This is a genomic window from Fluviibacter sp. (assembly GCF_057744235.1).
The window spans coordinates 1-56,273 of sequence record NZ_JBIJFP010000005.1 but is presented as its reverse complement, the minus strand read 5'-3'; the positions used below and the strand labels follow the sequence as shown (position 1 = coordinate 56,273).

Below are 56,273 nucleotides of genomic sequence, written 5' to 3'. Positions count from 1 at the left end.
GCCGACCTGTACGTGGATTCGGGCGCTGAAATCTGGAAGAAGAAGGCAGGCCCGAAAGATGCCTCTCTGGAAAAATGTGATCTGGGTCTTGGCCCGGGCAAGGTCAAAGGTGCCTATGCCCAGCTGCCGCGCTATTTTAAAGACACCAATAAAGTTCAGGATCTCGAATCCCGGCTGCTGACCTGCATGGAAAAGCTGCAGGGGGTGGACACCACCGAGATTGTCAAAGCCTCCTTCACCTCACCGAAAAAAGCAGATCTGGTGGCGCTTTCAGCTTACGTCTCTTCGGAGTCCAAAGGTATGAAGGTTAAGGTCTCTCTGGCCCACCCGAAAGAAAAACAGATGTATGACTTGGGTCGCCGCTTATTCTATTTCGAATCCGGCCCTTATGATTTTGCCTGCGCCACCTGTCACGGACAGGAAGGCAAGCGTATCCGCCTGCAGGATCTGCCCTACATTCCGAGTGCCGAAGGTGCAGCCAAAGGTTGGACAACCTGGCCGGCTTACCGCGTCAGCTCTGGCCAGATGTGGAGCATGCAATGGCGTATTAACGACTGTTTCCGTCAACAACGTTTCCCCGAACCGATCTACGCATCGGATGTGACGATTGCCATTTCCTCGTTTATGGCTGGCAATTCGAATGGTGCGGTCATGCAGACCCCCGGTATCAAGCGCTAAGGAGACCGTGATGATGACGATGAATAAGAAAACCGTGGTCGCACTCTCGCTGCTGACGACCATTTCCGCTGGTTCGGCCTTCGCTGCACCGCCCGCCATGCCCAAAGATGGCTCTTGGGGCCTGGGCGCTGGCGACGCCAGCTTTGATGCCATGATGCAAAGTAGCTTCCAGGCGAAAGGCATTGCCAAGCTGGATCGCCTGAATCAGGATGCGACACAGAAGCTGTGTTCCAACCCGTTCACAGCCTATAGCGAGAAAAACGCTGCACTGCGCGATAAGCTGCAGGCAGAAAATCAGGCTTCCATCAAATATCCGGCTGACGGCAAAATGATGGGCGACTGGAAAAAAGGCGAGAAAATTGCCCAGAGTGGCCGTGGCCTGACCTGGACCGACAAGGCTGACACGGTTAACGGTGGCAACTGTTACAACTGCCACCAGATCACCAAGGAAGAGCTCTCCTACGGCACCATCGGCCCAAGCCTGTATAACTACGGCAAACTCCGCGGCAACTCGGAAGACATTATCAAATATACGTGGGGCAAGATTTATAACGCCAAGGCGACCAATCTATGTTCCCTGATGCCGCGTGCGGGCGCTATGGGTATTCTGTCCGAAGCAGAGATTCGTGACTTGGTAGCTCTGCTGCTGGATCCTGAGTCGCCCGTTAACAAGTAAATCAGCAAGCCGTTCAAAAAAATCGCCGGAGATTACCGAAGATGGATCGTCGTTCTTTTTTGCAGCTGCTGGCCGCAGCCGCTGCTTCGGGCATGGCCCTCCCCACCCGTGATGCACAGGCTGAAACTGCCGCTGCCAGCTATTATGAAGCTCCCGCTTTCGGCAACGTCTCTCTACTTCACATCACGGACTGCCACGCCCAGCTGAACCCAATCTATTTCCGTGAACCCAATGTCAACCTGGGCATTGGCAGCATGCGGGGCCAAGTCCCGCATCTGGTCGGTGATTATTTCCTGAATCACTTCAACTTCAAGGCCAACACCCTCGACGCCCACGCGTTTACCTATCTGGATTTCGAGAAGCTGGCCCGTATTTACGGCAAGGTGGGCGGCTTCGCCCACCTGTCGACCCTGGTCAAAAAAGTCCGGGCCAACCGGCCGGGCGCCCTGCTCCTTGATGGTGGTGATACCTGGCAGGGTTCCGGCACGGCCCTATGGACCGACGCCCAGGATATGGTGGATGCCGCCAAGCTGCTCGGCGTTGACATCATGACCCTACACTGGGAATGTACCTACGGCGCAGATCGCGTTCTGGAAATTTCCAACAAGGATTTTGCGGGCCACATTGACATCGTGGCCCAGAACATCAAGACGGCCGACTTCGGCGATCAGGTGTTCAAGCCCTACGCCATGCGTGAGGTTAATGGCACCAAAGTGGCCGTCATCGGCCAGGCCTTCCCCTATACCCCCATTGCCAACCCGCGTTACTTTGTGCCTGACTGGACCTTCGGTATCCAGGAAGAAAACATGCAGGCCATGGTGGACGAAGCTCGTGGTAAGGGTGCCAAAGTGGTTGTGGTGATTTCCCACAACGGCATGGACGTTGACCTCAAGATGGCCTCCCGCGTGCGCGGCATCGACGCCATCTTCGGCGGCCACACCCACGATGGTGTGCCGAAGCCGACCCTTGTCCAGAACCCGGGTGGCAAAACCCTGGTCATGAACGCCGGCTCCAATGGCAAGTATCTGGGCGTACTGGATCTGGATGTGCGCGATGGTCGTATCGCCGATTACCGCTACCGCCTGATGCCAGTCTTCTCGAACCTCCTGCCGGCTGATCCGGCCATGGATCAGATGATCAAGAAGATTCGTGCCCCTTACATCGAAAAACTGGACGAAAAACTCGCAGTCTCCGAAGGATTGCTCTACCGCCGCGGCAACTTCAACGGGAGCTTCGATCAACTCATTCTGAACGCGCTGATGCAGGAAAAGAATGCCGAAATGGCTTTCTCGCCGGGCTTCCGCTGGGGCACCACGGTACTGCCGGGAGAATCCATCACCATGGAACATGTGCTGGACCAGACCGCGATTACCTACCCCTATGTCACCGTCTCCAACCTGACTGGTGCGCAGATCAAGGAAATCATGGAAGACGTCTGTGACAACCTATTTAACCCGGACCCCTACTATCAGCAGGGTGGCGACATGGTTCGCGTCGGCGGCATGCAGTACACTTGTGACCCATCGGCCAAGGCGGGTCAGCGCATCACCAATATGCGTCTGAACGGCAAACTGATCGATGCCAGCAAAAAGTACAAGGTTGCCGGTTGGGCACCCGTTGCGGAAGAGTCTCGCGGCATGGCCGGCGAGCCGATCTGGGACGTGGTGGCCAAAAACCTGCGCAGCAAGAAAAACATCAAGCCGGTGCAGATTAATCAGCCGACACTGAAGAATGTGTCCGGCAACCCTGGTATCGAGGCCTACAACAAGTTCTGATCCTCAAGGAGTCATTCATGCAAACCACCCTGTTCCGCTTCAAAACTCTGTTAATCGGCCTGGTGCTCTCGGCGAGCACGACACTGGCCATGGCGGCGGACAAGGTGGTTTATCATGTGGATGATACGGCCACTCAGGCAACCCGCACCCTGCGCAGCCTGCGCAACCACCTGGATGTCGCACCCAAGACCAAAATCACGGTGGTTGCCCTGGGTGATGGGGTGGAATTCCTCATCGAGGGAGCGCGTGACGACAAGAACAATCTGGAGTACGCTTCGCTGGTCTCTGATCTGAAAACCCGTGGCGTCGACTTCGAAGTCTGCGAGCTGACGATCGAGAAGAAAAACATCGATAAATCCAAGTTCGTTCTTGAAGCCACGTTCACCAAATCAGGCGTGGTTCGCATTACCGAACTTCAGAACCAGAAGCGTTTCGCCTACATCAAACCATGAATTTTGAAGCATTGATAACCCAGTTCGGAGAAGAATATCTGCTCCTGCTGGGCGGTTTAGTTATTGGCATTATTTTTGGCCTTGCAGCACAGCAATCGCGTTTTTGCCTACGTGCAGCCACCATGGAGGTCGCTCATGGTCAACCGGGCAACCGGCTTGCCATCTGGCTGGTCACCTTCTCTATTGCTCTGATCACGACGCAGCTGCTGATCATTGGCGGCTTTTTCGACACCAACGGCCTGCGTCAGTTCAGTAACCGTGGCTCCCTCTCGGGTGCCATCATCGGCGGACTGCTCTTCGGCATTGGCATGGCACTCAGCCGCGCCTGTTCCGGCCGTATGCTGATCCTGACCGGCGGCGGCAATCTGCGCGCCCTGCTGACAGGTCTAGTCTTTGCCGTTGCTGCCCAGGCATCGCTCGAAGGGATTTTGGCACCGTTGCGTAGCGAAATCGGCAGCTGGTGGACCATCGACGGTCCTTCCCGTAATCTGATCGGTGTTACCGGTATTGGCAACTGGGGCGCATTGGCCTTCAGTATGGCTTGGCTGGTTCTGGGTGTCTACATGGTTCGTAAACATGCTGTCAGCGCCTACACGGTGATCATGGGCACGGTGGTCGGCATCATGATCGCAGCAGCTTGGTGGTTTAACTTCGGTGTGGCCTCAAGTTCCTTTGAAGTGATTCCGGTGCATTCGCTCAGTTTTGCGTCACCGACCTCTGACACGCTGATGTATTTCCTGTCGCCCCCCGGGGGTGCCCTCAGTTTTGATCTCGGTCTGATCCCGGGTGTCCTTCTAGGGGCCATGGCAGGTTCGGTTTTTGGCCGCACCTTCAAGTTGGAAGGCTTCCATGACCCGCGCACCATGATCCGCTACATGATCGGTGGCTGCTTCATGGGCTTCGGTGCCATTTTGGCCGGTGGCTGTGCCATTGGGGCCGGTGTTTCCGGTGCCTCGGTTTTTGCAATCACCGCATGGCTGACACTCTGGTCAATCTGGCTGGGCGCTGTCATCACCGATATCGTCGTTGATCGCTGGTTATTCAAGAAGCAACCCACCTAAAGGAAGTCACCATGGATAAGCCCTCATCGCTGACACGTCGCACCTTCATTTTGGGTATGCTGACGACCGGTTATGCGTTGGCGGCTTCCCCTGTGGCGGACAACATTGTCCGGACAGATACTACCGGCCTGACGGCCGGCCCCATCGAGATTCCCACCGCTACCGGCAAAATTCCCGGTTATTACGCCCGGCCGAGCAAAGCAGGTCGTTATCCGGTCGTCCTGGTCATCCATGAGGCCTTTGGGGTTCACGAGCATGTTCAGGATATCTGCCGACGTTATGCCAAAGCCGGGTATGTAGCGGTGGCACCCGAATTGTTTGTACGACAAGGTGATGTGACCAAACACACCGAAGTTGTCACGATTTTCAACGAAGTGATTTCCAAGGTACCAGATGAACAGGTCAATAGCGACCTGGATGCCACCCTCGCCTATGCCCGCAAGAACCTACAGGGCCACAAATCGCTAGTCGGTGCCGTAGGCTACTGCTGGGGAGGCCGCGCCGTCTGGGAATATGCCTATCATAACCCCAAACTGACTGCGGGTCTGGCTTATTACGGCCGGGTGGAGGGCATGGTGTCCGACGAACGTCCGCTGGATCCGGTGGACTTCGGCTCGGAACTCAAAGTCCCCGTGCTCGGCTTATATGCCGAAAAAGACACCAGCATCAGCCTGGAGTCCGTTGCCCGCATGCAGGCCGAACTCAAGAAATCAGGCAGCGGCTCGGAAATTGTTGTGCTACCTGGCGTTGGTCACGCTTTTAATGCCGACTATCGCGCAAACTACAACAAAGCCGCCGCAGAAAAAGCCTGGGAACTCGGTATCGCCTGGTTCCGCAAATACGGCATGCCGAGTGTCTGATACCGCATTGAAACCCCAGAAAACGCCATGATTCTCGACGCCAACGGCCGATCTTTCCAGTATTTGCGTTTGTCCATCACGGACGTGTGCAACTACCGGTGCAGCTATTGCCTGCCGAATGGCTATGTTGAAGAGGTGCCGCGCCACTTCCTCGAGATCCATGAAATACGTCACCTGGTCACCGGCTTTGCCGAACTGGGCCTCTGGAAAGTGCGACTCACCGGTGGTGAACCCACAGTACGTAAAGACTTTGCCGAAATTGCCGCCACGGTTTCGGCCATTCCGGGCATTCGCAAAGTCGCTACCACCACCAACGGCTACCAGTTGGCCAAGCATGCCCAACTCTGGCGCGATGCCGGCATCAGTGCCATCAATGTCAGTATCGATTCGCTCGACCCGGACAATTTCCACCAGATTACCGGTATGGATCATCTGGAACGCGTCCTAGCCGGTGTCGATGCCGCCGAAGCCGCGGGTTTTGAAGACATCAAGATCAACACCGTACTACTCAAGAATCTGAACCACCATGAGCTGGACCGCTTCCTTGACTTCGTCAAAGGCCGCCGCATTTCGTTGCGCTTTATCGAGCTCATGGAAACCGGTGACAACCGTGCGTATTTCGAGCGTCACCACCTGAGTGCCGATCACATCATCCACGCCCTCCATGAACGTGGCTGGTCACCCGTCGCACGAAGCGTTGCTGCGGGTCCAGCGCAGGAATTCAGCCATCCCGAACATCTCGGAAAAATCGGCATCATTGCCCCGTATGCCAAGGATTTCTGCCAGACCTGTAACCGCCTACGCGTCACAGCCCGTGGTGACCTGCGTCTCTGCCTGTTTGGTGACGGTGGCCACAATCTGCGCCCGCTGCTGCAAAGCGCTGATCAGAAAGCCGAATTGCAACGGAGCATCACGTCTCTACTCCAGCAAAAGGCATCTACGCATCTCCTGCACTTCCATCAGTCCGGCGCCACAAAGAATCTATCTGCGCTGGGCGGCTAAGCCTTAAGCCCACACTATGACTACCCAAGCGTTCTCCATGATTGACGTTGGCGCCAAGCAGCCGACGAACCGTATTGCCGTTGCCACAGGCATCATCCATGTCGGCCACGCCGCCTTTGCATTGATCCGTGACCGGCAACTCCCCAAGGGCGACGTCCTGACGCTGGCTGAAATTGCCGGCATTCAAGGTGCCAAGAATGCCAGTCAGCTCATGCCGCTCTGCCACCCGATGGGCCTGGATCATGTGAGCGTGCGGACAGCGCTGGATGAGGCCACAGCTACTGTCCGCGTGTACTGTACGGCACGGACCTGTGCTAAAACCGGTGTAGAGATGGAAGCGCTCGCTGGCGTCAATGCCGCATTGCTCACCATCTGGGATCTCACCAAAATGGTGGAAGCGGATCTTTGCATCTCCGACATCCGGCTACTGGCCAAAGTGGGGGGCAAATCCGGTTGCTGGCTGAATCCGGAAGCCGCGCTGATTCCCGCCTGGGTGATCGACCTGGTCCAACCCCCCATCAAATCCGTGCTTGCCGGTATTCAGGCCGAGGTGATTGTGCTCAGTGACCGTGCTTCGAGCGGAGTCTACGAAGATAAATCCGGTCCTATGGCCCGCCAGCTTCTCGAGGCCGTCGGTGCCAACGTCGCGGCTGTTACCGTTATTCCCGATGAACCGGCCGCGCTGCAGGCAGCCATCCGCAGCATCAAGGACTCTGGTCAATCCCGCCTGATCATTACCTCCGGTGGTACCGGCGTTTCCGGACGCGACAGCACCCCGGAAAGCGTGGCCGCCATTGCTGACAAAACTATTCCCGGTATTGGCGAGCTCCTGAGAAGCTCCGGTGCGGCATTCACGCCCTTGAGCTGGAGCAGCCGCGCCATCGGAGCCACCCTCGGCAATGTCCTCATTGTTACCCTGCCCGGTAGCCCGAAGGCCGTTAAAGAGGGACTGGATGTTTTGTGCCCGCTGATGAAACATCTGCTGACGATTATCGAGGATATCCGCTGATGCTGCCGTACCTTGAAGCCCTCCGGATTATTCGCGAGGCGGCAACAGCACCGGCATCCACGATTCTGGCAACCCACCAGGCATTACATCGTGTGCTGGCCGAAGATTTTTCTGCCCCGTTTGCGGTACCGCGTTTCGACAACTCCAGCATGGATGGCTTTGCCCTTCGCGCAGCAGATACCCAGGGGGCGAGTGAACAAACCCCCCTGACGATTCCCGTACTGCGTGCGCTAGCCGCTGGTGACTCGGCTGGCAGTAATCAGCCGGGTCATGCCGTCGAGATTATGACCGGTGCCGCCATGCCGCAGCTCGCGGATGCCGTCATCCCGATCGAGAATGTCACCCCCCTTTGTGATGCCGCTGGTCATGTCACCCATATTCGGATCACGCAACCTGTACCGCTCAATGACAACGTGCGCTTTGCCGGTGAAGACTTCAGTGCCGGCCAAGAGCTCATGCGTGCAGGCACCCGCCTCACGCCGGCTCACCTTGCGATTTTGTATGCCACAGGAACGACACAGCTTCGTGTCCTTGAGACCCCCACGGTCAGCATCTTCACCACCGGCAAGGAAGTCTCAGATGACTACGATCAGCCACTCGGTCCTTCGCAGATCTACAACTCAAATACACCGTATCTGATCGCAGCACTACAGACCATAAGTCTACCGGCGGTCTGCGCCGGCCATATTGGTGATGACGAACAGAAGTTCCGTGACATGCTGGCCTCGCAGATACAGGCCCGCATTCTGGTCAGCTCAGGTGCCGTATCCAAAGGCAAATGGGACTTCATCCCCGCCGTTCTCAAAGAGCTGGGTGCAGAAATTCTGTTCCACCGGGTGGCAATTAAACCTGGTAAACCAATACTCTTTGCCCGCATGCCGGATGGCCGTTATTTCTTCGGTCTGCCGGGCAACCCGATCTCAGCAGCTATCGGTCTGCGCTTTTTCATGATGCCACTCATTCGCAAACTGCTGAATCTGCCCGACGAACAGCCTAGCTTCGCCCGATTGAGCGCCCCCTATGTGAAGAAGGGCCCGCTCCGTCTGTTCCTCAAAGCCCGAACACAGAACATGGCGGATGGCTGTACCTCGGTGGAGATCCTGTCCGGTCAGGAATCCTTCAAAATTGCGCCACTGCTGCAAACCAATGCCTGGGCCGTCTTTGATGAGACACCGGGTGAGATGAGTGCAGGTCAACCGGTGATGTTTTACCCCACAGCCCTGCTCGCCAGCCACGCCTAAACCTGCTCGAAGTCATGCGCTACGCCCGTCAACGTGTTCTTCCGGAAATTGGTGATGCCGGCCAGGCGGCCCTGGCGGCTGCGCGCATTTTAGTGGTTGGTGCCGGGGGCCTCGGCTCTCCGGCCCTGCTCTATCTCGCGGCGGCCGGTGCCGGCCTGAAAGAGGCTGGCGGTTGCCTGGGCATCATTGATGACGACACGGTCGACCTCAGCAACCTTCAGCGCCAGATTCTGTTTACTGAAAATGATCAGACACAAAGCAAAGCCAAGACTGCAACAGAACGTCTGCAGCAACTGAACAGCGCAACGGATCTGCGTACTTTCGAAACCCGCCTGACGACCGACAACATCCTTGATGTCTTTGCCGACTTTGACATCATCGTCGATGGTTCGGACAACTTCGATACCAAATACCTCATCAACGATGCCGCCGTCCATCTTGGACTACCCGTTGTTTACGGTTCCATTCTTGGCTTTGAAGGCCAGGCTGCTGTTTTCTGGGCCAAGGAAGGACCTTGCTATCGTTGCGTTTATCCGCAACCACCTGAAACCCATATTCCCAATTGTGCCGAGGCCGGCACCCTGGGCGGTATCGCTGGCATGGTCGGCTCCATCCAAGCCGTTGAAGCCTGCAAACTGGCACTCGGATTAGCGCACTGCCGCACCCATGATCTTGAACCCCTGATTGGCCGGCTTTTCCTGGCTGATGCCCGGAACTGGGACACGCAAACCCTCGCCATTGAAAAGCGTGCAGACTGCCCAGTCTGCAGTCTGCCTGCGCATGAGGTCCGCCTGCCGCAAGCCAGAGCACAGGCCTGTGCTGCCTCAACGTCACCACAGGCCGCTAGCATGACACTCTATGATCTGCAGGGCTTGTTTGAATCCGGCATTCCCTTTGTCTTGCTCGACGTTCGCGAACCTCAGGAATGGGCCAACGGCCATCTCGAAGGTGCGCTGCATATTCCTCTGGGCCGCTTACTGGTAGCGCCGGAAGCACTGGACGCACTGAGTCGCCAGGAACCCCTGGTCGTATATTGCCAGCACGGCATGCGCAGTGCACGGGCCGTCAGCTATCTGCGTGATCAGGGCTTCGATGCCTTCAACCTGATTGTGGACTGGTCGCAGCTTTAAGCGAGCACACAACCATCCTTCAGTACAACCAGACAATCGGCTAACCGCGCGGCCTCTTTGTGGTCATGCGTGACATAGACGATAGGCATCAGATCTAAGTCTCGAAGCTGTTCCAGGTACGGCAGGATTTCTGCTTTACGATCGGAGTCGAGCGATGACAGAGGTTCGTCCATCAATAAGATCGTTGGTTTCACGGCCAGCGCCCTGGCAATGGCCACTCTTTGACGCTCACCGCCCGAAAGTGCTCCGGGATATCGCTGCAATAAATGACGGATTCCGAGAACTTCAATCAGCGGTAATAGATCCTCCGGCATATGTGTACGATTCGCGCATCCGAATAGGATATTCGCTTGCGCCGTCATGTGAGAAAAAAGACTGTCTTCCTGGAAAACATAACCGATCGGCCGCTTGTAGGTGGGCATAAAATATCGGGCTTCCTGCCAGACGCTGCCACGAACCCGCAAGTAGCCGGCATCTGCTTGCTCTAATCCTGCCATACACCGTAAGACCGTCGTTTTACCTGAGCCTGAAGCGCCCTGAAGTACGCTGATGCCCTGACCCGGTAATTGTAGATCCACATCCAGATTAAAGCCTGGCCGGTTGAGCAAGAAGCGTGCATGAATCATCGTTTCATGATTCATGACGCGTATCCTTCTTGCACATATGTAGCGCCAGCAAGACGATAAAAGAAAAAGCCAGCAGGACTGCCGCCAGACTATGCGCCTGACTGTACTCAAGCGCCTCAACATAATCATAGATCTGCACGGAAGCCACGCGCGTTTCGCCGGGGATATTGCCACCGATCATCAACACAACACCAAACTCACCAACGGTATGCGCAAAAGCCATGACCGATGCTGTTACAAACCCGGACTTTGACATCGGAACCACCACTCTGAAAAAGGTCGCCAACGGTGAAAGACGCAAGGTCGCTGCGACCTCGAGCGGACGACGTCCTACGCCTTCAAAAGCGGTTTGGAGCGGCTGTACGAGGAACGGCATCGAATAAATGACGGAAGCAATCACCAAACCCCAGAAGGTGAATGGTAGTAAACCCAGCCCCATCGATTGAGTGAACTGCCCGATGGGACTATGCGGCCCCATGCCAAGTAGCAGATAAAATCCAAGAACAGATGGTGGTAACACCAAGGGCAAGGACACCACCGCCGAGATCGGGCGATAGAGCCAGCTGCGCGTACGCGTCAGCCACCAAGCCAGCGGCGTCCCGATCAGCAAAAGGATCAGCGTTGTGACACCCGCCAACCGAACCGTTAGCCAAAGTGCCTGAATATCCGCATCACTTAACAGCATAACCGTAGGACTTGATCAGCTTAACTGTGTCACCACTTTTGAGAAACGCCAGAAACTGAAGAGCCGCCTCACTATCCTTGCCATTAACCAGTAACACCGCATCCTGATTGATCGGTGAATAGCGCTTTTCCGGAACGACCCAAGCCGATCCAGCGGTGATCTTGTTGTCTTTCGTGATCTGTGACAGTGCCAAAAAACCAATAGCTGCATTACCTGTTGCCACAAACTGGAAGGTCTGGCTGATGTTTTCACCCATTACAATTTTCGGCGCAATCTGAGTCTTCAATTTGAGCGCGTTCAAAGTTTCCATGGCCGCTTCACCATAAGGCGCAGTTTTAGGATTGGCGATGGCAATCTTATTGAACCGATTCTCTTCCAGCACCTTGCCCTTGGCATCGACCATCGCCGGGTCTGCCGACCAGAGTACGAGTTTGCCTATGGCATAAGTGAACCGCGTACCGAGGACGGCAAGGCCATCTTTTTCAAGTTGAACGGGCTTTTCCTCATCGGCACTCAGAAACACCTGGAATGGGGCTCCATTCTTGATTTGTGCATAAAACTTGCCAGAGGCACCCGTAGAGATTTTCAGCTGATGTCCGCTTGCCTTGTTAAAGGCTTTGCCAATTTCTTCCATCGGCGCTGAAAAATTAGCGGCTACCGCAACCTGAACTTCATCAGCCAACGCTTTATGGATAAAGGAGGCCCCGAGAAAACCCAACAGCACCCAATGAATCCTTTTCACTTTTTTCGGCCTTAGGTAGCAACGGCCAAAATGACATGCGAGGCTTTAATCAAAGCACAGACTTTCATACCGGCGGTCAGTGCCATCTCCGCCAGACTCTCGTTTGTCACAACAGCGCTGAGCAATTTGCCGCCAGCCAATTCAACAACGACCTCGGAGTTAACCGCACCTTCAGTAACACGAGCAACATCACCGATCAACTGATTTCTGGCACTGGATTTCATATTCAGTTCCCGCGTCAGGATGACCCAAGGCGCCTTGAACAAAGCGTAGGCTTCCTGTCCAACCACCAGGTTCATGGATTCCAGGCTTTCATGCGTAATCATCGCAACGATCTGGTCCTGACCACCGATATCTAGGCGTATCTCGGCATTCACCGCCCCGGGTTTGATCGCGGTAATCCGACCTAAAAACTGATTCCGGGCGCTTGTTTGCATCGTGAACCTCCTGATCAAGCTCTGGTACTGGCTGAAATCCTCGATCTGCGTTTCCAGCATCTGAAAAAACTGCTTTTGCTCAACTTCAAGCATGCGGTAAACGTGCAGAAATCGCCGACCATAATCCGTCAGTACGGTGCCACCGCCCTTGTTGCCACCGGCTTGCCTTGCGACCATCGGATGCCTTGCGAGATTGTTTATGGATTCAATGGCCGTCCATGCAGCCTTGTAACTCATCCCCATCTCAGCCGCCGCTTTATTCATCGAGCCCGTACTGTCAATCAGCTCCAGAAGCTCCAGATGATTCCAACGCGTTGGCCGACCGTGCACCGGCAGGCCAAAAGGCAAAGCATCAGTATTGACAAGATTGGTCATCGATTTTTTCCGTTGACGGCTATGGTTCGTTATGTAGCCGAAATACATAACGAACCATAGCATACATCCCGATGAAAATTAAAGACCACCCATCTCCATCGCCTGCGAACCAATCGCCTTCTATAGAATATTAGGTCACGCAAAAATCAAACATCGCCATGAACACGTCTCCTTCTGAAACATCTAAATCAAATTCCGGTTGGCTTGATAAAAGCCGCATCATCGCCAAACCCGGCTTTAATCGCTGGCTCGTACCGCCTGCTGCATTGGCCATCCATCTCTGTATCGGCATGGCCTATGGTTTCTCGGTGTTCTGGTTGCCACTCTCCCGCGCCATTGGCATTTCGGCACCGGTGGCTTGCCCGGCAGAAATGAGTCTGCTCACGGAGCTCTTCGCCGCCAACTGCGACTGGAAAATCTCCACCCTGGGCTGGATGTATACCCTGTTCTTTGTTTTCCTCGGTTCATCCGCTGCCATCTGGGGTGGCTGGCTGGAGCGTGTGGGCCCACGTCAAGCCGGTGTGGTTTCGGCTTTCTGCTGGTGTGGGGGTCTGGTCATCTCAGCCATTGGCATCAAGCTGCACCAGATCTGGCTGATGTGGCTGGGTTCGGGCGTGATTGGCGGTATCGGTCTGGGGTTGGGCTATATTTCCCCCGTATCAACATTGATCAAATGGTTCCCGGATCGCCGCGGCATGGCCACCGGTATGGCCATCATGGGTTTCGGTGGTGGCGCCATGATCGGCGCACCACTGGCTGATCTACTGATGAAGTCTTTCGCCACATCAACCTCGGTCGGTGTATATGAAACCTTCCTAGTGCTGGCAGCGATTTACTTCGTCTTCATGATCTCCGGCGCCCTCGGCTACCGCATTCCGCCCGAAGGCTGGAAGCCAGCCGGCTGGACACCGCCACCGCCGTCTAAGCGCGCCATGATCACCCAGCATCATGTGCACCTGAGCAAGGCCTGGAAAACCCGTCAGTTCTGGCTGGTGTGGACGGTGCTTTGCGTCAACGTCACGGCCGGCATCGGCATCATCGGCATGGCCTCGCCCATGTTGCAGGAAGTGTTTGCCGGCAAGCTGATCGGCGTTGACATTGCCTTCAATGAATTGACTGCCGCGCAAAAGACCTCGATTGCTGCCATCGCTGCCGGCTTTACCGGTCTGCTGTCGCTGTTCAACATCGTTGGCCGTTTCTTCTGGGCATCGCTCTCCGACAAAATTGGCCGTAAAGCCACCTACGCTACCTTCTTCCTGCTCGGCTTTGCCATGTACGCGGCCAGCGCAAGGTGCCAGCCTGGCGTTGTTCGTAATCTTCATGTGCGTCATTCTCTCCATGTACGGCGGTTGCTTCGCCACCGTGCCCGCCTATCTGGCGGATATGTTTGGTACCAAGTTCGTGGGCGCTATCCATGGTCGACTACTCACCGCCTGGTCGGCTGCCGGCATCTTCGGGCCAGTCATCGTTAACTACGTGCGTGAATACCAGCTAGCGCATGGCGTGGCACGTGCCGATGCCTACAACATCACCATGTACATTCTCTCTGCTTTGCTCATCATCGGCTTTATCGCCAACTGGCTGGTGCGTCCGGTGTCTGAAGAACTGCACATGAGCAAAGATGAAGTCGCCGTGGAAAAGAAAATCGCCGACGACACCCACGAGCACTTTGTATCCGATGTTGCGGCCATTGCCCACGAAGTCTCGCACTCCTGGAAGATTGCGCTGGCCTGGACTGCTGTTTCCATTCCCATGGCCTGGGGCATGTGGATCACCTTACAGAAGGCACTATTACTTTTCAAATAGTTGAGTAATCAGGTGCAAGGAAGCCGCTTCGAAGGTCAAGCGGCTTTTTTTCATGAGGTATATACAACCTCTGGTTTTGTAAGATTTCAGCTACTAATTTATGAAACAATAATCGCATGGAAATTGTTGACGTCATTCTTAAGGCAGGAAGATCTGCGATTGAACTTGCTTTGTTCATTCTGCTTCCGATTATGGTTGTGATGCTAACAATCATGCGTTTTTTAGAAGCAAAAGGCTTTCTGGACTGGTTTGTAAGCAAAGTAGCTCCGATGCTTCGCCCTTTTGGCCTTAATGGCTTAAGTGTCTTCGCAGCATTACAAGTCACATTCGTCAGCTTTGCCGGGCCTGTAGCGACACTGACTATGATGGATCAGCGCGGTGTTTCTGATCGGCACATTGCGGCAAGTCTAGCGATGGTTTTCAGTATGGCGCAGGCAAATGTTCTATTCCCAATGGCGTCCATGGGTCTTAACTTCGGCTTTACAATGATGATGTCTATCGTAGGTGGGTTGATTGCCGCGGCAACCACTTACCATCTCTTTGGACGGAATCTTTCCAGCAATGAAGTGAGCGTAGACGAAACACTTCATCATCCTATCGCCGAAGATGCCAAGGGCGTTCTTGATGTCATCAATCGAGCTGGTGCTGAAGCATTCAAAATCACGCTGGGCTCCATTCCCATGCTCGTACTATCGATGGTTACAGTGTACATTTTTAAAAGCTTGGGTGTCATCGACTGGTTAACATCCATACTGACATCACCCTTGGCATTCGCCAGCATTAACCCCAATATTGTTCTTCCTACCTTCACTAAATATCTGGCAGGCGGTACGGCAATGATGGGTGTCATGGATGACATGATCAAAATGGGGGATGCAACATCAAGCCTCGTTAACCAGAGTGCTGGCTGGCTCATTCATCCATTCGATCTTGCTGGGATAGCTATATTCATGTCCGCGGGCCTGCGAGTCGCAAAAGTCTGGAAGATTGCAGCGTGCGGAGCCTGTGTAGGCATTTGCACTAGAACGATTGCACACAGCCTGTTTTTCTAGTTAATTAGGTCAGATGCTTTCAAACCTTCACCACAATCTCACCCGTCAGTGGATCTTGCGCTCGAACCTGACTCCCTGGATGCATTCTTTTGACGATGCAAAGATACGTTAGCAATTCATGCAATGACTTATCAATCACGGCAATCTGCACCCATTGATCGCTCAAATAATCAGCAAGTTCAACTTTATAGTTCATGGCACACACCTTACCTAGATGACTGACCCATTTTGGATTATCCTAGGTTTCTCATTGAGTTATCGATGTTGCAATGCGTAATTTTTTGCCGAGTATCAAATAACCTCTGAATAAAAGCATCTAGAAGGACTTACTGAATGAGTGCTCTCAATCCTGACTTCTGGCAAAAGCATTTTGAGCAAAATCAGACCCCCTGGGATCGCGGCCAAACAAACCCACAGCTGCTGAAGTGGCTTCAATCGAAAACGCTAAAACCATGCAGAATTGCCGTACCCGGTTGCGGTAAAGGCTGGGAGGTAGCAACACTGGCATCCAATGGCTTTGATGTGACGGGTATTGACTATACTGCCGCCGCAATCACTGAAGCAAAGCGATTGCTCAACAAGCAGCATCTAGACGCTGAGATCATTCAGTCTGATGTGCTTGTTTACGACCCACAAAAAACGTTCGACGCCGTCTACGAGCAAACGTGTCTTTGTGCACTAGACCCCAATCACTGGAAAAACTATGTTCGGCAATTGGCACGTTGGACTCGACCTGGCGGTCATTTATATGCCTTATTCATGCAAGTTGAGCGAGCACCTGCTCAGAAAGGCATCGTGCAAGGACCACCATTTCACTGTGATCTCAATGGGATGCGCGCACTATTCAATTCGGAATACTGGGAATGGCCTGACAGTGCACCTGAGGTCGTGACTCACGACCAGGGATGGATTGAACTTGCTATTCGGCTTCAACGAAGAGGTCCGTCTTAGCTCAGAAAAGTAACAAAATTTTCAACCGGTTCACGGATCGTTTTGAGGGTATTAACAATGGCCTTCTTGTCTTCGTAGCCCAATGCCATGCCACAAACCACACTTTCATTTTCGGGAAGGTTGAGCTCATCTTCGATGATTTCATGAAACTGATTAAAAGCGGCTTGCGCACAGGTAGCAAGCCCATGACCTACAGCACTAATCATGATGTTTTGCATAAACATCCCATAATCTAACAAACTACCTTTGCCCATGATTCGATCAATCGTGAAGATGATACCGACTGGTGCATCAAAGAACTGGTAATTTCTGGCGTGCTGTCGTCTCATTCCCTCCTTATCATCTTTTTGCAACGATAACAATCCGTAAAGATCAAACCCAACCTTTCGACGACGAGAAATAAAAGGCTCGATCCATGAGGTAGGGTAATAATCGTATTCTTCGCGGTATTTCGCTGCCTTTTCAGGATCAAGAAATACGTCCTGAATGGCATCACTTAACTTTTGTTTAACTTCACCCGTCAGGACATAAACCCGCCAGGGCTGTGTATTCGTTCCAGAAGGCGCTCTAGATGCAACCTGAAGGATGTCATGGATAATTTCAGGACTGACGGGCGTGTCAAGAAAGGCACGTACAGAACGACGTGAAACAATCGCCCTGTCGATGATTTGGAAATCCTGATCAGCGGCCATGTCGTTTAGACTCATCGTAATAAATAGTGGTTACCATAAAAGCTGACAACCAACTCCTGACGCTGGTTATAGCCACGATACTGCAATATTGCAACACCGCGCTCAGATTTAGTTTTAGAAGGTATCAGTTCAATAACCTCAACCTCAGCTCTAAGGGTGTCGCCAGGTCTTACGGGGGCAAACCATCGGACTTCATCCAGCCCTGTACCACCAAGACTAGAATGATTGAAGACACCACTCTGAATAAATAATCTGAAACACAATGCGATGGTATGGAATCCACTGGCTATCTGTCCACCAAAAATCGATTGCTCCGCTGCAACGGCATCAATATGAAAGGGCTGCGGATCATAAGCGAATGCAAAACTTGTGATGTCAGCTTGCGTCAGAGTAAAGCCTTGCGTACTAAATACTTGACCAACTTTGAGATCATCAAGTGATCTATGCAGTATATGCGGAACTGATTGCTTCATCGGTAGGCTACTCAATCGGCTTTGGGGCAAGAACAAGCGCCTCGCCCTCGATCACCACTTTGCCGTCGACATCACAAATCGTCTCTAATGAGACACGATTTTTTTCAAGTTCAATAGCACGTACCGTGACAGTTGCTGTCACGGTATCACCCGGTCTTACCGGCGCTCTGAACTTCAGATTTTGTGCAAGATAAACCGTGCCAGGCCCAGGTAACTTATTCGCGATACATGCGGAGATCAAACCTGCAGACAACATCCCGTGCGCAATACGCCCACCAAAAATACCCTTTTCGGCAGCTTTTTGATTGAGATGAACTGAATTAATGTCACCAGAAACACCTGCAAACATAACGATGTCTGCTTCTGTGATCGTCTTGGCGAATCTGCGAGACATACCAACTTCAAGTTGATCAATGGTAAAACCAATTTCGTGTGGCATTGTATTTCCTAGTTAATCATTTGCGTTGGAAAACTGGCGTTCGTTTTTCCTTGATCGCTGTTAACCCCTCAAGGTAGTCTTGACTGCTATAAACTACCCGTCGACTGGCTTCTATACGTTCGAACTCTTGTGACGTGAGCGGGATCGAATTGGTTATCGAAGTCACCTGTTCTTTAAATACCGCATTCGCTAAAGGTGCTGTTTTGGTGATATCCACGGCAACATCTTGGGTAAATTCAGCTAATGAATCGGCTGGAACCACATAATTTATGACGCCATACTGCGCTAAGCGTTCAACCGGAACTTGCTGTGCCCTGTAGAACATTTCCTTAAGGATATGTAATGGTATGCAGTTGAGAAAACTCATAATCCCTGATGGGTTGTAGGGCACGCCTAGGCGGCTGGGGGTAAAACTAATGATAGAACCTTCAGCGGCAATAATAATGTCAGCATTCATTACAAGCTCACACGCCCCGCCCCATACACTCCCCTCAATCTGCATCAAAATAGGCACTGGGCAAGACTGCATTGCTCGTACGGCACGTCGCAGAGGCTCATGACACTCAAGCGGATCATGACCGTGGGGTGGCAGTTCGTTGATGTCATACCCTGCGGACCAGACTTTCACGCCCGGCAGGGTTTTAATGATGATTGATAACGCACCTTCTGATACCAGCTGTGCCATACCATCAATCAGCTGATTAACTAATGCATTCCCCATAACGTTCAACTTTCGCGTGTGGGTCAGCATCAGCTGACCCACGTGATCCTCGAGCGTTATTTCAATCAAAGTTTTGCTTTTCACAGCGCAACTCACATCAAACTAGTTGACACCTGAACGACGGATCAATGCCTGAATTTCACCAACGATCCCGCGGCGGAACACAAGAACACAAAGGACGAAAATAACGCCCATGATCACTGTGACCCAGGAACCGACCTTATCGGCAAGCTCATTTTGAAGTGTCACAATCGTTGCTGCACCAACCAATGGTCCGAAGATTGTCCCGAGGCCGCCAAGAAGTGTCATGAGAACGACCTCCCCTGACATATGCCAGTGAACGTCGGAGAGTGAGGCCAGCTGGAACACGAGAGTTTTGGTTGCTCCTGCCAGACCAGAAAGCGCTGCTGAAATCACGAATGCAATCAACTTGAACTTATGAACGTCATACCCGAGAGAAATCGCACGCGGTTCATTCTCTCGAATCGCCTTGAGAATCTGGCCGAACGGAGAGTGAATTGTTCTGTAGATCACAAAGAAGCCTGCACAGAATATTGCAAATACAAAATAGTACATGGACAAGTTATTGTCGAGATCAATCAATCCAAAAAGGTTGCCTCGAGGCACCCCTTGAAGACCATCTTCCCCACCGGTTGCAGGAATCTGCTGGACAATGAAGAAAACCATTTGAGCCAAGGCCAACGTGATCATGGCAAAGTAAATACCGGAACGACGAATGGCGAGCTTACCGAATACCCAGCCCAAAAAAGCCGCCGCGAGGGTTCCACCGAGAATGCCAAGTTCAGGGCTTAAGCCACTATCTCTGACCAGCATCCCACAGACATAAGCGGCTGTTCCTAAAAATGCGGCATGGCCAAAGGAAAGTAGACCAACAAAGCCAAGGAGAAGATTGAATGCCGAAGCAAACAATCCAAAACACAGCACTTTCATGAGGAACGTAGGATAGGCAAAAAATGGTGCTACCAATCCCAGAATAAATAGCGTACCAAAAACCAGATACATCTTGTTACTACTGTTTGTCGTTGTACTCATAGCGATATCCTCTGGGGGGTAATCAGGACTTACCAAATAGACCGGCTGGACGAACCAGCAGCACTAGAATCATGATGGCAAAAACCACGATGCTTGAGGCTTCCGGATATACCACCTTTGTAACCCCTTCAATCAGGCCCAATCCCAAACCAGTAAGAATGGACCCCATGATTGAACCCATCCCACCGATAACCACTACGGCAAAAACGACAATGATTAGGTTAGAGCCCATCAACGGATTAACTTGAAAAACGGGTGCGGCTAAAACACCAGCAAATGCAGCGAGCGCAACACCAAAACCGTATGTGAAGGTAATCAGCATAGGTACGTTGATACCAAGCGCCTGGACAATCTCAGGATTCTCGGTCCCGGCTCGAAGATAGGCCCCAAGTTTTGTCCTCTCAATCATGTACCAAGTCCCAAAGCAGACTGTGAGCGCAGCAATGACGACCCAGCCGCGGTAAATGGGCAAATTCATGAACCCGAGAGGAATGAGGCCCGTCAGAGCATCCGGAACGGCGTAGCCTTCACCAGAAACACCAAATTGATCTCTAAAAATACCTTCAACAATTAACGCTAGGCCAAAAGTCAATAAAAGCCCATACAAATGATCTAGCTTGTACAGCTGTTTCAACATGGTTCGCTCAAGAACCATGCCAAGACAACCCACTAATAACGGGGCTAGTAACAATGAGGTCCAGTAGCCGACTTCGAAATACGTGAGGCCGATCCATGCAACAAACGCGCCCAGCATATACATCGCGCCATGCGAAAAATTGATGATGTTCAACAAACCAAAAATAATAGCCAAACCAAGACTCAGAATCGCGTAAAACGATCCATTGATCAGGCCGATGAATAATTGGCTGCCAAGCAACGCCGTTGGTATCCCGAAAATTTCCATGACTGACTCCTGTGATCAGAACGGTCGCCCGCCCTGATCACTCTTTTGTGTTAACTATTTATTTCTTCACCAGCGGACAAGTGCTATCTTTCAGAGGCGTGAATGCCTGATCTGCTGGGATGGTTGCCTTAATCGTGTAATAATCCCACGGATACTTAGCTTCATCAGGCTTTTTAACCTGCGCAAGATACATGTCGTGAACCATCCGGCCATTAGGCTGAATACGACCGTTCTTGGCAAAAAAGTCGTTGATCGGTGTCTTCTTCATGTAGTCCATGACTTTTTTGGTGTCATCACTATTCACAGCTTTAACTGCCTTCAGATAGTTATAGACTGAAGAGTATTGACCCGCCTGGACCATGGTCGGCATTTTGCGCTGTTTCTCAAAGAATCGACGCGACCAAGCACGTGTATCGTCGTTCCGGTCCCAATAGAAACCAGTCGTCAAATACATACCCTGCGTTGATTTCAGACCCAGCGAATGAACATCAGTGATAAACATCAACAGACCTGCTAGCGTTTGTTTGGGTGTAATTCCAAACTCCGCTGCCTGCTTGATTGCGTTTGTTGTATCAGAGCCCGCATTGGCTAAACCAACAACTTGAGCACCCGATTGCTGCGCCTTAAGTAGGAACGAGGAAAAGTCGGTTCCCGGGAAAGGATGGTTAACCGAGCCAAGAACCTTACCACCGTTGGCTGTAACAACTTTGGCAGCCTCAGATTCGAGGGATTTACCAAATGCGTAGTCTGCCGTCAGGAAGAACCAGGTCTTCCCACCTTGTTTGGTCAGCGCACTTGCCGTACCGTTTGCTAGTGCATAGGTATCATAGGTGTAATGAATGGTGACGTCATTACATTCTTTATTGGTAATAGTCGCCGAGGCAGTACCATTAATCAGTGCAATTTTATCTTTTTCCTTGGCGACCTTCATGACCGCCAAAGCAACAGATGTGGTGACAAGTTCACTCGCTACATCAACACCATCGCGCTCAAACCACTCCCGCGCTTTATTCGAAGCAATATCTGCTTTATTTTGGTGATCTGCCTGCACCATTTCAATTTTGAAATTAGGCTTTTCATTCGCCATAAAATCATCAATGGCCATTTTTGTGGCTACAACAGTGCCTTGACCCGCCAGATCAGAATAGGTGCCTGACATATCTGTAAGAACACCAATCTTGACGACGTTATTGCTCACTTGAGCCTGAGCAGCAAATGGAATTGCCGCCATCAGCGCGATTGCTGCTGCAAGTTTCTTCTGTTTCATTACTGTCTCCTTAATTTTGCCTGATCAGACGCCAAGCGTTTGTTGTAACCACTCCATTTTTGAAGGAAGCTCATCTTGAGAAATTGTCTCGATGATTTCCCCATGCTCAAGTACATAATGTCGATCTGCCAGAGGTGCCGCAAAGCGGAAATTCTGTTCAACCAGAACAATCGTGTACCCACGCTTTTTAAGCTCGGTAATGACTTCCCCAAGCTTTTTTACGATCACCGGAGCAAGGCCTTCGGTAATCTCGTCGAGCAACAGCAAGCGTGCTCCGGTACGGAGTATTCTTGCCATCGCCAACATCTGCTGCTCTCCACCAGAGAGCTTAGTACCAGGACTACTCCGACGCTCTTTGAGATTAGGGAACATGTCGTAGATTTCATCGTCAGTCATACCGCCACTGGCAACAATGGGTGCCAGTGTCAGATTTTCCTCGGTGGAAAGTGACGAAAAAATGGCACGCTCTTCAGGGCAGAATCCAACGCCATATCGAGCAATCTTGTGGGTCGGTACATTAATGATTTCGCTTCCGTTAAGCATAATCGAGCCACTACGTCGACCAACAAGACCCATGATGGACTTCAGCGTGGTTGAACGACCCGATCCATTACGTCCGAGCAATGTGACACACTCTCCCTTATCAACTTTCATGTCGATACCATGAAGAATATGTGATTCTCCATAATACGAATGAAGGTCGGTTATACGGAGATATTCAGTTTTATGTGATGAGCTATTCATACTATTCTCAATCAGTGATGTGCATCAGACATATCGTTTGAACCAACATACGCTTCCAGAACCTGAGGGTTGGCCGACACTTCCTCATACGTCCCTTCTGCCAGAATGCTGCCTCGCGTCAGCACGGTGATCCGATCACACAGATGTGAGACAACCGACAGATTGTGCTCAACCATCAAAATGGTGCGGTTTGCTGACACCCTCCTAATCAGATCAACCACTCGCGAGATATCTTCCTGCCCCATGCCTTGGGTAGGCTCATCTAGGAGCATCATTTCCGGGTCCAAGGCCAGCGTCGTTGCAATTTCTAGTGCACGTTTACGTCCGTATGGCATCTCGGCAGTAATGGTCGAGGCGAAATCTTTAAGATCAACAGACTCGAGCAGCGCCATTGCCTCATCATTCAGGCAATTCAGTGAATTTTCCGATTTCCAGAATTGAAATTCAGTGCCCAGTTTACGTTGCAATCCGATGCGAACGTTCTCTAAAGCTGTTAGATGGGGGAAGGTTGCAGAGATCTGGAACGACCGAATAAAACCACGACGCGCAGTCACCGCCGGAGCTTCGTTGGTAATATCAACGCCTTTAAATAATATTTGCCCTGAAGTCGCTGGAAGAAATTTTGTGATTAAGTTAAAAACCGTCGTTTTTCCCGCACCATTGGGACCAATAAGCGCATGAATCGAACCTGTTTTAACTTTAAGGCTTACATCTGAAACGGCCGTAAATCCTTTAAAGTCTTTAGTGAGGTTTTTTGTTTCTAATATGTAATCGCTCATGTATCCTCCGAATACTTGGGGGCTTCTATTTACATCGTTGAATAATTAGGACCGCCACCCCCTTCGGGGACTGTCCAATTAATGTTTTGTGTCGGATCTTTAATATCGCACGTCTTACAATGCAAACAGTTTTGTGCATTGATCTGCAACTTAGGCGAACCCGACGCCTCTCCCACAATCTCGTAAACACCCGCTGGGCAATAGCGAGTTTCCGGAGACGCGTACTTGGCAAAGTTGGTGCTTATCGCGACATCTTGGATTTTTAACTGAAGATGACAACGTTGATTCTCTTCATGATTCGTATTCGACAAGAAAACCGATGACAGTCGATCAAACGTCAAGACACCATCCGGTTTTGGGTAGTCAATCTTCGGCGCAGCGTCCTTGGTCATAAGCTGGTCATGATCGTTGTGGTGACGCATTGTCCAAGGCGCTTTTCCTCGAAAGACCAACGTATCGAGCGCGCCATAGGCTAATCCACCCCACAAACCCCATTTAAAAGCGGGCCGAATGTTGCGGACTTGATAAAGCTCGTCCCATAACCATGTCTTTTTCAACATTTGTGGGTACGCCAATGCTTCTACCGCGATTGGCTCAATACCGAGCAAATCAAATACGGCATCAGCTGCGACCATGGCCGACTGCATTGCCATGTGCGTCCCTTTAATTTTAGGGACATTCAGAAATCCCGCTGTATCACCGACAAGCAGACCACCTGGAAACGTCAGTTTTGGCAGAGACTGAAAGCCACCTTCGGACAGCGCACGCGCACCATATGAAATCCGGCGACCACCCTCAAGATGCTTCCGTATTGCCGGATGGGTTTTATACCGCTGAAATTCTTCGTAGGGTGACAGCCACGGGTTCTTGTAGTCAAGACCCACAACAAATCCAACGGCCACCAAATGATCTTCGAGGTGATAAAGAAAAGAACCGCCATAAGTATCACTTGGTAGAGGCCAGCCGACTGTATGCAGAATCAAGCCCGGCTGGTGTCGCTCAGCAGGAACCTCCCAAAGTTCCTTAATGCCAATACCATAAGTTTGAGGGTCGACACCGTCCCTCAAATCATAGCTATGGAACAACGCCTTCGTTAAAGAGCCACGGCAACCTTCCGCAAAAATTGTCTGTTTGGCATGCAATTCCATACCGGCTTGGTAATTGCCAGTTTCAGAACCATCTTTTGCAATACCAAGATCCCCTGTGGCAACCCCTTTTACAGAGCCATCTTCATGGTAAAGAACTTCTGCTGCAGCAAAGCCTGGGTATATTTCCACACCCAAAGCCTCGGCCTGTTCACCCAACCACCGGCAAAGCTTCCCCAAACTAATGATGTAATTCCCTTTGTTATGCATCTGGGGAGGTGTAGGTAACTTACGAGAGCCGCTTTCGGACAAGAGCAATAGCTGATCTTCATTAGCTTCTGTAACCAGAGGGGCACCCATACTCCGCCACTCAGGGAAAAGCACATTGAGGACACGCGGCTCAATGACGGCGCCTGACAAAATATGTGCACCGACTTCTGATCCTTTTTCCAGAACACAGACACTGACATCCCTGCCCGATTCATTGGCCCGTTGTTTCAACCTTATCGCCGCAGTTAATCCTGCAGGCCCAGCACCGACGATAACAACGTCGTATGCCATTGACTCTCGATCTGTTCGCATCATTATCTTCAGAAAAGTGACTCTGGCAACGCTAGAACTGAAGCACTGCCTTCCGTGACTTCAGCTGCGTAAGCAGCAACCTTTGGTAACTGATGCGAAGAGAAGTAACACGCTGTAGCGAGCTTGGCTTTGAAGAAATCATCATCGCTTCCAGCACCAATCTTGGCCTGGGCTACCAGTGCTGCTCGGGCCATCATCCATCCGCCCGTCACAATACCCGTAAGCATCAGATAAGGTACTGCGCCAGCTAACGCTGCCTGAGGCTCTATCTCGTAATGCTCAACAAGCCATTCAGTTGATGTTTCGAAAGCAAAAAGTGCAGCGTTAAGCTCCTGAGCAATCTCAGCTAGCTCTTTGTGAGCATTCAGTGCTTCGAGGGTAGTCTTGATACGGTTAATTAGTAAGCGAGCTGCTGCACCGCCAACGCCGTTCTCATCTTTATCTTTCGCCAACTTACGTCCTACCAGGTCATTAGCCTGAATGGCCGTTGTACCTTCGTAAATTGGTGTAATTCTTGAGTCACGCATGTACTGACAAGCGCCAGTCTCTTCGATAAAACCCATACCACCATGGACCTGAATGCCCGTAGAGGTGATTTCAACGCTGCTTTCAGTGCACCAGCCTTTGACTACAGGTGTCAGGAAATCAACCATCGCCTGGGCCATTTTTGCCTGCTCGACATCTGGATTATTGTGCGCATGGTCCATCTGCGCCGCCACCCAGTAAGCCAAGGCGCGCATGGCTTCGGTCCGTGACTTCATATCCATGAGCATGCGGCGCACGTCCGGGTGATGCAGAATTGGCTTGGCCACACCCGACTTATCACCAATTGGCGCACCCTGAATTCGTTCACGCGCATAGGCCAGTGCATGCTGGTACGATCGTTCGGAAACACCTACGCCTTCAAGCCCCACATTCAAACGGGCATGATTCATCATCGTGAACATGTAGCCGAGCCCCTTGTGCGCTTCCCCGACCAAATAGCCGATGGCGCCCTCCTTCTCACCAAAGGACATGACTGCAGTGGCGCTGCCGTGGATGCCCATCTTGTGTTCGATCGATGCACAAACCAGATCGTTACGTTCGCCCAAAGTACCATCCGGGTTAACCAGATACTTCGGTGCAAGGAAAAGTGAAATACCCTTCACACCCGGTGGCGCATCAGGCAAACGTGCCAGCACGAGGTGGATGATGTTCTCCGCCATATCGTGCTCACCCCAGGTGATGAAAATTTTGGTCCCGGTAATACGGTAGCTACCATCAGCCTGCGGCACAGCTTTAGAGCGCACAGCACTCAGATCCGAACCCGCTTGTGGCTCGGTCAAATTCATTGTGCCAGTCCAGGTCCCTTCGACCATCTTCGGCAGATAGGTGTTTTTCAGTTCGTCAGAGCCATGATGCGCAATCGCTTCGATCGCACCTGTGGTCAACATCGGACACAGCGCAAACGAGATGCTGGCCGACTTCCACATTTCCTGCACTGCTGTCGATACCAGTGTCGGCAGCCCTTGGCCACCGAACTCGGTCGAGCACGGCATTGCATTCCAGCCTGTTTCTACAAAAAGCTTGTAGGCATCTTTATAGCCGTCAGCGGCGGTCACTTCACCGTCTTTCCAGGCACAACCCTGTCGATCACCGACCGGATTGATTGGATCTATAACTTCTGTAGCAAATTTGCCTGCCTCATCCATAATTGCTTCGACTAGATCTGGAGAGCTTTCTTCATATCCGGGCAGCTGCGTAACAGCTTCCAGATCAGCCAATTCATGCATAGCAAATTGCATATCACGGACGGGGGCAATATAAGTACTCATGGTCAAACTCCGTTTATCCTAAATTGGCAGATAGACTTTTGGGATTGATGTAACCGGTCAAAGATGCGATATCAGGTTGGGCACAGCCTCGAAGAGATCTGCAACCAAGCCGTAATCAGCTACTTGGAAGATGGGTGCATCCGGGTCCTTATTGATTGCAACAATGACCTTGGAGTCCTTCATTCCCGCCAAATGTTGTATAGCACCCGACATGCCTACTGCAATATATAATTGAGGCGCAACGATTTTTCCAGTTTGGCCGACCTGACAATCATTGGACACAAACCCGGCATCAACTGCCGCACGAGAAGCACCAATGGCGGCCCCCAATTTATCGGCCAGCGGTTCCATAATTGACTTGAAGTTCTCACTACTGCCCAAACCACGGCCACCGGAAACGATCACCTTCGCTGCGCCAAGTTCTGGGCGCTCCGATTTAGTTAGCTCGCGACCCACCAGATCCGATTTCTTACCGCTGTCAGCCACAGCCGCTTTTTCAACGGCTGCGCTGCCACCTTCAGTCACCGGGTCAAAGGCCGTCGAACGGACGGTGATGACCTTCTTGGCATCCGACGATACGACCGTAGCCAGTGCATTACCTGCGTAGATTGGGCGAACAAAGGTATCTTCGCTCACGACACCCACAATGTCGGAAATCTGCGCCACATCGAGTAACGCGGCGACGCGTGGCATCGTATTCTTGCCATAACTGCTTGAGGGCGCAAGAAGATGGCTGTAGTTAGCAGCCAGCGAAACCAAGAGTTTCGCCAACGGCTCAGCAGCCTGATCGCCGTAGGCCGCGTTGTCGACCACCAGAACGCGTTTCACACCCTGCAGGGCGGCAACCTTGGCGGCGATCTCCGCACAGCCTTCGCCGGCGACGAGCACATCCACATCGGCCGACAACTTAGTCGCGGCCGCAATGGTATTCAGGGACGCAGCTTTCAGTGACTTATTATCGTGTTCAGCAAGGACCAGAACAGCCATGATCTCTCCTTAAATAACTTTAGCTTCGTTGCGAAGCTTGTTGAGTAGATCGGCCACATCGGCCACCTTAACGCCTCCGGCACGCTTCGGTGGTTCGCTAACCTTAATGGTCTTCAGACGTGGCTGCGTATCCACACCGAGGCTATCTGCCGCAAGCGTATCGAGAGGCTTTTTCTTGGCCTTCATGATATTTGGAAGCGTTGCATAGCGCGGTTCGTTCAACCGCAGGTCTGTTGTCACCACCGCGGGGATCGACATGGCCAACGTTTCCAGGCCCCCATCTATTTCTCGGGTCACCGTGACTTTGTCACCAGCCAGTTCGACCTTTGAAGCAAAGGTCGCCTGCGGCCAATCCAACAGGGCGGCGAGCATTTGTCCTGTCTGATTAGAGTCATCGTCGATCGCCTGTTTTCCGCAGATCACTAACGACGGGACCTCGTTTTCGCAAACAGCCTTCAGCAGCTTGGCGACAGCCAACGGTTGCAATTCATCATTGGATTCAACGAGGATACCCCGGTCAGCGCCCATGGCCATGGCCGAGCGAAGCGTATCTTGGCAAGCAGCCGGGCCGCACGACACAGCAATAACTTCCGTCACAACGCCTTTCTCTTTTAGACGAACCGCTTCTTCAACAGCAATCTCGTCAAATGGGTTCATCGACATCTTGACGTTAGCCAGATCAACATCTGTTTCGTCTGCTTTTACGCGAACCTTAACGTTGTAATCAACAACGCGTTTGACCGGAACCAGTATTTTCATAGCAACTCCAAGCGTACTTGAGGTTATTCAATGGCAGACGCGGACTTTGCCAGCTCGCGCAACCGGAATTTTTGGACTTTTCCCGTGGACGTCTTCGGAATTTCAATGAAGACAACCTTTTTAGGCACTTTAAAGCGGGCGAGATGCTCGCGGCAAAATTCAATGACTTCAGCTTCGGATGCAGACGCCCCCGGGCGGAGTTCCACATACGCACACGGCACTTCACCCCACTTGTCATCTGGTTTAGCAACAACCGCAGCAATATTCACAGCCGGATGACGGAAAAGGACTTCTTCAACTTCAAGTGACGAGATGTTCTCACCACCTGAGATAATCACATCTTTGGAACGGTCCTTAATCTTGACGTATCCATCGCTGTGCACCACGGCCAGATCACCAGTATGGAACCAGCCCCCAGCAAATGCTTCTGCCGTAGCTTGAGCATTCTTAAGATAGCCCTTCATCACGACGTTGCCACGGAACATGATTTCACCCACTGTCTCACCATCCCAAGGTACGGGCAACATCGTTTCCGGATCCAGCACTGTCACAGCTTCCTGCAGGTGATAATTCACACCCTGACGACCGTTTCGGGCTGCACGGAATTCCAACGACAACGCATCCCACTCGGGTTGCTTGGCACAAACTGATGCTGGGCCATACGTCTCTGTCAAACCATAGACGTGGGTAATATCGAAGCCCATCTTCTCGCAGCCTTCGATAATGGCAGCGGGTGGAGCAGCCCCCGCAATGAGACCATGAATTTTGTGATCGAGCCCAGCACGGCAAGACTCCGGAGCATTAATCAGCATGCCGTACACAATCGGCGCACCACACATATGTGTAATGTTGTGCTCTCTAATTAAATCAAATATTTTCGCAGGATCAACCTTGCGTAAACAGACACTTACGCCAGCGTTAACGGCCATCGTCCACGGAAAACACCATCCGTTACAGTGGAACATCGGAAGCGTCCACAAATATACTGCGTGCGGTGGCATACCCCAAGAAACGACATTCGACACAGCATTTAAATATGCACCCCGATGGTGATACACCACGCCCTTTGGGTTACCCGTAGTGCCTGAGGTGTAGTTGAGTGCAATCGGATCCCATTCGTCTTCTGGCAGGTTCCAATTGTAATTTGCATCACCTTCTGCAAGAAGCTGATCATAATCAAGTGTGCCAACACGCTCCTGGCTTTCGTATTCCGAATCCATGACATCAATAACCAGCGGCTTCTTGCCAGGCAATAGATCCAGTGCATCTTTGATGACTCTGGCAAATTCCGGATCTGTAATCAGAACTTTGGCTTCACCATGTTGTAGCTGAAAGGCAATCGCCTCTGCGTCTAGCCGCGTGTTCAACGTGTTAACGACTGCCCCGCTCATTGGAACCGCGAAATGTGCTTCATACATTGCTGCAATATTTGGCAGCATACAGGCCACGGTGTCATTATTTCCGATACCAAGCTTACTCAAGGCAGAAGCCAATCGCTTAACCCGTTCATAGGTTTCCGCCCATGTGTAAGTTCTTGAACCCTGGATAACAGACAAACGCTTCGGATAGACTAAAGCAGATCTCTTTAGGAAGCTCAACGGTGATAGCGATACGTAGTTCGCTTGATTCTTGTCCAACCCCTGATCATAGATCGATCCCATTGATGTCTCCTGTCATATGTTTTCTGGAATCCACGACGCTTTGGTTCTTCTCTGATCGAATGTTGTCAAATCTTTGTATCAGCACGCTTACAGAAACGTAAAAAATGTTTTCTTTTGGAACCGGCAAGGCAACCCCAGATAGAATATGTCTAACCGAACCACCTGGCGTTCTGCACCGCACAATGAATCATCGATTACCGCTCGAAGCTTCTCGCCTCAATCAAATTGAAGCAGGTCTTGATTTGCTCGATCAGGGGATCACTGTTTTCGATGCCAACCTTAAGTTGATTGCATGGAATAAACCATTTCTTGAACTTCTCGAGTTTCCAGCAGAACTGACCTATCTCGGGGCCGACTTTGACGCCTTCATTCGCTTCAACGCATTAAGGGGGGAGTACGGGGAGGGAGATATTGATGTTCTGATTCAGTCACGGGTCTCTGCAGCTAAAAATTTTCAGCCACATTGTTTCGAAAGAATGCGACCTAATGGCCGCATCATACGAGTACATGGCGAGCCTTTACCAGACAGGGGTTTCATAACCCTTTACACCGATATCACGGAGCAGCGGCGATTTGAGAAAGTTATTCAGGACCAAAACTCTGAACTGGAACAGCGAGTCACACAACGTACGAGTCTGCTTGAACAGGTCAATAAAGGACTGGTTGATGCAAACAACGAAAACCTCAGGATTACTGAAGCATTGCGCCGTAGCGAAGGTCAACTGAGACTGATCACAGACACCATACCGGCGCTTATTGCTTACTTTGATGGCAATAGAATATACCGATACGCCAACCGAGGTTACTGTGAATGGTTCAACAAATCGGTTGAGGAAGTAGTTGGGGAGTCAATTGATGACATTATTGGTGTTAGAGCCCTGGAAAGCGTTAAACACCACATCGCACAAGCACTCTCTGGCGAGCAGGTTTCATACGAGTATGCGATGCTGCAAAACGGCATTAAAGTCCATGCACGTAGCATCTTGGTCCCTGAGTTCAATCCGGAAGGCATCGTCATCGGGTGCTTTGTGCTTTCGTTTGACATTACTGAACAAAAACGGCTACAAGCAGCACTGATTCAGGCCCAAAAAATGGAGGCCATCGGTCAGCTGAGCAGCGGGATTGCACACGATTTCAATAACCTGCTGACGATCATTATCGGTAACCTCAACTTACTGGTCGACAAGACAGCTAACGACCCTGAACTCCGAGAACTGGCGATACCGGCAATTGATGCTGGAAAACGGGGAGCCCAGCTTATTCAGAGACTGCTTTCTTTTTCGCGCCAACAACCTCTAAAACCTAAAGTCATTGATATCAAATCTCTGATTCAAGATATCACCCCCTTGTTAGACCGTTCGTTACCCTCTCGGATTAAGCTGGAAATATCGCTCGGGCCAATTGCGCTAGTTGCTCTGATCGATGCACACCAGTTGGAGAACGCGCTCCTCAACCTCGTTGTCAATGCTCGGGATGCGATCGCAGACAGTGGTTCGATTCAAATCAATGCGTCAATTTCAGAGCTTGATGAGAGTGACGCACAAGAACTCGATGTTCAGGTTGGCAAATACATCAAAATCCAAGTCAAAGACGATGGGATTGGGATGGAGCAAGAGATCGTTTCCAGAATATTTGAGCCATTTTTCACGACGAAAGACTTCGGCAGAGGAAGCGGCCTTGGCCTCGCCATGACCTATGGCTTTGTGAAGCAATCAGGCGGGGGGATTCTAGTTCAAAGCGATCCCGGCAACGGGACGATGCTAACAATCGTCTTACCATCTTACGAAGCATCACTAGAGGAAACTTGGCCTAACGAACCCGAACAACCAGATGTTCGCCGTGATGGACAACTTGTTTTACTGGTTGAAGACGATGCTGCTGTTCGCGAAGTTGTTCGCAAGCAACTTATGGAACTTGGACATCCTGTTATCGAGGCAGTCAATGCAACCGAGGCAATCAAATTAATCAGCCAGGTACAAGACATCGCCATCGTACTAACGGACGTCATCATGCCGGGGAGCCAAACTGGACGTGAAATGGCAATTTCTGCAATAGAGCAGAAGCCACATCTCCACATCGTAATCATGAGCGGTTATGAAGACCTCACCAAATCAGAATCTGACACCCGTAATTTCACAAATCTGAGCAAACCTTTCACTAAAAAACAATTGGCCTCAGCACTAGGGAAAGCTTGAAATGGCTCAAATAACACCGATTAAAGTGTTTATCGTCGAAGATGACATGAGTATCGCAAACCAGATTAAAGCAACCTTGAATCATGCTGAATTTGATTGCAACATAGCACTTTGCGCAACCAGCTTCTTGGATCGACTTTCCATCGTTGATCCCGATCTTTGTATCATTGACCTTGGTCTTCCTGATTTTGATGGCATTGACCTTGTGAGTGAGGTTAAAGCAAGGTCTCGTGCCTCCGTGCTCATTCTGAGCGGCCGTAACAACATTCGTGACAAAGTGAGTGGCCTAGAAACCGGTGCTGACGATTACATGGTAAAGCCGTATGATCAAGCTGAGCTTGTGGCAAGAGTCAAAAGCATCCTTCGTAGAAAACCTGAAAATGTACTTAGAGCCAACTCAAAGGATCAAGCCAGATTTTTAGGATGGCGATTTAACCTAGCTAACAACACGCTCATTTCAGTCACGGGAGAAAAGGTGCCTCTCACGGCAGCTGAAGCAGAAATGCTCAAAGTTCTTGTGAAAAACCCCCGTCGGGTACTTCCTAGAGAACGCCTGGTTGGGCAGCGTGATCTTTCAGCATATGACCGGAGCGTTGACATTCGAATCTCTCGACTCCGAAAGAAATTGGAAACTGCCCTAGATCAGCAAGAAATCATTAAAACAGTTTACGGCGCAGGTTACATCTTTGTTGCTGACGTTGATTGGGATAAGCATGACTAACACCCATACTTTCCCTATTCTTGAAAATTATGTTTTGCGTGCGTGTTATTCAGATACTGACAGCGCAGGCGTAATCCACCACGCACGAATACTGGAGTTCCTAGAGCGTAGCCGGACCGAATGGCTTAGCAGAATGAATTCTGGACCCAATGATCTGAGCCAACGCAATCTTCTTCTGATCATTCGGGAAATCAATATCAACTTCAATCAACCCGGGCGATTGGAAGATTCACTCATTTTTTCGCACCAAGTAGTCCGCGTGGGCAACTCTCAGTTCATGCTCGAACAAAAAATTTTTCGCCTAGATAAAAGCAAACACAACACAATCAACCCTGCTAATTCTGATCTGCTCGCAAGTGCGACATTCAACATTGTTTGTGTCAATTCAGAGACCATGAAATCCTGCCCTATTCCGGAAAACCTGCGAAGTCAATTTTAAAACAGCGGCAGTTAACTTCATTAACCCATCCTATTTGCTACGCGTATGAGCCGAGACAAAAAAATTAGCCCACATGATCTTGCAAGACGGTTTCACGACGGTTCCCGCATCCTTTTTGGCGGTTTCATGGGCTGCGGCACACCCGATGGAATTATTGATTTGATCCTTGATTCTGGCGCTAAAAATCTAACTCTCATCGGCAACGATACCGCTTTTCCCGAGACAGGTGTTGGCAGACTTATTGCCGCCGGACGCGTTGCCAAGGTGATTGCCTCCCACATTGGCACGAACCCAATGACCGGCAACATGATGATTAACGGCACGATGGACGTTGAACTTGTGCCGCAGGGGACACTCATTGAACGTATTCGATGCGGCGGCGCGGGTTTAGGAGGCGTTCTGACACCAACCGGTATTGGAACAGAAGTTGAAACAGGCAAAATCAAAATGGCCATCGATGGCGTGGAGTATCTGGTTGAGCGACCACTTCGTGCCGATATTTCCATTATCCTCGCCCAGCGAGGTGATCGTTTAGGCAATCTGAGCTATCAACGTGCCGCGAGAAACTTCAATCCCATTATTGCACTAGCAGCAGACTTTGTCGTAGCAGAAATCAAAGAACTGCTGCTAGATGGCTACTTGGAGCCCGACTCAATTATGACGCCCGGTGCGTTGGTCGATGCTTATATCGCTTCAGAAGGAGAAAACCAATGACTCCAAAAGATCGGATTGCTGCAAGAGCGGCGTTGGAACTGAGAGACGGCGATATCGTCAACCTAGGAATTGGTTTGCCAACGCACATTCCTCATTATCTGCCACAAGGAATTGAAATAACCCTTCAGTCCGAAAATGGTTTCCTTGGACTAGGACCGCTTCATGGAGCACCCATTCCTGACTTAGTCAACGCCGGTGGTATACCTTGTGGCATTACAGCTGGCGCAGCCTTCTTTGATAGTGCCATGTCTTTTGCCCTTATTCGGGGCGGGCATGTCGATGTATCAATTCTTGGCGGCCTACAAGTTGATCAGCATGGCAACCTAGCAAACTGGAAAGTACCAGGAAAAATGGTTCCAGGTATGGGTGGCGCCATGGATCTTGTCACCGGCGCTCGTCGAGTCATCGTTGTCATGGAACACTGCGCAAAAGATGGCAGCCCCAAAATTCTCGATCAGTGTACGCTGCCGCTCACAGCGATTTCTAAAGTTCATCGTGTCATTACTGAATGTGCCGTGTTTGATATTCGCAATAATCAGCTTGTACTCATTGAGATCGCCTCGGATGAAACACTTGAAACCCTAAGTACTAAAACCGGTGCTTCCTTTCAGGTCGCTCCTAGTCTTATTACCATGAACTAAGGCGTTCAAAGTACTCCGCGACTTTATTCACACATTTGCATTCGTAAATCGGGATTATCATCCTTCATGAAGCATGATTACTTTTTGTTACGCGACCGTTCTGTTATTTGCGAACTACCGTGGTTTAGCTATCCACCCCATAAAACAGCAAAAACACGCACCCAGCAGGGCTTACAAAGGTTTCATCCACCGTCCCTGCTGAAGCAACCGTTGAGCACCCCTCTGCTAAGCGTTGTCCATTCTGAAACACTTCGCCTGCCAAGACATATATGAATTCACAATCAGAATGAACGTGTGCTGGATATGATGCTCCAGCTTGAAAGCGGACGAGTTGTAACGCTCGTCCATTAGCTTTGCCTAGATTCTTTACTTCAACACCATCGGCGAATTTAGACGAAACCCAAGGAATATCCTTATTATCCCTAAAGATAAATTCAGGAACTTGAGCCTTACTTGTCGGCTGTTCTGGACGTGACAATCTCGGCAACCTCAGAATTGAAATGTGGATCGTTCGGGTCAGACATTCCGTTTACAACGCCCCGAGCATCTTCTGGCGTTCTGTTCTGGCTCATTTTCCATTTACCCATTATTTCGGTAATCTGGATTTCCAGCCCCACAATGGCCTTTAACTGGGATTCAATAAAGTCCGCTGGTGCATCATTTACCTTCCAGGGACTCTTCCGTTTTTCTTCCATCGAATCAGTAACGTCACCTACCTGGTTTCTAAGCCAATCGATCGATTCAATGACTGTGGGAATACCCCTCACCTGAACCATTTCATAGTTCCATGTTGGCACCACTCTGTGAGAGATCTGTTTTGATGGATACCAATCAGGCGTGACATAGCTCTCTGCACCTTGAAAAACAACAAGGCACTCATCGAGGTCCGCGAGCTCATGCCAATGCAAATTGGCTTTTGCCATATGTGCAACAATCATTCGCTTGCCAGCGTGCTCCCGATACAGAAATGGCAACGGTGATGCGGACAATCCCGATGCACCAGGCGTCACCAGCAACCCCAAAGGATATTGCCGAATGAGCTCTGCCAAGACATCAGGATCAGTTTCTCGAAAGGTTGCAGGCAAATACATAAAACATTTACTCAACCGTCACACTCTTCGCCAGATTCCGCGGCTTATCCACATCCGTGCCCTTGGCCAATGCCGTGTGATACGACAACAGTTGTAACGGTACGGTGTGGACGATGGGCGACAGGCTACCGGCATGATCCGGTAAGGTAATGACGTGAACGCCCTCTTCGGATTGGAAACCCGTGTTGGCGTCGGCCAGCACGAAGAGTTCCCCACCGCGGGCTTTCACTTCCTGCAGGTTGCTCTTCAGCTTTTCCAGGAGCTGGTTGTTCGGGGCAACCGAGATCACTGGCATGTCTTTGTCGACCAGTGCCAGCGGACCATGCTTGAGTTCGCCGGCGGCATAGGCCTCGGCGTGGATGTAGGTGATCTCTTTGAGCTTCAAGGCCCCCTCCAGGGCGATGGGGTAATGCACCCCGCGGCCGAGGAACAAGGCATGTTGTTTGTCGGCAAATTGCTTGGCCCAGTCTTTGATCTGGGGTTCGAGTTCAAGCACTGACCTAATCGCCGACGGCAGATGGCGCAGGTCAGAGACCAAGTTCGCCAGGTGGTCTGGACTGATGCTGCCTCTGACTTTAGCCAGCACCAGGGTGAGCACATAAAGCGCGGCCAGCTGCGTGGTGAAGGCTTTGGTGGAGGCCACACCGATTTCAGGTCCGGCGTGGGTCAGGAATCTGAGGGGGCAAGCACGGATGATGGCCGATTCCGGCACATTACAGATGGCCAGCGCATGGGGCATACCCAGATCCTGGGCGTGCTTCAGCGCCGCCAAGGTATCCGCCGTCTCTCCCGATTGGGAGATGGCAATGACCAGGGTCTTGGGATCCGGGACGCTGTCGCGGTAGCGGTATTCACTCGCGACTTCGACCGAGACGGGCAGCTTGGCAATGCTTTCCAGCCAGTAACGAGCCGTCAAACCAGCGTGATAGCTGGTACCGCAGGCCAGGACAAGGATGCGGTCGATGCCTTTGAAGATGCTTTCGGCTTGAGCACCGAACCAACCGGCCTGGACGGTCTGGGCACTGCCCAGCATGTCGAGGGTGTTGATGATGGCGCCGGGCTGCTCGAAGATTTCTTTCTGCATGTAATGGGCATAGGTGCCCAGTTCGACGGCATCAGCAGACAATTGGGATTCGGTTTCTTCCCGGATGACGGGTGTGCCGTCCTGACGGGTAATGGTGACGCTATCCGGGGTGAGGACGGCAACATCGCCGTTCTCAAGGTAGACCATGCGGTGGGTCACCTGCAGGAGGGCTGCGGTATCCGAGGCGGCATAGTTGGCATCGTCCGCCAACCCCAACACCAGCGGGGAGCCTTCACGGGCGACGATGGCAAAATGCGGGTTGTCCTGTTGGATGACGCCGATGGCGTAAGCGCCAATCAGGCGGGTGCAGGCAGTGCGGACAGCCGAGACGAGGTCAGGTGCACCGGCGAGGTTCTGGTGTACGAGGTGAGCGATGACTTCGGTGTCGGTATCCGAGGTGAATTCATAACCGGCGGCTTTAAGTTCGCACCGCAGTGCTTCATGGTTCTCGATGATGCCGTTATGGACGACGGCCAGGCCATTGGAGATATGTGGATGCGCATTACGCTCACACGGCGCGCCGTGGGTGGCCCAGCGGGTATGGGCAATACCGGTTTCACCAGACAGATGCTGTTTATCGGTCTCGGCGGCCAGGTCCGCCACGCGGCCAGCGGAACGGACACGCACCAGACCGTCCCCATTGAGCACAGCAACGCCCGCGGAGTCATAACCCCGGTATTCGAGTTTACGCAGACCTTCGAGTAATACCGATACGATGTTTTTACGAGCAACTGCAACGACTATGCCGCACATGGACCAGGCTCCGACATCAAAAATTAACTTTTCAATTATACCGGCCGCCGCAGCCCATTTCTGCTGATTTACGGCAATTCATAAGCATATGCACAATAGATCTAGGCTGATCACGAAAGTTTGCGGATAATCCGATGCATTCACTCAACCATTGATTCCCGAGGTTCCCATGCGTATCGCCAATGACATCACCGACCTGGTTGGCAACACGCCGCTGGTGCGTATTAACCGACTAGGTGCCGGCACGCAGGCCCAGATTGTTGCGAAACTGGAATATTTCAATCCATCCCATAGCGTTAAGGATCGCATCGGAGTCGCCATGATCAACGCGGCGGAACAGGCTGGCCTGATCAAACCGAATACGGTGATTGTCGAGCCGACCAGCGGCAACACCGGCATTGCACTGGCCTTCGTTTGTGCCGCCCGAGGTTACAAGCTCGTTCTGACCATGCCGGAAACCATGTCCAAGGAACGCCGCGCGCTGTTACGTGGCTATGGTGCAGAACTGATTCTGACCCCGGGCCCCGAAGGTATGGGCGGTGCCATCAAAAAAGCGGAAGCACTGGTGGCCGCCAACCCCAATTACTTCATGCCGCAACAGTTCAACAATCCGGCGAATCCGGAGATCCACCGCAACACCACTGCCGAAGAACTTTGGCGCGATACGGATGGCGAAATTGATATCCTCGTGGCCGGCGTCGGCACGGGCGGCACCATTACCGGCATCGCCGAAGCGCTGAAAGCCCGCAAACCGGACTTCAAAGCGATTGCCGTGGAACCGGATGCCTCCCCCGTGCTCTCAGGCGGTGAAAAGGGACCGCACCCGATACAAGGTATTGGTGCCGGCTTCGTACCCGCCGTGCTGAATACCGGCGTGGTGGATGAGGTGATTCGTGTTAAGAACGAAGACGCTTTTGCCATAGCGCGTCGCGCTGCTCAGGAAGAAGGTCTGCTGGTCGGCATTTCGTCGGGTGCTGCACTTTGGGCAGCGCTTGAGGTGGCGCGCCGTCCCGAAAATGAGGGCAAACTGATTGCCGTGATCATTCCGTCCTTTGGTGAACGTTACCTGAGCACCGCGCTCTTCGCCGGCCTGACCGATTAACAGCCTAGATGACTGACACCAAAACAAAAACGCTCCTTGGAGCGTTTTTGTTTTTCATGGTCTGTCTAATCGGTTCAGGCTTTTAGCGGCTGGCTTTCACCGTCGCATTTCCCATAGCAGTCACATTAAGCTCCGTCAGTTCGCGTAGTTGATTCATCGACGCGTTGAACTGGGCAAACGCCTGGGTGGCAGAATCCACGGCGGAATGAATGGCGGCCACCGCCACTTCCGACCCTGCGGGTGAAGTCTGCGTCAGTTGCTCCGCCAAGCGAGCCATATCCGCCTTGAAGTGATCAAATCGTGCTTCAACAATATTCGTCGCGTCTTCACGAGCAGCCGAGGTAATTTCGTACACACTGCGCGTGTAAGCCATACCCTTTTCAACCTGCGGTTGGGCCAGCTTGACCGGCAGGCTCATCGCTTCCTGTGGATTCGATACGGACAAGGCTGCTTTGCCACTCAGGGCTATATCCTCAATGGCTTCGCGAGCCGCATGCAGATTGAGTGCGGCAACGCGTTCGGCCGACGCCAACGCCGTGTTGGCAACCGACAGTAGCGTATCAACGGTCGTTCTTTGAGCGGCCAGGAAAGTTTCAGGGTTGAAAGCAGACATATTTGCCTCCGGAAAAAATTTAGGTGCGACAGTCTAACGCTTTAACATGCATTAAGCATATACCGACCTCTCTGCCTCTCAACCACCAATCCCGTTCGGTCGATGATCATATCGCTGCAAGATCTCGAGTGGCACGTAATCGAGCACATACTGATTCGTGCTTTCCAGAACGATCAGCGGCGCACAACCGGCTTCATGGGCTTCAATCCAGCGACTCAGGCACAGACACCACTGATCTCCGGCCACCAGGCCGGGAAACTGCCATTGCGGCCTTGGTGTCGTCAAATCATTGCCCCGTTGCTGGCTAAACGCCAGAAACGCCTTGGTCATTACGGCACAGACCAGATGTGAGCCGACATCAGAACCTTCCGAACGGCAGCAGCCATCGCGCATAAAACCGGTCAGCGGCTCAAAAGAACACGGCACAATGGGTTCGCCGAACACATTTCGATCAATCATGGGATTTGCACCTTCGACAAATGCAGATAAAAATAGTCAGTTCATTCTAAAACGTCAACGGACTTTGCCGCACTCAGTAAACCCACTATGTACGGCGCACCAGGGCAACGCCCGCAACCGCGACCAGCAAGCCCATCAGACTCATCAGCGACAGGGTTTCATCAAACAACCCCCAGGCAATCAGGGCAGTCACTGGCGGTACCAGATAAAACAGACTGGCGACATTAACCGCACTGCCCTGCCGGATCAGATAATTCAGCAGGCTGATGGCGCCCAAAGACAATACCAGCACCAGCCATCCCAAGGCAAAGAAAAACTCCCCCGAAAAACGAATGTGAAAATCCTCAAGCAGCCACGCCACCGGCAAGGTCACCAGTGCTGCGGCCATAAACTGAACAACCGCACCGGTGCGCCAATCAAAATGCGGACAGAACCGCTTCTGATAGAGCGTGCCCAGGGTGATGCCCAACAAGGCCAATAAGGCGGGCACGGTGCCCGCCAGTGAAAACTCACCCTCAATCCGGCCCGCCAGCACCATCGTCGTTCCCAGAATGCCAAGCACCAACCCGAACCATTGACGTCCACGGACGGCGTCACCCAGAAACAACGTGGCCAGCAGAGCCGTCAGCAAAGGCTGCAAACCCACGAGTAGGCTCACCACGCCCGCCGGCAGCCCTTGACCAATCGCCATGAACACGCCACCCAGATATACGGCCTGGATCAGGCATCCGGCCACCGCCAGATGCCCCCAAAGACGCAAACTGCCCGGCCAGCGGGCACCGGTTGCCCAGGCAACCGTGCTCATCAGCAGAATCACGGCTACATAACGCAGCAGGAGAAAGGTCAGCGGTTCAGCATAAGGCAAGCCATATTTGGCACCGATAAATCCGGTGCTCCACAGAAACACAAACAGTAGCGGGTAAACGCCACTGGCACGGCTGGCGCGGCTTGAAGCGGCAGATTGGATCGGGCTCATAGGCGAATGTTATCCTGTCACCATGTCTTCTGCGCATCAACCAACAGACTGTATCGTTCACAGTAGCCCATGCACCATCACGGCGGTGGACGGCACAGTGCTGCAAGGACATCTGTGGCACGCGGACCCGGAGCAACCGCACACGGCACTACTGATCAATGCCGCCACTGGGGTGGTTGCCCGCTACTACAGCCGCTATGCGGCCTATCTGGCCCGTGCCGGTTTTCTGGTACTGACTTATGACTACCGCGGCATTGGCCTGTCACGTCCGAAATCATTGCGCGGCTTCCGCGCGACCAAACATGATTGGGGCACACTCGACTGCGAAGCTGCCCTGCAATTTCTCCACGCGCAGGCCCCGGATCTCCCGATGAGCTCGGTCTGTCACAGTATCGGTGGCTTTGCCCTCGGGCTAGCCCCGAGTGCCGCCCATGTTCAGCGGGCGCTCTTTGTTGGCTGTCAGTATGCTTACTGGCAGGACTATCGACTATCAGTGCGTCTATTCATGTGGATGAACTGGCATCTGGTGATGCCGATACTCACCAAGCTCTTCGGTTACTTTCCGGGCAAACGTCTGGGGTGGCTGGAAGACCTGCCGGCCGGTGTGGCCATGGAATGGGCAACACGCTTTCACCCGGCCTTTCACCGGCGCTATCGGTCACTACCCCACGCCCAACCAGCGGCTCACGATCAAATTCTTGAAGCACGTATGGCAAACATCCAGGCAGATATTTTGGCTATCGCAGATACCCGTGATCCGTTTGCCACCCCTGCAGCTACCCGCCGGTTGCTGGCTTATTTCCGGAAAAGTCATCGGGAATTCGCCCGAATTAACGCCCGTCATCACCAGCTTCCGAAACTGGGACACTTCGGGTTCTTTCACGACCGATTTGCCAACAGCCTATGGCCGCAAAGCCTGGCCTGGCTGCAGGGTAAAGCACACCCCTGGCCACGCAACTTCGACTGGCCGGCAGATAGCACATCATGACAGCCCCCACCGAACTCCAGGCGGGCACCGCCGAATTCCGCCGGGCCACCTGGGCCCTGGTCATCGGCGGCTTTGCCTGCTTTACGCTGCTGTATGGCACACAACCCATTCTGCCGCAGTTCACCGAAGCCTTTGCCATCTCGCCGACTCTGGCCAGTCTGACGGTCTCGGCCGGCACCCTGGCGCTCGCCTTCCTTCTGATTCCGCTGAGCATGCTGTCAGACCGTTACGGTCGGGCACCGCTGATGAGAGCGGCGCTGCTTGGCGCCACCCTGTTTGCCTGGGCCTCCGCACTGGCACCCGATTTTGAGTGGCTGGTCATGACCCGCGCCGGGGTCGGTGCTTGCATTGCCGCCCTGCCGGCTGCGGCCATGGCCTATCTGGGAGAAGAAATCGCACCGGCTGCCCGTGGGCGCGTCATGGGCATGTACATCGCCGGCAATGCCCTGGGCGGTATGTTCGGGCGTTTTCTCTCGGCACTGGTGACGCAATACAGTAGTTGGCAATTAGGGCTAGCGGCACTGGCAGTCACGGGCATTTTTTGTACCATACTGTTCTGGCGTTTGTTACCGCCAGCGCGGCATTTTCAGAGCCGGTCTCTTGCGCCGCAAGTCTTGTGGGGCGATATCCGACAGATCTATGCCGACCCCGGTCTGCCCTGGCTATTTGCAACTGCGTTCCTGATCATGGGCGCATTTGTCAGTATCTACAACTACTTGGGTTTCCGCCTCAGCGCGGCACCTTATGATCTTGGCCCGGCCGCCATTGGTACCGTGTTTCTGCTTTACGCCATCGGCAGCGCGTCCTCGGCCTGGGCCGGCCACCTGGCAGACCGCTACGGCCGCGGCAAAATCATGCTCGGCATGATCAGCGCCATGGCCGTGGGCGTCCTGGCCACCCTGGATACCAGTCTCGGCATTATCGTTTTGGGGCTGGCCATGTTTACCTTTGGATATTTTGCCACTCATGCCATCGCCAGCGGCTGGGTGGGCTTTCGTGCGGGCGCACGGCGCGGTCTGGTATCGGCCCTTTATCTATCGAGCTATTATCTGGGCAGCAGCTTCCTGGGCAGTACCTCCGGCCCCCTCTGGACGAACTACCAGTGGCCGGGCATGGTCATCGGCCTAATGCTCTGTGTCAGCCTCGTGTTCGCTATCGGGCTTTATCTGACCCGGCTGGAGCACACGGGCCGCTGAAGGTCTTAGCCTCGCAACAACGCCGCCGACCCGGCAGCAGCCTTTTTAAGGACGCGGACTATAAACGCCATCAACGGCCTTCAACGCGGCACGGTTCTCGTCATTGGTGCCACAGGTACCCTTAAGCCCATGAATCACCAGCGCCTGCGGCTCATTGCGGATGTAGAACACGCACTGGCCGTTTTGATTGGCATAGAGAAATTCGTCCGGCTGATCTGTCCGTGTCGCCCAACCCCACAAACTGACACAACCCGCCGGGCCATTGGCACAACCATCACCGGGCACAATATTTCCGGCCGACAGCTTGAAGTTAACTCCGCTGCTACTCAAACCCGTCATACGCAGTTCGGCATGGTTACCCTTGAGAAACAGGCCCGACAGATTCGTCTCTAGCGAACCAGCGAACGCAACGCCGGACAGTAACGCACCGGCAATCAACACCGAAATTTTTTTCATCATGCTTTCCTCTTGAGAACCGGATCGTTCAGTATCCGGCGATATGCATTAAGCTTACGCTATTCTACGATTGATCAGACAAGGTTCACATGTTGCGTTGTACCCTCCTCGCGCTGACGCTGCTTCTTACTGCCTGTGCCGGCCCTAGAGTATTGAACCAGACGCCGGACAGCATCACCTTTGCTTTCCCCAGTGGCCGCCACGGCGTTGAAGACGTCAAGGAAGATGCCGAGCTGTACTGCCGCAAACGCGGCCTTCATGCGGAATTACGTGGCGAAAAATCCTGCAGTGCCGAATGCCTGAGCTGCCCCCTGCAGTGTCGCGCCACCTTTCTCTGCCGCTAAACGCGCACCCCGACGGATCGCATGATTACCCTGAAAAACCTGACACTGCGCCGTGGCGCGCGCGTCCTGATTGACGACGCCAGCTGCACCATCAACCCCGGCGAGCGGGTGGGCCTGGTCGGCCGTAATGGTGCCGGCAAATCCACGCTATTTGCACTCCTCAATGGCACCCTGCACGAAGACCGCGGTGATTTCAGCATCCCGACCCAGTGGCAAATGGCCCAGGTGGCTCAGGACATGCCGGAAACCGAAGACAGCGCCACGCGCTTCGTCATCGAAGGCGACACGCGCCTCATGGCCGCCGAAACCGAAGTTGCCGCAGCCGAGGCCAGTAATGATGGCGAACGCATGGGCCACGCCTATGCCTTACTCAACGATGTGGGTGCGCACGATGCCCAGGCCCGCGCCCAGGCACTGATTCTCGGTCTCGGCTTCAAAACCGGCGAGCTCAATCACCCGGTCAACAGTTTCTCGGGTGGCTGGCGTATGCGTCTGCAACTGGCCCGGGCACTCATGTGCCCGTCGGACCTGCTGCTGCTTGATGAACCCACCAACCACCTTGACCTGGATGCGCTGGTCTGGCTCGAAGCCTGGCTCAAACGCTATACCGGGACGCTCATCGTCATTAGCCATGATCGCGAGTTTCTTGATGCCGTGACCAACGTCACCATCCATATCGACCATGGCAAACTCGTGCGCTATGGTGGGAACTATAGTGCCTTCGAAGACCTGCGTGCGGAACAGCTGGCCATTCAGCAAGCGTCCTTTGCCAAACAGCAGGAAAAAATTGCGCATCTGCAGTCTTTCATCAACCGCTTCAAAGCAAAAGCCAGCAAAGCCAAACAGGCGCAGAGCCGGGTCAAGGCCCTGGAACGTATGGAAAAAATCGCCCCGGTGCTGGCCGATGCGGAATTCAGCTTCACGTTTGACGAACCGGGTGCCCTGCCCAACCCCATGCTGGCCATGGAAGATGCCAGCTTCGGTTACCCGCCCCCGGCGGATGCCGCACCGGAAACCCCGCCCAGCATCATCGTCCAGCACGTTAACCGCTCAGTCCTGGCGGGTCAGCGTATCGGCATTCTGGGCGCCAATGGTCAGGGTAAATCTACCCTGGTCAAAACGATCGCCAAGGATTTGACCGTTCAGGATGGCACAGTCACTGAAGGCCGTGGTCTGACCATCGGCTATTTCGCGCAGCAGGAGCTGGATGTGCTTTCCGCCAACAGCACCCCACTGGAACACATGATTCGCCTGGCCAAAGAAGCCCTGGCCAATGGGGCAACCGGTCGTGACACGCGCCAACAGTCATTGCGCACCTATCTAGGCACCTTCAACTTTAGTGGTGACCAGGTCATGCAGGCGGTAGGCACCATGAGCGGTGGTGAGAAAGCCCGCCTGGTACTGGCCATGATTGTCTGGCAACGTCCGAATCTGTTACTGCTCGATGAGCCTACCAACCACCTCGATCTGGCAACACGAGAAGCCCTCGGTATGGCGCTCAACGAGTTTGAAGGTACCGTCATGCTGGTCAGCCATGATCGTGCGCTCTTACGTTCCGTCTGCGACACCTTCTGGCTGGTGGCCCGCGGTGGCGTCAGTGACTTTGACGGGGATCTCGATGATTACCAGCAATATCTGCTGGAAGAAGCCAAACGTCAGCGCGAAGCTGCCTCACCAGCCAAAACACCAGCCAAGACAGACACAACCGTACCAGCCACCAAAGCCAAGCCGAACACGAACCGTTTAAAAGGTCTGCAACGTGACTTGGAAAAACTGGATCAGCAGATCGCCCGTCTTCAGCAAAACCGCGCCGATCAGGAAGCTGCACTCGCCGAAACGACCGATGCAGCAAGCATTACCGAGACCGGCAATAAACTGCACCGCATCCAGCAGGAACTGGATGCCCTCGAAGCACGTTGGCTGACCCTGGCCGAAGATATCGAGGCCTGCCAGGCCGCCTGACCGCTCATCGATTGGATGCCCCCATGGACACACTCACCCTGATTGCTGTTGCACTGCTTGCCGCCCTAGCCGGTAATGCCATCGGCCTCCTGCTCGGACGCGCCCGCACGGCCACCGCAGAGGCCAAAGCCGAGCGACTGCCTCAATTAGAAGGCCGACTCATCGAATCCGAGCAGCAAGTCAACGCCCTCAATGCCCAGGTCGCGGCGCTCACCACGCAGCTGACACAGGAACGTAACCAGAGCACGGAAAAGCTGGCACTGTTGCAAGGTGCGCGCGATGAACTGACGCTACAGTTCAAAACGCTGGCCAACGACATTCTGGAAGAGAAGTCGAAACGCTTCAGCGAGCAGAACCAACAGAGCCTGGGCCAATTGCTGGACCCGCTGAAAACCAAACTGCAGGAGTTCCAGGGCAAAGTAGAACAGGTTTACGTTCAGGAAGGCAAAGACCGCAGTGCACTGGCTGAACAGGTACGCCAGCTGATGGAGCTCAACCGCACCGTCAGCCAGGAAGCCAACAACCTGACTAAAGCGCTGAAAGGCTCTAACAAAGCCCAGGGTAACTGGGGTGAACTGGTGCTGGAGCGTGTACTGGAAAGCTCTGGGCTGCGCAAAGGCGAAGAATACGATGTGCAGGAAAGCCACACCCTGGCTGATGGCCGCCGACTGCAACCCGATGTCGTGGTGCACCTGCCGGAAGACCGGCATCTGGTCATTGATGCCAAAGCCACACTGATCGCGTATGAAGACTACGCCAACGCTGAAGACGAAAAACACCGGGATGCCGCCCTCAAGCGCCACCTGGATGCTGTACGCGCGCACATCAAAGGCCTCTCGGACAAAAACTACCAGGATCTCTATGGCCTGAAGTCGCTGGACTTCGTTCTCATGTTCATCCCGATTGAGCCGGCCTTCATGCTCGCCGTGACACATGATCGCGAGCTGTTCATGGATGCCTGGAACAAGAACGTGCTGCTCGTCAGCCCCTCCACTCTGCTTTTCGTTGTGCGCACAGTGGCCAACCTCTGGCGCCAGGAAGCCCAGAACCGCAACGCCCAGGATATTGCCAAGCGTGGCGCCGAGCTCTATGACAAACTGGCCGGTTTTGTGGAAGACATGGAATCGCTGGGCAACCGCCTGAGCCAGGCGCAAAAGGATTACGACGGTGCCATCAACAAACTGTCGACCGGGCGCGGTAACCTGATCCGCCAGGCCGAAATGCTGAAAAAGCTGGGTGTCAAACCCAGTAAATCGCTACCGGCGCCGATGGTGGAACAGGCCAATGATGCGGCGGATATGGAATAGACCCCATGGGAATAACCCCCAAGGCATCAGCCCAGCCCGCTTTATTCAGCCTGCTTGAAGAAATCTGGCTTCTGATCCCGTGGTAACTGCTTCAGAGCCCACTCGGCCCGTGAAGCGCTGGCCCGATCCGGATACTCGGCCTGCGCCACAACACGCAGCGGTGGATTCGCCCGCGTGTAGCGAGCGCCTTTACCCTGCTGATGTGCGCTCAACCTTGCCGCCACGTCGGTGGTAATGCCCGCGTAATAACTGCCGTTCGTGCATTCCAGCAGATAAAGGAACCAGGGCTTCATCAGGGCAGACCAGGTCGATCTAGAACACTGACGCCGGCGGTGCCATCAGCACACGTGGCGTCACAGCCCCCTCTGCCAGATAGAGCATGCCTTCCTGAATCGTCCAGGATAGCTTCATGGTCCGGCTGGCCACGGCCACCAACTGGGCGCTATCCTCCGGCGAGACATGCAGCACCGTCAGATTCTCATAGCGCAACAATACGGGCGCATTCTGCTGCCACCACAAATCGGCCTGACGAGCCCCATAGGTCAACACAACTACCTGATCCGCGCGGCTACAGGCCTTTTTGATGCGGGCTTCATCCGGCAGGCCCACATCGATCCAGCGGCGCATCACGCCACCGGGATCAATCTCCCACAATGCCGCGTCTTCTTCGTTTGATAAACCACGTCCGAAACGCAGGTCTTCAGACGCATAAAGTGCAAAGCCCAGTAAACGCATCATCACCCGCTCCATCGTCTCCGACGGGTGCTGAGCAATCGTCAGGGCGTAGTCGCCGAAGTGATTGCGATCCAGATCTGCCGCCTGCAGATCGGCCTTGAAAACGGTTGCTTTGAGTGCCATGGTTCCTATCCGAAAGGCAGAAGGCTACGCGTAACTGCCGCGTCTGCCAAATATCACAAATTGCCGCTGCATGATTCCGCTGGCCCATGCCCGATGCCGCTACAATGCGGCATGTCGTTTATCACGCCACCGACCATCCACTGGCAGGGCACCGCTCTGCCCGGCCAGCCAGCACAGCCCCACCATGCCCGCTGGATTTCCGAAGCCGGTCTACCCCCGCCTGACCGGGTTGTCGTCGCCAACGACACCCTTTCGGCCGATGCCGCATTCAAACTCATTCAGTCGGGTACGGCCCTGCTCTGGCAAGGTGATTATCCGAATGCACGCCACCTGCTTCAGGCACTGGCGCGTCGCGTGGATCGGCCGGGCCGCAATGCGCCCGCCCCTGCCAATACGGCTCTCGACGCCTTTGAACGGCACCGGGCTTCTCAAGGACGTCGCGCCACGCTGCTAGCACGCCTGCTCGTACCACTCAGCGCAAACTACCACTTGCTACTGCGTCGCGGCCAGGACGTCCACGAGGCCTGCATCGCCGCCCTCGGCCCGGTCAACCCGGATGCCGGCGATGCCGTCATATCACTGCGCGGACTCCTGGCCATCGTCAGCGCTTACGAATGGCGTAAAAAAGGTGCCTGGGTGCCTGCGCTGGATGCCCGAATTCACCCGCATTTCGGGGTGTTCTCGCCGGTTCGTGGCGAATATGTGGATCTGGTGGGAAAGGCCCCATTACCGCAGCCCTGCAAAGAAGCTTGGGATATCGGTACCGGTTCGGGAGTGCTGACCTGCTTGCTGGCCAAACGCGGTATTCCGCAGGTGATTGGTACCGACCTCTCGCAACGGGCACTCGCCTGTGCCTGGAATAATGTGCAACAGCTCGGGTACGCCGGTCAGGTCACTCTGTTGGCGGCTGACCTGTTCCCCACCGGCCGCTCGGCAGCCGATCTAATTGTCTGCAATCCGCCCTGGGTACCCGCCCACCCGACATCGCCCGTGGAAACGGCCGTCTATGACCCGGATTCCCAGATGCTCAAAGCCTTTCTTGCTGGTGCTGGACAACACCTGAGCCCGCAGGGCGAAGCCTGGCTGATCCTGTCGGATATCGCCGAGCATCTGGGTTTACGTCGGCGGGCAGAACTGCTTGACTGGATCACCGCCGGCGGCCTACAGGTTGTCGACCGGCTGGAGGTTCGGCCCCATCACCCGAAGACGCGCAACAACACTGACGCACTGCACCAAGCACGTTCTGCTGAAATCACCGCCCTGTGGCGACTAAAAAAAACCTGAAAACTTGCCGAAATAGGACGATTAAGAAGTTGAAGCATTGACGAGCACGGCTTCGGTGCGGATACTCATAAGTTCGCCGGCATAACCAAAAGGCAATCAAAAAAGCTCGCACAACGAGCCCACCATAACTACTTGAATTCAAGGGGACACCATGGCTGACAAGAAGTCGAAGATTATCTACACGCTCACAGACGAAGCACCACTACTCGCAACCTGTGCCTTCCTGCCAATCATCCGTACCTTTACGGAACCGGCCGGTATCGAAATCGTGAAGAGCGACATCTCGGTTTCTGCCCGTGTTCTCGCAGAGTTTGCTGAATTCCTCAAAGAGGATCAAAAATTACCTGACACGCTGGCCGAACTCGGCAAGCTGACACTGCAACCAGACACCAACATCATCAAGCTGCCAAACATCAGTGCCTCGGTGGCTCAGCTCAAAGCCTGCGTCAAAGAACTGCAAGCCAAGGGTTATGCCATTCCAAACTACCCTGAAGACCCCAAGACCGAAGAAGAAAAGAGTATCGCCAAGCGCTTCGGCAAGTGCCTGGGTTCGGCCGTCAACCCGGTACTACGCGAAGGCAACTCGGATCGCCGTGCGCCGCAAGCCGTGAAAAACTTCGCTCGCAAGCACCCGCACTCGATGGGCACCTGGAACCAGTGGTCGCAAACACACGTATCACATATGCATGGCGGTGACTTCTACCATGGCGAAAAGTCGATGACGCTCGACAAAGCCCGCAACGTGCGTATGGAACTGATTGCCAAGGGTGGTAAAGCCATCGTACTGAAAGAGAAGGTTGCACTGCAGGCCGGCGAAATCATCGATTCGATGTTCATGAGCAAGAAGGCACTGTGCGACTTTTACGAGAAGGAACTCGAAGATTGCCGCAAGTCCGGCATCCTCTTCTCACTGCACGTAAAGGCCACCATGATGAAGGTTTCGCACCCCATCGTGTTTGGTCACTGCGTCAAGATTTTCTACAAAGAAGCTTTCGAGAAGCACGGCAAGTTGTTTGAAGAACTGGGCATCAACGTGAATAACGGCATGGTGGATCTGTATGAAAAGATCAAAACCCTGCCAGAATCAAAGCGTGATGAGATCGTGCGCGATCTGCACGCCTGCCAGGAGCACCGTCCTAAACTGGCCATGGTCGACTCGGCCAAGGGCATCACCAACTTCCACTCACCTAACGACATCATCGTTGATGCATCAATGCCGGCCATGATTCGCGCAGGCGGCAAAATGTGGGGTGCCGATGGTAAGCAGTACGATGCCAAGTGCGTTATGCCGGAATCGACCTTTGCCCGTATCTATCAGGAAATGATCAACTTCTGTAAGACCAACGGCAACTTCGATCCGAAGACCATGGGCACCGTACCGAACGTGGGCCTGATGGCTCAGAAGGCTGAAGAATACGGTTCACACGACAAGACCTTTGAAATCACCGAAGATGGCATCGCCAACATCGTCGACATCGACACTGGCGAAGTGCTGCTGACGCAGAACGTTGAAAAGGGCGACATCTGGCGTATGTGCCAGGTCAAGGACGAACCAATCCGTGACTGGGTCAAGCTGGCCGTTACCCGCGCTCGCAACTCGAATACCCCTGCCATCTTCTGGCTCGACCCGTACCGTCCGCATGAAGCCGAACTGATCAAGAAAGTTAAAAAGAACCTGATCGATCACGACCTCACCGGCCTCGATATCCAGATCATGTCGCAGGTTCGCGCCATGCGCTTCACCCTGGAACGCGTAATCCGCGGTCTCGACACCATCTCGGTCACCGGCAACATTCTGCGTGACTACCTGACCGACCTCTTCCCGATTATGGAACTGGGCACCTCGGCCAAGATGCTGTCGATCGTACCGCTCATGGCGGGCGGTGGCATGTACGAAACCGGTGCCGGCGGCTCAGCACCGAAGCATGTACAACAGCTGACCGAAGAAAACCACCTACGCTGGGATTCGCTGGGAGAATTCCTGGCATTGGCCGTGTCTCTGGAAGATCTCGGCATTAAGACCGGTAACGAACGTGCCAAGCTGCTGGCCAAAACGCTGGACGCTGCCACCGGTAAGCTGCTGGACAACAACAAGTCGCCATCGCCCAAGACCGGTGAGCTCGACAACCGTGGTAGCCAGTTCTACCTGGCCATGTACTGGGCCCAGGAACTGGCCAACCAGACGGAAGACAAAGAGCTGGCTGCCCAGTTTAAGGCCCTCGCCAAAACACTGACCGACAATGAAGCCCAGATCGTGGCCGAAATGAAGACCGTGCAAGGCAAGGCTGTGGATATCGGCGGTTACTACAAAGCCGACTCCGAGAAGTGTAAAGCTGTTATGCGTCCGAGCGCTACGCTCAACGCTGCATTGAAGGCCGCACGCGCTTAATAAGCATCGTCCCTCGCAAAAGCCCACCCTTCGCGGTGGGCTTTTTTTCGCTTATAAACTGAAACTAATAAGACAACCGGGCATACGGTGTCTTTGCCGAAGCCTCAATCGCCTGACGTAGCGTGATAACGCCCTGCTCTTCCAGCAAGGGCACCAGCTTCAGAAATACCTGTGCCGTGGCCACCGCATCTGAATAAGCGCTGTGGCGATGTTCAATCGTTACGCCCAATAGCGCCATACTCGACTCCAGACTATGATGCGGCTGATTCGGATAGGCCACTGCCGATAGCAACAGCGTATCCAGCACCGGCTGACGGAACACCACCCGGGTGCTTTGCTCCTTCAACTGCAGGAAGCGCATATCAAAAGCCACGTTGTGGCCCAGCAATACCCGGCCCTCACAGAAATCATAGAACTCAGGCAACACCTGGGTCATCGTCGGTTTGCCCCGTACCGCCGCATCGCTAATGCCGTGAATCTTTTCACTCTCCGGGCTAATCGGCCGTAGCGGATCAATCAGCATCTCAAACGCATGATCGGCCTCTAGGTGCCCATCCGTTACGTGCAATGCGCCAATCTGGATGATCTCGTCACCATGACTCGGCTGCAAGCCCGTAGTTTCAGTGTCAAACGCGGTATAGGACAGATGCCGCAAGGCATGATCCAGTACCGAAGACCCCGCCGAGCGTTCACATAATGCCTCGTACATTGAACGCTGTTCGGCGATTCGAGCTTCGACCTCGTCAATGCGATGATCTCGCTGATCCGCCAGGCGATTCATCGCGCCAATCACGGCCTGCAACTCGGGCGGCCCCTGAACGTCTAGGCGCAAATCCCGGTTACTTGTCAGCATCACCGTTAAACGCTCTGCCATCGCAGCCATGCCAGTCACATAGGCCTGAAAGAGCCGGTTCAAAAGCACAAAACCTGCGAGCAAAGCACCCAACGTTAGCAGCGCCCCCAGAGGCATCAGCTGCTGGAAATAATGGACAAAAATCGCCCGGTGTTCTACGGTACCCTCCGTCCAGGCAAAGATCGACACTGCCACAAAGGGGCCCGCCATCAGGATCGACAACACCACAGCAGCGAGGATATAGCGGGTTCTGGCAGTGAGCTGGCTCAAGGGATTAATCTCCATCACATATTCCGAACCAGAATACAGAAACTTGCATGGACCGTCACCCACCCTTGTTGCTGGAACGCCATTGATCAAACTCCCGCGTGTTCTGGGCACTTTCAGCTTCAATCGTATCCGGTGGCAATTGCTTCATGCATTCGGCGAGGGTTTTAGGATCGGGCTTCTCGATGATCGGTGGGTCGGCCTGGACTTTGGCGGACTTACCGTCCCAGGCAAAGCGATTACGGAATACCGGCGGATCCGGCAGACAATCATCCCGGTAGACGGGCGGTCCGTCCGCAGCAAAGGGCTGAAACGAGATGGTTCTTTCAAAGATCAAGGGCTGCCCCGTTGGCGTGGAGGGCAATGGCGGCATTGACTCGATGGCCTTTCTGGCCAGTTTTTCTGCAACCTCCGATGTGCTCCACAACGTTTCAAGCTTGGCTAACTTGCCATCCGGCGCAATCTCAACCCGGAAGCGCACCACACCCTGATCCGGGCCTTCGACGGCCGTGCCCATCATACTGCGTACCTGCTGACCCCAGTTATAGCGATAGCGTTTACTGTTCTTTAAGGTGTACGTGCTCGCCAATGCCCATTCTTCGGCGCTTGGTGCCGCTGGGGCTGACATCGAAGCAGGTTCACGGGGTGGCGTGATCAATTCGGTAGCGACCGCCATCTCTGATTCTGCGACATTAGGGGTTTCAGAGTTCTGCACTGGTGCGGGCTGAACAGGTTCCAGCACAGGTGGTGGCTTCACTAACTCAACTGCAAAAATCCTCTCCTGAGGCTCGTGAAGTATGGGATGGCTACTGAAAAGCCATACAAAGACCCCGTGCATGAATACAGCCAGCACGGCAGCAATAAGGTAGTCTTTGCGAAATGTCATAAGTCTGAAGATACCATCGCACAAAACAAAAAACCCCACGGAATTTGCGGGGCTTAGGTATCTAGCGGACAGGGCGTCTGCAATAAATGCTCTGTAATCCTTTACAGAGGCGGGTTACGAAAATTGATCCACTAAAACCCATCACCCTACCCACCAATATTTTGCCTAAATTGTGCTTCACTGATTGATGACGCTTTCCAGTGAACGCAAGCGGTTAATGATTTGTTCAAATACGGGCGGATCACCGATAAACATACCTGCAACTATCATCTGCCGGAAATCATCGTGTAAGGCGACCAAAACGTCTTCATCTGGAATGAGTCTGAGTTGTCCTACTAAACACGCATCGTAGTTGGCATAACTTGCGTTATAGAATACTTTCTTGTGTTTGATGACATCCGCCAGCAGAGCGCGATCCGCTATAGCGGCCTGACCATACTCAAGATCAGCCAGCATCGCAAGATCGTACCAGTGGCGAGACAAACGTAAAGCAGAGGCACGGAACTCATTGCGCTGACACTCGACGTGCATCAATGTGGCCTTCTCCCAAAATGTACGCGCCGGAGACAACACACTTACAATGGCACACGGAAGCTCAAGGTCAGCCTCCATCTGAGCAATATCAGGCATTACCTGATGTTCAATATTTGGTTCCGTGATGTTTCGACCACCAAACTCAATCAGCACACTGTTGCCCATATAGTCCGATGGCGCTTCCAAAGCGCTCGGATAATGCAGGCGCAGTTTTTCACCATCTTCGCTGACTTCAAGTTCGAACGCATCTGTATCAAACTCGGCTGATAGCAAACTCTGAAAGTGAGGCACCACAACATCATGGACATATTCGCGCACGAAGGCTTTAAGGTCGTCACTAAACTTTTTCAGTCGTGTTTTTGATACGCCTTCGGCAAACGGATCAAAACTGCTATCCAGCCCTCGATAGTCGAGGGTAATATCAACGTCCTCAGAAAATCTGGCAATGGCGTTGTACACCTTAGAAAGCGAAGTGCCACCTTTGAAAGCCATTGGTAGACGGTCAGGCATGGTGAATAAGGTTTGCAACACCCAACAGACCCACACATCCTTTTCAAGCACGCCGGGTGATCGTCCAAGTTGCGGGGCCAACCCCTGATAGATTTGGGCCTGCTCTTTGATTCCAAGGTTTAGGAAGCGTTCAGCCATGAACAGCCAATCGCTCGTTTCGGAAGATGGCATTGCTCATCCACGCGGGCATGGACGATGTAGCTCCCTTCAGCGCCGCAAATTCATTGGGGCCCAGTTTGTGACGAATTTTTTCAACGAGAGCCGGTGTCACTTCTTTTTTACCAAGGTACCACATCGCAGCAAGAGCGAGCCCAGCCGGTCGACCAGCCAACGCAAGCTTACGTTGGCAGACATGTTGCAAACTTATCTCCATCTTGCCGACACGAATCCGCTTAGACGGACCGGATGTTACAAAAACTGGCTGAGTTGGCATCTGCGTGGTGAGCTCGAGTCGACGTGCGGCCTCGGCGCCGTGAACCTGGATTACAGCACCTGTAGTCTTCGCAATTGTCTCAGCCACTTTAAGAGGCGATGGACTAACCTTACCGACGAAACGGCTGATTTCCGGCAGAACAAAGACACCGCGTGTCACACGTTCAATCACCCCTGCCTTAACGAGACGCGCAAGAGTCTGATCGACAGATGCGCGCGTCCCGCACTCCAGGAATGCAGTCGGGGTAAATGGCTCCCCGACCGGCATCGCCTCAATGCGCTGACGGATTGCTTTGGCAGTTTTAATCGTCGTACTCATGTAAGAAAATATAGTAGACTTTCTGACAATTTGCAAGAACCGACTAATCATATAGAGCAAGTCTCACCCGTCAAAGCCGATATGATTTTGTTAAGGTACGTAAGTTAATAAAAACCAATGGCTATATATTTGTATGGCAGGATAGGCCTCGGGGTGCCAACTGTCTTACGGACGATGAGAGTGCCTGCTTCATGAGGGAAAACCGAATAGTTGACTAAAACCTAAGGTTTTGTATCAATACAAAACCTCTTCAGTCCGAGGGTGTCCTGAATTTTGTGTAAACGGTCATTTGGCAGGAAACTGCCGTATTGACCGGAGGCACCATGAGCAGCAAGAAACACGACGTACCTGAAGCATTACTCACATCTTTACTGGCGAACTA

The 56,273-nt window shown here is 53.1% G+C and carries 59 protein-coding genes (1 of these 59 running past the window's edge); 27 read left to right on the top strand and 32 right to left on the bottom strand.

Features of this window, described 5'->3' with window-relative positions:
- The 10 genes in view from soxA to AC3GOJ_RS04505 are tightly spaced (at most 41 nt apart) and all read left to right on the top strand, a layout consistent with a single transcriptional unit that may run on beyond the window.
- Positions 1-678, top strand: partial view of a sulfur oxidation c-type cytochrome SoxA gene (soxA, locus tag AC3GOJ_RS04550; RefSeq protein ID WP_488236279.1) — the 3' portion only. 129 nt of this gene lie to the left of the window's left edge; 678 of the gene's 807 nt are visible here — the last part of the coding sequence; its start codon lies off the left edge, out of view; the stop codon is at positions 676-678.
- A gap of 10 nt (positions 679-688) precedes the next feature.
- Positions 689-1,354: a sulfur oxidation c-type cytochrome SoxX gene (soxX, locus tag AC3GOJ_RS04545; protein ID WP_488236278.1), complete on the top strand. Its 666-nt coding sequence runs from the start codon at positions 689-691 to the stop codon at positions 1,352-1,354.
- 41 nt (positions 1,355-1,395) lie between these two features.
- Positions 1,396-3,129 carry a thiosulfohydrolase SoxB gene (gene soxB / locus AC3GOJ_RS04540; protein ID WP_488236277.1) on the top strand — a complete coding sequence of 578 codons (1,734 nt, stop codon included), beginning with the start codon at positions 1,396-1,398 and terminating at the stop codon, positions 3,127-3,129.
- Positions 3,130-3,146: 17 nt separating this feature from the next.
- The gene (locus AC3GOJ_RS04535; RefSeq protein ID WP_488236276.1) at positions 3,147-3,581 is read left to right on the top strand and encodes a DsrE family protein; all 435 of its coding nucleotides are present in this window, start codon (positions 3,147-3,149) and stop codon (positions 3,579-3,581) included.
- Positions 3,578-4,642, top strand: a complete 1,065-nt coding sequence (locus AC3GOJ_RS04530; RefSeq protein ID WP_488236275.1) for a YeeE/YedE family protein — start codon at positions 3,578-3,580, stop codon at positions 4,640-4,642. The genes AC3GOJ_RS04535 and AC3GOJ_RS04530 overlap by 4 nt, the downstream gene beginning before the upstream one ends.
- 11 nt (positions 4,643-4,653) lie before the next feature.
- Positions 4,654-5,502, top strand: a complete 849-nt coding sequence (locus tag AC3GOJ_RS04525; protein ID WP_488236274.1) for a dienelactone hydrolase family protein — start codon at positions 4,654-4,656, stop codon at positions 5,500-5,502.
- A gap of 27 nt (positions 5,503-5,529) precedes the next feature.
- Positions 5,530-6,504 (top strand): GTP 3',8-cyclase MoaA, encoded by a 975-nt coding sequence (gene moaA / locus AC3GOJ_RS04520; RefSeq protein WP_488236273.1) that lies wholly within the window; start codon positions 5,530-5,532, stop codon positions 6,502-6,504.
- 16 nt (positions 6,505-6,520) lie between these two features.
- Positions 6,521-7,513 carry a bifunctional molybdenum cofactor biosynthesis protein MoaC/MoaB gene (gene moaCB / locus AC3GOJ_RS04515; protein WP_488236272.1) on the top strand — a complete coding sequence of 331 codons (993 nt, stop codon included), beginning with the start codon at positions 6,521-6,523 and terminating at the stop codon, positions 7,511-7,513.
- The gene (locus AC3GOJ_RS04510) at positions 7,513-8,754 is read left to right on the top strand and encodes a molybdopterin molybdotransferase MoeA (protein WP_488236271.1); all 1,242 of its coding nucleotides are present in this window, start codon (positions 7,513-7,515) and stop codon (positions 8,752-8,754) included. The genes moaCB and AC3GOJ_RS04510 overlap by 1 nt, the downstream gene beginning before the upstream one ends.
- A 14-nt stretch (positions 8,755-8,768) precedes the next feature.
- Complete coding sequence (locus AC3GOJ_RS04505) at positions 8,769-9,884, top strand: ThiF family adenylyltransferase (protein ID WP_488236270.1); 1,116 nt, start codon at positions 8,769-8,771, stop codon at positions 9,882-9,884.
- On the opposite strand, the gene AC3GOJ_RS04500 is transcribed toward AC3GOJ_RS04505, so the two are convergent.
- The 4 genes from AC3GOJ_RS04500 to AC3GOJ_RS04485 are packed head-to-tail and all read right to left on the bottom strand — an operon-like array spanning position 9,881 to position 12,749.
- Positions 9,881-10,525 (bottom strand): molybdenum ABC transporter ATP-binding protein, encoded by a 645-nt coding sequence (locus AC3GOJ_RS04500; protein WP_488236269.1) that lies wholly within the window; start codon positions 10,523-10,525, stop codon positions 9,881-9,883. The two genes, AC3GOJ_RS04505 and AC3GOJ_RS04500, sit on opposite strands and share 4 nt — an antisense overlap.
- Complete coding sequence (modB, locus tag AC3GOJ_RS04495; RefSeq protein WP_488236268.1) at positions 10,515-11,195, bottom strand: molybdate ABC transporter permease subunit; 681 nt, start codon at positions 11,193-11,195, stop codon at positions 10,515-10,517. The genes AC3GOJ_RS04500 and modB overlap by 11 nt, the downstream gene beginning before the upstream one ends.
- On the bottom strand, positions 11,182-11,937 hold the full coding sequence (gene modA / locus AC3GOJ_RS04490; RefSeq protein ID WP_488236267.1) for a molybdate ABC transporter substrate-binding protein: 756 nt from the start codon (positions 11,935-11,937) through the stop codon (positions 11,182-11,184). The genes modB and modA overlap by 14 nt, the downstream gene beginning before the upstream one ends.
- A gap of 11 nt (positions 11,938-11,948) precedes the next feature.
- The gene (locus AC3GOJ_RS04485) at positions 11,949-12,749 is read right to left on the bottom strand and encodes a TOBE domain-containing protein (RefSeq protein WP_488236266.1); all 801 of its coding nucleotides are present in this window, start codon (positions 12,747-12,749) and stop codon (positions 11,949-11,951) included.
- Positions 12,750-12,907: 158 nt separating this feature from the next.
- Here AC3GOJ_RS04485 and AC3GOJ_RS04480 point away from each other — a divergent pair, with 158 nt between their 5' ends.
- The 3 genes from AC3GOJ_RS04480 (at position 12,908) to AC3GOJ_RS04470 (ending at position 15,607) form a co-directional block, all read left to right on the top strand.
- The gene (locus AC3GOJ_RS04480; RefSeq protein ID WP_488236265.1) at positions 12,908-14,221 is read left to right on the top strand and encodes an OFA family MFS transporter; all 1,314 of its coding nucleotides are present in this window, start codon (positions 12,908-12,910) and stop codon (positions 14,219-14,221) included.
- The gene (locus AC3GOJ_RS04475) at positions 14,151-14,555 is read left to right on the top strand and encodes an MFS transporter small subunit (RefSeq protein ID WP_488236264.1); all 405 of its coding nucleotides are present in this window, start codon (positions 14,151-14,153) and stop codon (positions 14,553-14,555) included. The genes AC3GOJ_RS04480 and AC3GOJ_RS04475 overlap by 71 nt, the downstream gene beginning before the upstream one ends.
- Before the next feature lie 116 nt (positions 14,556-14,671).
- Positions 14,672-15,607, top strand: a complete 936-nt coding sequence (locus tag AC3GOJ_RS04470) for a nucleoside recognition domain-containing protein (protein WP_488236263.1) — start codon at positions 14,672-14,674, stop codon at positions 15,605-15,607.
- 19 nt (positions 15,608-15,626) lie between these two features.
- On the opposite strand, the gene AC3GOJ_RS04465 is transcribed toward AC3GOJ_RS04470, so the two are convergent.
- Entirely contained in the window at positions 15,627-15,803 is a 177-nt protein-coding gene (locus AC3GOJ_RS04465) for a hypothetical protein (protein ID WP_488236262.1), read from the bottom strand.
- Between the two features lie 137 nt (positions 15,804-15,940).
- Between AC3GOJ_RS04465 and AC3GOJ_RS04460 the strand changes: the two genes are divergently transcribed.
- Positions 15,941-16,558, top strand: a complete 618-nt coding sequence (locus tag AC3GOJ_RS04460; protein ID WP_488236261.1) for a methyltransferase domain-containing protein — start codon at positions 15,941-15,943, stop codon at positions 16,556-16,558.
- Here the strand turns inward: AC3GOJ_RS04460 and AC3GOJ_RS04455 are convergent.
- The 14 genes from AC3GOJ_RS04455 to AC3GOJ_RS04390 are packed head-to-tail and all read right to left on the bottom strand — an operon-like array spanning position 16,555 to position 30,518.
- On the bottom strand, positions 16,555-17,250 hold the full coding sequence (locus AC3GOJ_RS04455) for a nitroreductase (RefSeq protein ID WP_488236260.1): 696 nt from the start codon (positions 17,248-17,250) through the stop codon (positions 16,555-16,557). The two genes, AC3GOJ_RS04460 and AC3GOJ_RS04455, sit on opposite strands and share 4 nt — an antisense overlap.
- A gap of 11 nt (positions 17,251-17,261) precedes the next feature.
- Positions 17,262-17,723: a MaoC family dehydratase gene (locus AC3GOJ_RS04450; protein ID WP_488236259.1), complete on the bottom strand. Its 462-nt coding sequence runs from the start codon at positions 17,721-17,723 to the stop codon at positions 17,262-17,264.
- Between the two features lie 7 nt (positions 17,724-17,730).
- Positions 17,731-18,162 (bottom strand): MaoC family dehydratase, encoded by a 432-nt coding sequence (locus tag AC3GOJ_RS04445; protein ID WP_488236258.1) that lies wholly within the window; start codon positions 18,160-18,162, stop codon positions 17,731-17,733.
- 16 nt (positions 18,163-18,178) lie between these two features.
- Positions 18,179-18,967 (bottom strand): methylmalonyl-CoA decarboxylase, encoded by a 789-nt coding sequence (gene scpB, locus AC3GOJ_RS04440; RefSeq protein WP_488236257.1) that lies wholly within the window; start codon positions 18,965-18,967, stop codon positions 18,179-18,181.
- Positions 18,968-18,985: 18 nt separating this feature from the next.
- Entirely contained in the window at positions 18,986-19,936 is a 951-nt protein-coding gene (locus AC3GOJ_RS04435; RefSeq protein ID WP_488236256.1) for a branched-chain amino acid ABC transporter permease, read from the bottom strand.
- A gap of 22 nt (positions 19,937-19,958) precedes the next feature.
- The gene (locus tag AC3GOJ_RS04430) at positions 19,959-20,840 is read right to left on the bottom strand and encodes a branched-chain amino acid ABC transporter permease (RefSeq protein WP_488236255.1); all 882 of its coding nucleotides are present in this window, start codon (positions 20,838-20,840) and stop codon (positions 19,959-19,961) included.
- A 58-nt stretch (positions 20,841-20,898) separates the two neighbouring features.
- Positions 20,899-22,107: an ABC transporter substrate-binding protein gene (locus AC3GOJ_RS04425; protein ID WP_488236254.1), complete on the bottom strand. Its 1,209-nt coding sequence runs from the start codon at positions 22,105-22,107 to the stop codon at positions 20,899-20,901.
- Positions 22,108-22,131: 24 nt separating this feature from the next.
- A complete protein-coding gene (locus AC3GOJ_RS04420; RefSeq protein WP_488236253.1) occupies positions 22,132-22,851 on the bottom strand; it encodes an ABC transporter ATP-binding protein in 720 nt (239 codons plus the stop codon).
- 11 nt (positions 22,852-22,862) lie between these two features.
- Positions 22,863-23,630, bottom strand: coding sequence for an ABC transporter ATP-binding protein (locus AC3GOJ_RS04415; RefSeq protein WP_488236252.1), 768 nt, complete (start codon positions 23,628-23,630; stop codon positions 22,863-22,865).
- A gap of 29 nt (positions 23,631-23,659) precedes the next feature.
- Positions 23,660-25,276 (bottom strand): electron transfer flavoprotein-ubiquinone oxidoreductase, encoded by a 1,617-nt coding sequence (locus AC3GOJ_RS04410; RefSeq protein WP_488236251.1) that lies wholly within the window; start codon positions 25,274-25,276, stop codon positions 23,660-23,662.
- A 29-nt stretch (positions 25,277-25,305) separates the two neighbouring features.
- Positions 25,306-27,111: an acyl-CoA dehydrogenase gene (locus AC3GOJ_RS04405; protein WP_488236250.1), complete on the bottom strand. Its 1,806-nt coding sequence runs from the start codon at positions 27,109-27,111 to the stop codon at positions 25,306-25,308.
- 57 nt (positions 27,112-27,168) lie between these two features.
- Complete coding sequence (locus AC3GOJ_RS04400) at positions 27,169-28,098, bottom strand: electron transfer flavoprotein subunit alpha/FixB family protein (RefSeq protein WP_488236249.1); 930 nt, start codon at positions 28,096-28,098, stop codon at positions 27,169-27,171.
- 9 nt (positions 28,099-28,107) lie between these two features.
- A complete protein-coding gene (locus tag AC3GOJ_RS04395; RefSeq protein ID WP_488236248.1) occupies positions 28,108-28,857 on the bottom strand; it encodes an electron transfer flavoprotein subunit beta/FixA family protein in 750 nt (249 codons plus the stop codon).
- A 23-nt stretch (positions 28,858-28,880) separates the two neighbouring features.
- The gene (locus AC3GOJ_RS04390) at positions 28,881-30,518 is read right to left on the bottom strand and encodes an acyl-CoA synthetase (protein ID WP_488236247.1); all 1,638 of its coding nucleotides are present in this window, start codon (positions 30,516-30,518) and stop codon (positions 28,881-28,883) included.
- A gap of 104 nt (positions 30,519-30,622) precedes the next feature.
- Between AC3GOJ_RS04390 and AC3GOJ_RS04385 the strand changes: the two genes are divergently transcribed.
- Genes AC3GOJ_RS04385 through AC3GOJ_RS04365 form a run of 5 tightly spaced genes read left to right on the top strand, consistent with a single transcriptional unit; the run spans position 30,623 to position 35,228 of the window.
- On the top strand, positions 30,623-32,713 hold the full coding sequence (locus AC3GOJ_RS04385) for a PAS-domain containing protein (protein WP_488236246.1): 2,091 nt from the start codon (positions 30,623-30,625) through the stop codon (positions 32,711-32,713).
- Between the two features lies 1 nt (position 32,714).
- Entirely contained in the window at positions 32,715-33,434 is a 720-nt protein-coding gene (locus AC3GOJ_RS04380) for a response regulator transcription factor (protein WP_488236245.1), read from the top strand.
- Entirely contained in the window at positions 33,427-33,873 is a 447-nt protein-coding gene (locus AC3GOJ_RS04375; RefSeq protein WP_488236244.1) for an acyl-CoA thioesterase, read from the top strand. Before AC3GOJ_RS04380 ends, AC3GOJ_RS04375 begins: the two co-directional genes overlap by 8 nt.
- A gap of 45 nt (positions 33,874-33,918) precedes the next feature.
- The gene (atoD, locus tag AC3GOJ_RS04370; RefSeq protein ID WP_488236243.1) at positions 33,919-34,587 is read left to right on the top strand and encodes an acetate CoA-transferase subunit alpha; all 669 of its coding nucleotides are present in this window, start codon (positions 33,919-33,921) and stop codon (positions 34,585-34,587) included.
- Positions 34,584-35,228, top strand: coding sequence for a 3-oxoacid CoA-transferase subunit B (locus tag AC3GOJ_RS04365; protein WP_488236242.1), 645 nt, complete (start codon positions 34,584-34,586; stop codon positions 35,226-35,228). Before atoD ends, AC3GOJ_RS04365 begins: the two co-directional genes overlap by 4 nt.
- Before the next feature lie 124 nt (positions 35,229-35,352).
- Here AC3GOJ_RS04365 and AC3GOJ_RS04360 read toward each other — a convergent pair whose 3' ends face one another.
- The 3 genes from AC3GOJ_RS04360 to glmS are packed head-to-tail and all read right to left on the bottom strand — an operon-like array spanning position 35,353 to position 38,156.
- Positions 35,353-35,706: a cupin domain-containing protein gene (locus AC3GOJ_RS04360; RefSeq protein WP_488236241.1), complete on the bottom strand. Its 354-nt coding sequence runs from the start codon at positions 35,704-35,706 to the stop codon at positions 35,353-35,355.
- Positions 35,678-36,319 carry an FMN-binding negative transcriptional regulator gene (locus AC3GOJ_RS04355; protein ID WP_488236240.1) on the bottom strand — a complete coding sequence of 214 codons (642 nt, stop codon included), beginning with the start codon at positions 36,317-36,319 and terminating at the stop codon, positions 35,678-35,680. Before AC3GOJ_RS04355 ends, AC3GOJ_RS04360 begins: the two co-directional genes overlap by 29 nt.
- Before the next feature lie 7 nt (positions 36,320-36,326).
- Positions 36,327-38,156: a glutamine--fructose-6-phosphate transaminase (isomerizing) gene (gene glmS, locus AC3GOJ_RS04350; protein WP_488236239.1), complete on the bottom strand. Its 1,830-nt coding sequence runs from the start codon at positions 38,154-38,156 to the stop codon at positions 36,327-36,329.
- Positions 38,157-38,325: 169 nt separating this feature from the next.
- On the opposite strand from glmS, the gene cysK reads away from it, so the two are divergent.
- The gene (gene cysK, locus AC3GOJ_RS04345; protein ID WP_488236238.1) at positions 38,326-39,258 is read left to right on the top strand and encodes a cysteine synthase A; all 933 of its coding nucleotides are present in this window, start codon (positions 38,326-38,328) and stop codon (positions 39,256-39,258) included.
- 82 nt (positions 39,259-39,340) lie between these two features.
- On the opposite strand, the gene AC3GOJ_RS04340 is transcribed toward cysK, so the two are convergent.
- From AC3GOJ_RS04340 to AC3GOJ_RS04330, 3 genes are all read right to left on the bottom strand, one after another.
- Positions 39,341-39,871: a phasin family protein gene (locus AC3GOJ_RS04340; protein WP_488236237.1), complete on the bottom strand. Its 531-nt coding sequence runs from the start codon at positions 39,869-39,871 to the stop codon at positions 39,341-39,343.
- 78 nt (positions 39,872-39,949) lie between these two features.
- A complete protein-coding gene (locus AC3GOJ_RS04335) occupies positions 39,950-40,330 on the bottom strand; it encodes a DUF2237 family protein (RefSeq protein WP_488236236.1) in 381 nt (126 codons plus the stop codon).
- An 85-nt stretch (positions 40,331-40,415) separates the two neighbouring features.
- Positions 40,416-41,306, bottom strand: a complete 891-nt coding sequence (locus AC3GOJ_RS04330; protein WP_488236235.1) for a DMT family transporter — start codon at positions 41,304-41,306, stop codon at positions 40,416-40,418.
- Between the two features lie 22 nt (positions 41,307-41,328).
- On the opposite strand from AC3GOJ_RS04330, the gene AC3GOJ_RS04325 reads away from it, so the two are divergent.
- Positions 41,329-42,294, top strand: coding sequence for an alpha/beta hydrolase family protein (locus AC3GOJ_RS04325; protein WP_488236234.1), 966 nt, complete (start codon positions 41,329-41,331; stop codon positions 42,292-42,294).
- Entirely contained in the window at positions 42,291-43,490 is a 1,200-nt protein-coding gene (locus tag AC3GOJ_RS04320; protein WP_488236233.1) for an MFS transporter, read from the top strand. The genes AC3GOJ_RS04325 and AC3GOJ_RS04320 overlap by 4 nt, the downstream gene beginning before the upstream one ends.
- A gap of 45 nt (positions 43,491-43,535) precedes the next feature.
- Here AC3GOJ_RS04320 and AC3GOJ_RS04315 read toward each other — a convergent pair whose 3' ends face one another.
- On the bottom strand, positions 43,536-43,949 hold the full coding sequence (locus AC3GOJ_RS04315; RefSeq protein WP_488236232.1) for a hypothetical protein: 414 nt from the start codon (positions 43,947-43,949) through the stop codon (positions 43,536-43,538).
- A gap of 86 nt (positions 43,950-44,035) precedes the next feature.
- Here AC3GOJ_RS04315 and AC3GOJ_RS04310 point away from each other — a divergent pair, with 86 nt between their 5' ends.
- Genes AC3GOJ_RS04310 through AC3GOJ_RS04300 form a run of 3 tightly spaced genes read left to right on the top strand, consistent with a single transcriptional unit; the run spans position 44,036 to position 47,559 of the window.
- Positions 44,036-44,290 carry a hypothetical protein gene (locus AC3GOJ_RS04310; protein WP_488236231.1) on the top strand — a complete coding sequence of 85 codons (255 nt, stop codon included), beginning with the start codon at positions 44,036-44,038 and terminating at the stop codon, positions 44,288-44,290.
- Between the two features lie 21 nt (positions 44,291-44,311).
- On the top strand, positions 44,312-46,252 hold the full coding sequence (locus AC3GOJ_RS04305; protein ID WP_488236230.1) for an ABC-F family ATP-binding cassette domain-containing protein: 1,941 nt from the start codon (positions 44,312-44,314) through the stop codon (positions 46,250-46,252).
- 23 nt (positions 46,253-46,275) lie between these two features.
- Positions 46,276-47,559 (top strand): DNA recombination protein RmuC, encoded by a 1,284-nt coding sequence (locus AC3GOJ_RS04300; RefSeq protein ID WP_488236229.1) that lies wholly within the window; start codon positions 46,276-46,278, stop codon positions 47,557-47,559.
- Positions 47,560-47,600: 41 nt separating this feature from the next.
- Here AC3GOJ_RS04300 and AC3GOJ_RS04295 read toward each other — a convergent pair whose 3' ends face one another.
- Both AC3GOJ_RS04295 and AC3GOJ_RS04290 read right to left on the bottom strand, forming a co-directional pair.
- Positions 47,601-47,852 carry a GIY-YIG nuclease family protein gene (locus tag AC3GOJ_RS04295; RefSeq protein WP_488236228.1) on the bottom strand — a complete coding sequence of 84 codons (252 nt, stop codon included), beginning with the start codon at positions 47,850-47,852 and terminating at the stop codon, positions 47,601-47,603.
- Between the two features lie 19 nt (positions 47,853-47,871).
- Entirely contained in the window at positions 47,872-48,417 is a 546-nt protein-coding gene (locus tag AC3GOJ_RS04290; RefSeq protein ID WP_488236227.1) for a YaeQ family protein, read from the bottom strand.
- A 111-nt stretch (positions 48,418-48,528) separates the two neighbouring features.
- Between AC3GOJ_RS04290 and AC3GOJ_RS04285 the strand changes: the two genes are divergently transcribed.
- On the top strand, positions 48,529-49,701 hold the full coding sequence (locus AC3GOJ_RS04285) for a methyltransferase (RefSeq protein ID WP_488236226.1): 1,173 nt from the start codon (positions 48,529-48,531) through the stop codon (positions 49,699-49,701).
- 151 nt (positions 49,702-49,852) lie between these two features.
- Positions 49,853-52,090 carry an NADP-dependent isocitrate dehydrogenase gene (locus AC3GOJ_RS04280; RefSeq protein WP_488236225.1) on the top strand — a complete coding sequence of 746 codons (2,238 nt, stop codon included), beginning with the start codon at positions 49,853-49,855 and terminating at the stop codon, positions 52,088-52,090.
- A 64-nt stretch (positions 52,091-52,154) separates the two neighbouring features.
- On the opposite strand, the gene AC3GOJ_RS04275 is transcribed toward AC3GOJ_RS04280, so the two are convergent.
- The 4 genes from AC3GOJ_RS04275 to AC3GOJ_RS04260 form a co-directional block, all read right to left on the bottom strand.
- Positions 52,155-53,213 carry a 3'-5' exonuclease gene (locus AC3GOJ_RS04275; protein WP_488236224.1) on the bottom strand — a complete coding sequence of 353 codons (1,059 nt, stop codon included), beginning with the start codon at positions 53,211-53,213 and terminating at the stop codon, positions 52,155-52,157.
- A gap of 55 nt (positions 53,214-53,268) precedes the next feature.
- Positions 53,269-53,886, bottom strand: a complete 618-nt coding sequence (locus AC3GOJ_RS04270) for an energy transducer TonB family protein (RefSeq protein WP_488236223.1) — start codon at positions 53,884-53,886, stop codon at positions 53,269-53,271.
- Between the two features lie 387 nt (positions 53,887-54,273).
- Positions 54,274-55,311 (bottom strand): nucleotidyl transferase AbiEii/AbiGii toxin family protein, encoded by a 1,038-nt coding sequence (locus AC3GOJ_RS04265; protein ID WP_488236222.1) that lies wholly within the window; start codon positions 55,309-55,311, stop codon positions 54,274-54,276.
- Positions 55,271-55,891 carry a DUF6088 family protein gene (locus AC3GOJ_RS04260; protein WP_488236221.1) on the bottom strand — a complete coding sequence of 207 codons (621 nt, stop codon included), beginning with the start codon at positions 55,889-55,891 and terminating at the stop codon, positions 55,271-55,273. The genes AC3GOJ_RS04265 and AC3GOJ_RS04260 overlap by 41 nt, the downstream gene beginning before the upstream one ends.
- Positions 55,892-56,273: the final 382 nt, after the last annotated feature.

Bases quoted from the DNA above. Each gene is read 5' to 3' on its own strand.
- soxX (WP_488236278.1), top strand. From the start codon at position 689: ATGATGACGATGAATAAGAAAACCGTGGTCGCACTCTCGCTGCTGACG.
- soxB (WP_488236277.1), top strand. From the start codon at position 1,396: ATGGATCGTCGTTCTTTTTTGCAGCTGCTGGCCGCAGCCGCTGCTTCG.
- AC3GOJ_RS04535 (WP_488236276.1), top strand. From the start codon at position 3,147: ATGCAAACCACCCTGTTCCGCTTCAAAACTCTGTTAATCGGCCTGGTG.
- AC3GOJ_RS04530 (WP_488236275.1), top strand. From the start codon at position 3,578: ATGAATTTTGAAGCATTGATAACCCAGTTCGGAGAAGAATATCTGCTC.
- AC3GOJ_RS04525 (WP_488236274.1), top strand. From the start codon at position 4,654: ATGGATAAGCCCTCATCGCTGACACGTCGCACCTTCATTTTGGGTATG.
- moaA (WP_488236273.1), top strand. From the start codon at position 5,530: ATGATTCTCGACGCCAACGGCCGATCTTTCCAGTATTTGCGTTTGTCC.
- moaCB (WP_488236272.1), top strand. From the start codon at position 6,521: ATGACTACCCAAGCGTTCTCCATGATTGACGTTGGCGCCAAGCAGCCG.
- AC3GOJ_RS04510 (WP_488236271.1), top strand. From the start codon at position 7,513: ATGCTGCCGTACCTTGAAGCCCTCCGGATTATTCGCGAGGCGGCAACA.
- AC3GOJ_RS04505 (WP_488236270.1), top strand. From the start codon at position 8,769: ATGCGCTACGCCCGTCAACGTGTTCTTCCGGAAATTGGTGATGCCGGC.
- AC3GOJ_RS04500 (WP_488236269.1), bottom strand. From the start codon at position 10,525: ATGAATCATGAAACGATGATTCATGCACGCTTCTTGCTCAACCGGCCA.
- modB (WP_488236268.1), bottom strand. From the start codon at position 11,195: ATGCTGTTAAGTGATGCGGATATTCAGGCACTTTGGCTAACGGTTCGG.
- AC3GOJ_RS04485 (WP_488236266.1), bottom strand. From the start codon at position 12,749: ATGACCAATCTTGTCAATACTGATGCTTTGCCTTTTGGCCTGCCGGTG.
- AC3GOJ_RS04480 (WP_488236265.1), top strand. From the start codon at position 12,908: ATGAACACGTCTCCTTCTGAAACATCTAAATCAAATTCCGGTTGGCTT.
- AC3GOJ_RS04470 (WP_488236263.1), top strand. From the start codon at position 14,672: ATGGAAATTGTTGACGTCATTCTTAAGGCAGGAAGATCTGCGATTGAA.
- AC3GOJ_RS04465 (WP_488236262.1), bottom strand. From the start codon at position 15,803: ATGAACTATAAAGTTGAACTTGCTGATTATTTGAGCGATCAATGGGTG.
- AC3GOJ_RS04460 (WP_488236261.1), top strand. From the start codon at position 15,941: ATGAGTGCTCTCAATCCTGACTTCTGGCAAAAGCATTTTGAGCAAAAT.
- AC3GOJ_RS04455 (WP_488236260.1), bottom strand. From the start codon at position 17,250: ATGGCCGCTGATCAGGATTTCCAAATCATCGACAGGGCGATTGTTTCA.
- AC3GOJ_RS04450 (WP_488236259.1), bottom strand. From the start codon at position 17,723: ATGAAGCAATCAGTTCCGCATATACTGCATAGATCACTTGATGATCTC.
- AC3GOJ_RS04445 (WP_488236258.1), bottom strand. From the start codon at position 18,162: ATGCCACACGAAATTGGTTTTACCATTGATCAACTTGAAGTTGGTATG.
- AC3GOJ_RS04435 (WP_488236256.1), bottom strand. From the start codon at position 19,936: ATGAGTACAACGACAAACAGTAGTAACAAGATGTATCTGGTTTTTGGT.
- AC3GOJ_RS04430 (WP_488236255.1), bottom strand. From the start codon at position 20,840: ATGGAAATTTTCGGGATACCAACGGCGTTGCTTGGCAGCCAATTATTC.
- AC3GOJ_RS04425 (WP_488236254.1), bottom strand. From the start codon at position 22,107: ATGAAACAGAAGAAACTTGCAGCAGCAATCGCGCTGATGGCGGCAATT.
- AC3GOJ_RS04420 (WP_488236253.1), bottom strand. From the start codon at position 22,851: ATGAATAGCTCATCACATAAAACTGAATATCTCCGTATAACCGACCTT.
- AC3GOJ_RS04415 (WP_488236252.1), bottom strand. From the start codon at position 23,630: ATGAGCGATTACATATTAGAAACAAAAAACCTCACTAAAGACTTTAAA.
- AC3GOJ_RS04410 (WP_488236251.1), bottom strand. From the start codon at position 25,276: ATGGCATACGACGTTGTTATCGTCGGTGCTGGGCCTGCAGGATTAACT.
- AC3GOJ_RS04405 (WP_488236250.1), bottom strand. From the start codon at position 27,111: ATGAGTACTTATATTGCCCCCGTCCGTGATATGCAATTTGCTATGCAT.
- AC3GOJ_RS04400 (WP_488236249.1), bottom strand. From the start codon at position 28,098: ATGGCTGTTCTGGTCCTTGCTGAACACGATAATAAGTCACTGAAAGCT.
- AC3GOJ_RS04395 (WP_488236248.1), bottom strand. From the start codon at position 28,857: ATGAAAATACTGGTTCCGGTCAAACGCGTTGTTGATTACAACGTTAAG.
- AC3GOJ_RS04390 (WP_488236247.1), bottom strand. From the start codon at position 30,518: ATGGGATCGATCTATGATCAGGGGTTGGACAAGAATCAAGCGAACTAC.
- AC3GOJ_RS04385 (WP_488236246.1), top strand. From the start codon at position 30,623: ATGTTTTCTTTTGGAACCGGCAAGGCAACCCCAGATAGAATATGTCTA.
- AC3GOJ_RS04380 (WP_488236245.1), top strand. From the start codon at position 32,715: ATGGCTCAAATAACACCGATTAAAGTGTTTATCGTCGAAGATGACATG.
- AC3GOJ_RS04375 (WP_488236244.1), top strand. From the start codon at position 33,427: ATGACTAACACCCATACTTTCCCTATTCTTGAAAATTATGTTTTGCGT.
- atoD (WP_488236243.1), top strand. From the start codon at position 33,919: ATGAGCCGAGACAAAAAAATTAGCCCACATGATCTTGCAAGACGGTTT.
- AC3GOJ_RS04365 (WP_488236242.1), top strand. From the start codon at position 34,584: ATGACTCCAAAAGATCGGATTGCTGCAAGAGCGGCGTTGGAACTGAGA.
- AC3GOJ_RS04355 (WP_488236240.1), bottom strand. From the start codon at position 36,319: ATGTATTTGCCTGCAACCTTTCGAGAAACTGATCCTGATGTCTTGGCA.
- glmS (WP_488236239.1), bottom strand. From the start codon at position 38,156: ATGTGCGGCATAGTCGTTGCAGTTGCTCGTAAAAACATCGTATCGGTA.
- cysK (WP_488236238.1), top strand. From the start codon at position 38,326: ATGCGTATCGCCAATGACATCACCGACCTGGTTGGCAACACGCCGCTG.
- AC3GOJ_RS04340 (WP_488236237.1), bottom strand. From the start codon at position 39,871: ATGTCTGCTTTCAACCCTGAAACTTTCCTGGCCGCTCAAAGAACGACC.
- AC3GOJ_RS04335 (WP_488236236.1), bottom strand. From the start codon at position 40,330: ATGATTGATCGAAATGTGTTCGGCGAACCCATTGTGCCGTGTTCTTTT.
- AC3GOJ_RS04330 (WP_488236235.1), bottom strand. From the start codon at position 41,306: ATGAGCCCGATCCAATCTGCCGCTTCAAGCCGCGCCAGCCGTGCCAGT.
- AC3GOJ_RS04325 (WP_488236234.1), top strand. From the start codon at position 41,329: ATGTCTTCTGCGCATCAACCAACAGACTGTATCGTTCACAGTAGCCCA.
- AC3GOJ_RS04320 (WP_488236233.1), top strand. From the start codon at position 42,291: ATGACAGCCCCCACCGAACTCCAGGCGGGCACCGCCGAATTCCGCCGG.
- AC3GOJ_RS04315 (WP_488236232.1), bottom strand. From the start codon at position 43,949: ATGATGAAAAAAATTTCGGTGTTGATTGCCGGTGCGTTACTGTCCGGC.
- AC3GOJ_RS04310 (WP_488236231.1), top strand. From the start codon at position 44,036: ATGTTGCGTTGTACCCTCCTCGCGCTGACGCTGCTTCTTACTGCCTGT.
- AC3GOJ_RS04305 (WP_488236230.1), top strand. From the start codon at position 44,312: ATGATTACCCTGAAAAACCTGACACTGCGCCGTGGCGCGCGCGTCCTG.
- AC3GOJ_RS04300 (WP_488236229.1), top strand. From the start codon at position 46,276: ATGGACACACTCACCCTGATTGCTGTTGCACTGCTTGCCGCCCTAGCC.
- AC3GOJ_RS04295 (WP_488236228.1), bottom strand. From the start codon at position 47,852: ATGAAGCCCTGGTTCCTTTATCTGCTGGAATGCACGAACGGCAGTTAT.
- AC3GOJ_RS04290 (WP_488236227.1), bottom strand. From the start codon at position 48,417: ATGGCACTCAAAGCAACCGTTTTCAAGGCCGATCTGCAGGCGGCAGAT.
- AC3GOJ_RS04285 (WP_488236226.1), top strand. From the start codon at position 48,529: ATGTCGTTTATCACGCCACCGACCATCCACTGGCAGGGCACCGCTCTG.
- AC3GOJ_RS04280 (WP_488236225.1), top strand. From the start codon at position 49,853: ATGGCTGACAAGAAGTCGAAGATTATCTACACGCTCACAGACGAAGCA.
- AC3GOJ_RS04270 (WP_488236223.1), bottom strand. From the start codon at position 53,886: ATGGCGGTCGCTACCGAATTGATCACGCCACCCCGTGAACCTGCTTCG.
- AC3GOJ_RS04265 (WP_488236222.1), bottom strand. From the start codon at position 55,311: ATGCCATCTTCCGAAACGAGCGATTGGCTGTTCATGGCTGAACGCTTC.
- AC3GOJ_RS04260 (WP_488236221.1), bottom strand. From the start codon at position 55,891: ATGAGTACGACGATTAAAACTGCCAAAGCAATCCGTCAGCGCATTGAG.